Origin of the sequence: Bradyrhizobium sp. SZCCHNR2028 (genome assembly GCF_032380995.1) — a bacterium.
Classification (GTDB): domain Bacteria; phylum Pseudomonadota; class Alphaproteobacteria; order Rhizobiales; family Xanthobacteraceae; genus Bradyrhizobium.
The window spans coordinates 56,148-112,107 of record NZ_JAUHJF010000005.1; the positions used below are offsets into that span (position 1 = coordinate 56,148).

At 66.9% G+C, this 55,960-nt stretch carries 51 protein-coding genes, 2 tRNA genes and 1 riboswitch (2 of these 54 only partly in view); of the genes, 20 read left to right on the forward strand and 33 right to left on the reverse strand.

Annotated elements, in window-relative coordinates; translation table 11 throughout:
• On the forward strand, window positions 1-769 hold the 3' portion of the coding sequence (locus tag QX121_RS10505) for a polysaccharide deacetylase family protein (RefSeq protein WP_315811880.1). Its footprint begins 278 nt before the window's first position; the window shows 769 of its 1,047 coding nt (coding positions 279-1,047); the start codon falls outside the window, past its left edge; it ends in the stop codon at window positions 767-769.
• A 79-nt stretch (window positions 770-848) separates the two neighbouring features.
• On the opposite strand, the gene QX121_RS10510 is transcribed toward QX121_RS10505, so the two are convergent.
• Complete coding sequence (locus QX121_RS10510) at window positions 849-1,268, reverse strand: hypothetical protein (protein WP_315811881.1); 420 nt, start codon at window positions 1,266-1,268, stop codon at window positions 849-851.
• Between the two features lie 428 nt (window positions 1,269-1,696).
• Between QX121_RS10510 and QX121_RS10515 the strand changes: the two genes are divergently transcribed.
• Window positions 1,697-2,275, forward strand: coding sequence for a hypothetical protein (locus tag QX121_RS10515; protein ID WP_315811882.1), 579 nt, complete (start codon window positions 1,697-1,699; stop codon window positions 2,273-2,275).
• Between the two features lie 17 nt (window positions 2,276-2,292).
• Here QX121_RS10515 and QX121_RS10520 read toward each other — a convergent pair whose 3' ends face one another.
• The 5 genes from QX121_RS10520 to QX121_RS10540 form a co-directional block, all read right to left on the reverse strand.
• Window positions 2,293-3,696 (reverse strand): GSCFA domain-containing protein, encoded by a 1,404-nt coding sequence (locus QX121_RS10520; protein ID WP_315811883.1) that lies wholly within the window; start codon window positions 3,694-3,696, stop codon window positions 2,293-2,295.
• A 397-nt stretch (window positions 3,697-4,093) separates the two neighbouring features.
• A tRNA-Thr gene (locus tag QX121_RS10525) sits at window positions 4,094-4,169 on the reverse strand.
• Between the two features lie 147 nt (window positions 4,170-4,316).
• Entirely contained in the window at window positions 4,317-6,212 is a 1,896-nt protein-coding gene (locus tag QX121_RS10530; protein WP_315811884.1) for a heme biosynthesis protein HemY, read from the reverse strand.
• A gap of 7 nt (window positions 6,213-6,219) precedes the next feature.
• Entirely contained in the window at window positions 6,220-7,521 is a 1,302-nt protein-coding gene (locus tag QX121_RS10535) for a hypothetical protein (RefSeq protein WP_315811885.1), read from the reverse strand.
• A 50-nt stretch (window positions 7,522-7,571) separates the two neighbouring features.
• The gene (locus QX121_RS10540; RefSeq protein WP_315811886.1) at window positions 7,572-8,303 is read right to left on the reverse strand and encodes a uroporphyrinogen-III synthase; all 732 of its coding nucleotides are present in this window, start codon (window positions 8,301-8,303) and stop codon (window positions 7,572-7,574) included.
• 140 nt (window positions 8,304-8,443) lie between these two features.
• Here QX121_RS10540 and tsaD point away from each other — a divergent pair, with 140 nt between their 5' ends.
• The 4 genes from tsaD (at window position 8,444) to QX121_RS10560 (ending at window position 11,815) form a co-directional block, all read left to right on the forward strand.
• Window positions 8,444-9,511 (forward strand): tRNA (adenosine(37)-N6)-threonylcarbamoyltransferase complex transferase subunit TsaD, encoded by a 1,068-nt coding sequence (gene tsaD / locus QX121_RS10545; protein ID WP_315777336.1) that lies wholly within the window; start codon window positions 8,444-8,446, stop codon window positions 9,509-9,511.
• A gap of 214 nt (window positions 9,512-9,725) precedes the next feature.
• Complete coding sequence (locus tag QX121_RS10550) at window positions 9,726-10,706, forward strand: NAD(P)H-dependent glycerol-3-phosphate dehydrogenase (protein ID WP_315777335.1); 981 nt, start codon at window positions 9,726-9,728, stop codon at window positions 10,704-10,706.
• Window positions 10,707-11,018: 312 nt separating this feature from the next.
• Entirely contained in the window at window positions 11,019-11,432 is a 414-nt protein-coding gene (locus QX121_RS10555; RefSeq protein WP_315777334.1) for an EVE domain-containing protein, read from the forward strand.
• Between the two features lie 167 nt (window positions 11,433-11,599).
• The gene (locus QX121_RS10560; protein ID WP_315777333.1) at window positions 11,600-11,815 is read left to right on the forward strand and encodes a dodecin family protein; all 216 of its coding nucleotides are present in this window, start codon (window positions 11,600-11,602) and stop codon (window positions 11,813-11,815) included.
• Between the two features lie 227 nt (window positions 11,816-12,042).
• Here QX121_RS10560 and QX121_RS10565 read toward each other — a convergent pair whose 3' ends face one another.
• The 5 genes from QX121_RS10565 to QX121_RS10585 form a co-directional block, all read right to left on the reverse strand.
• A complete protein-coding gene (locus QX121_RS10565; protein WP_315777332.1) occupies window positions 12,043-12,546 on the reverse strand; it encodes a DUF2059 domain-containing protein in 504 nt (167 codons plus the stop codon).
• 1,039 nt (window positions 12,547-13,585) lie between these two features.
• Window positions 13,586-15,088: an ammonium transporter gene (locus QX121_RS10570; protein ID WP_315777331.1), complete on the reverse strand. Its 1,503-nt coding sequence runs from the start codon at window positions 15,086-15,088 to the stop codon at window positions 13,586-13,588.
• A gap of 39 nt (window positions 15,089-15,127) precedes the next feature.
• Window positions 15,128-15,466 (reverse strand): P-II family nitrogen regulator, encoded by a 339-nt coding sequence (locus QX121_RS10575; protein ID WP_006611147.1) that lies wholly within the window; start codon window positions 15,464-15,466, stop codon window positions 15,128-15,130.
• Window positions 15,467-15,798: 332 nt separating this feature from the next.
• Window positions 15,799-17,109 carry an ammonium transporter gene (locus QX121_RS10580; protein ID WP_315758696.1) on the reverse strand — a complete coding sequence of 437 codons (1,311 nt, stop codon included), beginning with the start codon at window positions 17,107-17,109 and terminating at the stop codon, window positions 15,799-15,801.
• A gap of 90 nt (window positions 17,110-17,199) precedes the next feature.
• The gene (locus tag QX121_RS10585) at window positions 17,200-17,538 is read right to left on the reverse strand and encodes a P-II family nitrogen regulator (RefSeq protein ID WP_172112996.1); all 339 of its coding nucleotides are present in this window, start codon (window positions 17,536-17,538) and stop codon (window positions 17,200-17,202) included.
• Window positions 17,539-17,746: 208 nt separating this feature from the next.
• Here QX121_RS10585 and QX121_RS10590 point away from each other — a divergent pair, with 208 nt between their 5' ends.
• Entirely contained in the window at window positions 17,747-18,622 is an 876-nt protein-coding gene (locus QX121_RS10590) for a DUF4339 domain-containing protein (RefSeq protein ID WP_315777330.1), read from the forward strand.
• Between the two features lie 5 nt (window positions 18,623-18,627).
• On the opposite strand, the gene tesB is transcribed toward QX121_RS10590, so the two are convergent.
• A complete protein-coding gene (gene tesB, locus QX121_RS10595) occupies window positions 18,628-19,503 on the reverse strand; it encodes an acyl-CoA thioesterase II (RefSeq protein ID WP_315740635.1) in 876 nt (291 codons plus the stop codon).
• Between the two features lie 155 nt (window positions 19,504-19,658).
• Between tesB and QX121_RS10600 the strand changes: the two genes are divergently transcribed.
• Window positions 19,659-20,879, forward strand: a complete 1,221-nt coding sequence (locus tag QX121_RS10600; RefSeq protein WP_315777329.1) for a ubiquinone biosynthesis hydroxylase — start codon at window positions 19,659-19,661, stop codon at window positions 20,877-20,879.
• A 3-nt stretch (window positions 20,880-20,882) separates the two neighbouring features.
• Here the strand turns inward: QX121_RS10600 and QX121_RS10605 are convergent, their stop codons facing one another.
• From QX121_RS10605 to QX121_RS10615, 3 genes are read right to left on the reverse strand one after another with little or no spacing between them, the layout of a single operon-like run.
• On the reverse strand, window positions 20,883-21,812 hold the full coding sequence (locus QX121_RS10605; RefSeq protein ID WP_315811887.1) for an alpha/beta hydrolase: 930 nt from the start codon (window positions 21,810-21,812) through the stop codon (window positions 20,883-20,885).
• Window positions 21,813-21,815: 3 nt separating this feature from the next.
• The gene (locus tag QX121_RS10610; RefSeq protein ID WP_006613415.1) at window positions 21,816-22,013 is read right to left on the reverse strand and encodes a Trm112 family protein; all 198 of its coding nucleotides are present in this window, start codon (window positions 22,011-22,013) and stop codon (window positions 21,816-21,818) included.
• Window positions 22,014-22,069: 56 nt separating this feature from the next.
• A complete protein-coding gene (locus QX121_RS10615) occupies window positions 22,070-22,612 on the reverse strand; it encodes a TetR/AcrR family transcriptional regulator (protein WP_315811888.1) in 543 nt (180 codons plus the stop codon).
• A 348-nt stretch (window positions 22,613-22,960) separates the two neighbouring features.
• Between QX121_RS10615 and QX121_RS10620 the strand changes: the two genes are divergently transcribed.
• Both QX121_RS10620 and QX121_RS10625 read left to right on the forward strand, forming a co-directional pair.
• Window positions 22,961-23,308 (forward strand): cupredoxin domain-containing protein, encoded by a 348-nt coding sequence (locus tag QX121_RS10620; protein ID WP_315811889.1) that lies wholly within the window; start codon window positions 22,961-22,963, stop codon window positions 23,306-23,308.
• A gap of 11 nt (window positions 23,309-23,319) precedes the next feature.
• Window positions 23,320-24,150: an FTR1 family protein gene (locus QX121_RS10625; protein ID WP_315758703.1), complete on the forward strand. Its 831-nt coding sequence runs from the start codon at window positions 23,320-23,322 to the stop codon at window positions 24,148-24,150.
• On the opposite strand, the gene QX121_RS10630 is transcribed toward QX121_RS10625, so the two are convergent.
• Window positions 24,151-24,825 (reverse strand): LON peptidase substrate-binding domain-containing protein, encoded by a 675-nt coding sequence (locus QX121_RS10630; RefSeq protein WP_315811890.1) that lies wholly within the window; start codon window positions 24,823-24,825, stop codon window positions 24,151-24,153.
• Window positions 24,826-24,873: 48 nt separating this feature from the next.
• Entirely contained in the window at window positions 24,874-25,794 is a 921-nt protein-coding gene (gene trxA / locus QX121_RS10635) for a thioredoxin (RefSeq protein WP_315781732.1), read from the reverse strand.
• Between the two features lie 288 nt (window positions 25,795-26,082).
• On the opposite strand from trxA, the gene QX121_RS10640 reads away from it, so the two are divergent.
• A tRNA-Gly gene (locus QX121_RS10640) sits at window positions 26,083-26,157 on the forward strand.
• Window positions 26,158-26,194: 37 nt separating this feature from the next.
• Here QX121_RS10640 and QX121_RS10645 read toward each other — a convergent pair.
• The 3 genes from QX121_RS10645 to QX121_RS10655 form a co-directional block, all read right to left on the reverse strand.
• Window positions 26,195-27,628 (reverse strand): caspase domain-containing protein, encoded by a 1,434-nt coding sequence (locus tag QX121_RS10645; protein WP_315811891.1) that lies wholly within the window; start codon window positions 27,626-27,628, stop codon window positions 26,195-26,197.
• A 118-nt stretch (window positions 27,629-27,746) separates the two neighbouring features.
• On the reverse strand, window positions 27,747-29,051 hold the full coding sequence (gene pncB, locus QX121_RS10650) for a nicotinate phosphoribosyltransferase (protein ID WP_315811892.1): 1,305 nt from the start codon (window positions 29,049-29,051) through the stop codon (window positions 27,747-27,749).
• Between the two features lie 95 nt (window positions 29,052-29,146).
• Window positions 29,147-30,493: an amidase gene (locus tag QX121_RS10655; RefSeq protein ID WP_315811893.1), complete on the reverse strand. Its 1,347-nt coding sequence runs from the start codon at window positions 30,491-30,493 to the stop codon at window positions 29,147-29,149.
• A gap of 384 nt (window positions 30,494-30,877) precedes the next feature.
• On the opposite strand from QX121_RS10655, the gene QX121_RS10660 reads away from it, so the two are divergent.
• Together QX121_RS10660 and QX121_RS10665 are read left to right on the forward strand one after the other, a co-directional pair.
• Window positions 30,878-32,155: a PQQ-dependent sugar dehydrogenase gene (locus QX121_RS10660; protein WP_315811894.1), complete on the forward strand. Its 1,278-nt coding sequence runs from the start codon at window positions 30,878-30,880 to the stop codon at window positions 32,153-32,155.
• A gap of 179 nt (window positions 32,156-32,334) precedes the next feature.
• Window positions 32,335-32,922, forward strand: coding sequence for a c-type cytochrome (locus tag QX121_RS10665; protein ID WP_315811895.1), 588 nt, complete (start codon window positions 32,335-32,337; stop codon window positions 32,920-32,922).
• Window positions 32,923-33,172: 250 nt separating this feature from the next.
• Here QX121_RS10665 and panE read toward each other — a convergent pair whose 3' ends face one another.
• The 5 genes from panE to QX121_RS10690 form a co-directional block, all read right to left on the reverse strand.
• On the reverse strand, window positions 33,173-34,096 hold the full coding sequence (gene panE, locus QX121_RS10670; protein ID WP_315811896.1) for a 2-dehydropantoate 2-reductase: 924 nt from the start codon (window positions 34,094-34,096) through the stop codon (window positions 33,173-33,175).
• A 116-nt stretch (window positions 34,097-34,212) separates the two neighbouring features.
• Window positions 34,213-34,950 (reverse strand): SDR family oxidoreductase, encoded by a 738-nt coding sequence (locus tag QX121_RS10675; protein WP_315811897.1) that lies wholly within the window; start codon window positions 34,948-34,950, stop codon window positions 34,213-34,215.
• A gap of 108 nt (window positions 34,951-35,058) precedes the next feature.
• Entirely contained in the window at window positions 35,059-35,667 is a 609-nt protein-coding gene (locus tag QX121_RS10680; protein ID WP_315811898.1) for a 2-hydroxychromene-2-carboxylate isomerase, read from the reverse strand.
• A gap of 104 nt (window positions 35,668-35,771) precedes the next feature.
• Window positions 35,772-37,070: an MATE family efflux transporter gene (locus QX121_RS10685; RefSeq protein WP_315812019.1), complete on the reverse strand. Its 1,299-nt coding sequence runs from the start codon at window positions 37,068-37,070 to the stop codon at window positions 35,772-35,774.
• A 166-nt stretch (window positions 37,071-37,236) separates the two neighbouring features.
• Window positions 37,237-37,809, reverse strand: coding sequence for a DUF2239 family protein (locus QX121_RS10690; protein WP_315770601.1), 573 nt, complete (start codon window positions 37,807-37,809; stop codon window positions 37,237-37,239).
• Between the two features lie 164 nt (window positions 37,810-37,973).
• On the opposite strand from QX121_RS10690, the gene QX121_RS10695 reads away from it, so the two are divergent.
• Window positions 37,974-38,639, forward strand: a complete 666-nt coding sequence (locus tag QX121_RS10695) for a glutathione S-transferase (protein ID WP_315740652.1) — start codon at window positions 37,974-37,976, stop codon at window positions 38,637-38,639.
• A 3-nt stretch (window positions 38,640-38,642) separates the two neighbouring features.
• Here the strand turns inward: QX121_RS10695 and QX121_RS10700 are convergent, their stop codons facing one another.
• Window positions 38,643-40,049 (reverse strand): serine hydrolase, encoded by a 1,407-nt coding sequence (locus QX121_RS10700; protein ID WP_315811899.1) that lies wholly within the window; start codon window positions 40,047-40,049, stop codon window positions 38,643-38,645.
• A gap of 167 nt (window positions 40,050-40,216) precedes the next feature.
• Complete coding sequence (gene ggt, locus QX121_RS10705; protein ID WP_315812020.1) at window positions 40,217-41,923, reverse strand: gamma-glutamyltransferase; 1,707 nt, start codon at window positions 41,921-41,923, stop codon at window positions 40,217-40,219.
• Between the two features lie 169 nt (window positions 41,924-42,092).
• Here ggt and QX121_RS10710 point away from each other — a divergent pair, with 169 nt between their 5' ends.
• Window positions 42,093-43,496, forward strand: coding sequence for an MFS transporter (locus QX121_RS10710; RefSeq protein ID WP_315811900.1), 1,404 nt, complete (start codon window positions 42,093-42,095; stop codon window positions 43,494-43,496).
• A 78-nt stretch (window positions 43,497-43,574) separates the two neighbouring features.
• On the opposite strand, the gene purH is transcribed toward QX121_RS10710, so the two are convergent.
• From purH to QX121_RS10725, 3 genes are all read right to left on the reverse strand, one after another.
• Window positions 43,575-45,167 (reverse strand): bifunctional phosphoribosylaminoimidazolecarboxamide formyltransferase/IMP cyclohydrolase, encoded by a 1,593-nt coding sequence (purH, locus tag QX121_RS10715; RefSeq protein ID WP_315777314.1) that lies wholly within the window; start codon window positions 45,165-45,167, stop codon window positions 43,575-43,577.
• 23 nt (window positions 45,168-45,190) lie between these two features.
• Window positions 45,191-45,271, reverse strand: a riboswitch (ZMP/ZTP riboswitch).
• Window positions 45,272-45,455: 184 nt separating this feature from the next.
• Window positions 45,456-47,171, reverse strand: coding sequence for a heparinase II/III family protein (locus QX121_RS10720; protein ID WP_315758723.1), 1,716 nt, complete (start codon window positions 47,169-47,171; stop codon window positions 45,456-45,458).
• A gap of 244 nt (window positions 47,172-47,415) precedes the next feature.
• Entirely contained in the window at window positions 47,416-48,768 is a 1,353-nt protein-coding gene (locus tag QX121_RS10725; RefSeq protein ID WP_315811901.1) for an RsmB/NOP family class I SAM-dependent RNA methyltransferase, read from the reverse strand.
• A 195-nt stretch (window positions 48,769-48,963) separates the two neighbouring features.
• On the opposite strand from QX121_RS10725, the gene QX121_RS10730 reads away from it, so the two are divergent.
• Window positions 48,964-49,218, forward strand: coding sequence for a DUF1674 domain-containing protein (locus QX121_RS10730; RefSeq protein ID WP_315740657.1), 255 nt, complete (start codon window positions 48,964-48,966; stop codon window positions 49,216-49,218).
• An 84-nt stretch (window positions 49,219-49,302) separates the two neighbouring features.
• Here QX121_RS10730 and QX121_RS10735 read toward each other — a convergent pair whose 3' ends face one another.
• Both QX121_RS10735 and acs read right to left on the reverse strand, forming a co-directional pair.
• Window positions 49,303-49,836 (reverse strand): L,D-transpeptidase, encoded by a 534-nt coding sequence (locus tag QX121_RS10735; protein WP_315812021.1) that lies wholly within the window; start codon window positions 49,834-49,836, stop codon window positions 49,303-49,305.
• A 189-nt stretch (window positions 49,837-50,025) separates the two neighbouring features.
• The gene (gene acs, locus QX121_RS10740) at window positions 50,026-51,978 is read right to left on the reverse strand and encodes an acetate--CoA ligase (protein WP_315811902.1); all 1,953 of its coding nucleotides are present in this window, start codon (window positions 51,976-51,978) and stop codon (window positions 50,026-50,028) included.
• Window positions 51,979-52,355: 377 nt separating this feature from the next.
• On the opposite strand from acs, the gene QX121_RS10745 reads away from it, so the two are divergent.
• Window positions 52,356-53,543 (forward strand): DNA topoisomerase IB, encoded by a 1,188-nt coding sequence (locus QX121_RS10745; protein ID WP_315797905.1) that lies wholly within the window; start codon window positions 52,356-52,358, stop codon window positions 53,541-53,543.
• Between the two features lie 12 nt (window positions 53,544-53,555).
• Here QX121_RS10745 and QX121_RS10750 read toward each other — a convergent pair whose 3' ends face one another.
• Window positions 53,556-53,924 (reverse strand): hypothetical protein, encoded by a 369-nt coding sequence (locus QX121_RS10750; protein ID WP_315811903.1) that lies wholly within the window; start codon window positions 53,922-53,924, stop codon window positions 53,556-53,558.
• Between the two features lie 481 nt (window positions 53,925-54,405).
• On the opposite strand from QX121_RS10750, the gene QX121_RS10755 reads away from it, so the two are divergent.
• The 3 genes from QX121_RS10755 to QX121_RS10765 form a co-directional block, all read left to right on the forward strand.
• Window positions 54,406-54,960, forward strand: coding sequence for a fasciclin domain-containing protein (locus tag QX121_RS10755; protein WP_315770585.1), 555 nt, complete (start codon window positions 54,406-54,408; stop codon window positions 54,958-54,960).
• 216 nt (window positions 54,961-55,176) lie between these two features.
• Window positions 55,177-55,830: a cytochrome b/b6 domain-containing protein gene (locus tag QX121_RS10760; protein WP_315781706.1), complete on the forward strand. Its 654-nt coding sequence runs from the start codon at window positions 55,177-55,179 to the stop codon at window positions 55,828-55,830.
• Between the two features lie 14 nt (window positions 55,831-55,844).
• Window positions 55,845-55,960, forward strand: the start of a protein-coding gene (locus QX121_RS10765; protein WP_315811904.1) for a molybdopterin-dependent oxidoreductase. The gene runs 667 nt beyond the window's last position; only the first 116 of its 783 coding nucleotides appear in the window; the start codon lies at window positions 55,845-55,847; its stop codon lies off the right edge, out of view.

Genomic DNA, 55,960 nt, shown 5'->3' on the forward strand with positions numbered 1-55,960 from the left:
CGGCATCTCCCGCACCGTCATGGTCGACACCACCGGCGGCCCCGGTTTCGGCCTCGACCATTTCAAGCAGTTCGACTTCCTCGCCGACCACGAGGTGGTGCTGACCTTCGATGACGGCCCGTGGCCGGTCAACACGCCGGCGGTGCTGAAGGCGCTGGCCGACGAATGCACGACCGGCATCTTCTTCACGATCGGCAAGCATGCGACCTATCATCCGGAGATCCTGCGCCAGGTGCTGGCCGCCGGGCATGTCGTCGGCGTTCATACCTGGTCGCACGCCAATCTGAACGGCAAGAAGATGACTGACGAGACGGCGAAGGAGGAGCTCGAGAAGGGCTTCAGCGCGGTCAAGTTCGCGCTCGGCACCAACCCGGCGCCGTTCTTCCGCTTCCCGCAACTGCAGCACCGGCCCTCTGCCGTGGCCTATCTCGGAAGCCGCAATGTCGCGATGTTCTCCTGCGACGTCGACAGCTTCGACTTCCGCTCCAAGGATGCCGACCAGGTCGTCAACACCGTGATGACCGGGCTCGACAAGAAGGGCAAGGGCATCATCCTGATGCACGACTTCCAGAAGAACACTGCGCTGGCGCTGCCGACCCTGCTGCGGCGGCTCAAGGCCGGCGGCTACAAGGTGGTTGCGATGAAGCCGAAGGGCACGCTCGACACGCTGCCGGAATATGACGCGATGATCGGCCAGGATCCGAAGCTGCCGACGACAATGACCAATGCGCGGCCGATCTCGAGCGTGATCCAGACCATTTCGCAGTGATGCTCCGCTGCAGGGTCTCCTCGCGCGAAAGGCCGGGCATTCGCCCGGCCTTCTTCGTTTGTCGCCTGTCGCCGGCCGCTCACCAATAGATGCCGTGGCGATGCAGCTCGCGGACGATCCGGGCTTCAGTCCAGCTCTTGCGGCGCGTCCGGTCGGAGCGCGCCGATTTCGACCGCCGCGATGATTTCTGCACCGAGCGGGTCGGCTCGGGCGCCGGCGTCGCAGCGGCGACGGCGGGCTGTGGTGGCGTCGTTGCGGCGACCGGAGCCGCGGGAGCCGCAGGCGCAACCGGTTGCGCAATCGGCTGGACCTGGACCGCGGCTGCTGGCACCGGCGCCGGCGTGACGGTGACCTCGCCGGCCTGCTGGACGTAGGTCGGGCGCGGTGCCGGAGCGGCGGCATCGCTCGACGTCATCGATAGGTTGCGCGTTCCCTCGGCCTGTGCGGCCACGGCGGACGCGAGCATCATGGCTCCGATCAGGATCATCTTGCGCATCATGAAAGCTCCCCTCGTTGACTGAGAGGAGGTTTAGACGCCGGCGCGACCGTCCGATGTGACCGCGGTCACGCTCGGCCCTGCAAGCGCGAATAGAGCCGGGATCTCGGCACACGTCATTGCGGACCGGCGCACCATTTTTCTCGAACCCTTTTCGCCGCCGCGGCGACTTCCGTTCAGGACGCGGGAGCTCGGGACGAGCCCATCCGGACAAGCGACCGACTGCAGCATTTGCGCGGTGGCGCGCGCGGCAGTCCTGCTTACCTGACTTTTGCTACCAAATGACCGTCACGACGCGGTGCTTCATGGGGGCCAGGGCGATCTCAAGCTTGAGGTATGATTGTATATATATCTCCTGTTCGTTGGTGCTGGTTCAGAAGATTCGCCGAATCCGATAGTCAGGGCGATCGATTCGGAGGAAGGATGCGCGCATGGGCCGGGTGATCGTTGCGATGTTCATGGCGGCCGTGACCTTGCTGGCCGCCAGCGGGCAGGGCCGGGCGCAGTCCGGCGACAACAGCGTCGAGGAGATCTATATCGCGCGGAGCGTGCGCCAGGGCCGCGTCGTGCCGTCGGATTTCTGCGCGCCGACCAAGACCGGCTTCGCGCCGGCGCTGGAGGATCAGCTCTCGATCCGCGCCGTCGGGGTCCGGCCGGCTGACGGCCGCATGACCGAGACCGGCGACAAGAGCATCGGCGAGATGCGGGTCTGCATCGGCCAGGCGATGGATCCGACCCTGCTGGGCACCTACACCGAGGGCCAGCTCAACGGCATCGCATTCACCGGCATCGGCGATTGCCGGCTGGTGCGCGGCAATCTGCCGGAGGACGGCCTGCTCACCCACCGCTGCTTCCTGGCGCTGTCGGGCCTGCCTGAGCCGTATGTCGGCGGCTTCCTGGTCTCGAGCTCGCTGTATTCGAAGACGCCGTTCGGACCTGAGAGCTCGCCGCCGGGCTACGCCCAGGCCGGCATCCTGGTCATCCGCCTCTGGAGGAAGCGGCTGCCCTGAGGCCGCCGTTCGCGCGCTCAGGCCGGCGAGAAGGTCTGCACGAAGGCGCGCACCGCCGCGGACACCTTGTCCTCCGAGACGTGCCAGGCGGCGCCGTCGTCGGCGGCGAAGAAGCTGGAGGCGTTGGAGCCGGCCCAGCGGAACACCTCGAACGACGGCCAGTACCAGATGTCCTCGAGGTTCGAGTTGTTGACGACCTCGTGCGCGACCAGCCGCATCGTGCTCTTCGACAGGCAGTCGGCCTGCACCACCGATTCATATTCGAACGAGGTCAAGAGCGGCACCGGCGACACGGTGACGATCACCTTGATGCCTGGCCGGATGCTGCGGATGAACTCGATCAGATAGAGCACGTTGTCGACGTTCTCCTGCACGCTGGCGGTGCGGAACTTGTACTTCTCCGCCAGTGCCCGCGAGTTCAGCGCGGTCGGCCGCGGCAGCACGAAGGCGCCGGTCTCGCGGTCGAAGAACGCCGCGGCGACGCCGAGCGTCAGGATGAAGACGTCGGCCTGCTTGATGACGGCGAGCGTATTCTCCTTGCTCGATCCCGGCGGCAGCAGCTCGACGATGCGCTCGCGGATCTCCGGATCGATCTTGGCGTCGCGCAGCCAGTCGACGAACACGCGGTTGGCGAAGGTCGTGTTGATGTACTCCGAGATCTCCATGTGGTGGCTGGCATAGCCGCTGTCGGTGAGGCTCTTGGAGAGGTTGCGCGCGAAGCACGAGCCCATGGTGAAGAAGCGCGTGCTCTTGTCGAGGAATTTCGGCGCGGCGGCGAGGTTCACCGCGATGTGGTTGGTGATCAGCGTCTGCAGGTCGCCAAGGAAGTCCTTGGTCTCCGGATAGCGTCCGACCTTGGCGCGGCCCTTGGCCTCCTTGGCCTTGCCCTTCTTGGCGTTCGACCGCGCGAGCTCCAGCGTCTCGCGGTTGATCGGGTTGTCATAGGCCGGGTTGAGCTTGATCGCCTTCTCCAGCGCGGCGACCGCTTCCTCGAACTCGTTGCCCTGGGTCAGGATCTCGCTGAGCGAGAAATAATCGGCCGCCTGGTTGGAGGCGTGGGCGAGCTTGCGGAACAGTTCCATCGAGCGGGTGAACGGCCCGACATGGCTGCAGCGCACGGCCGCACTGCGGATCAGGTGCAGGTTGCCCTCGCTCGGCTCGTCGAAGATCTCCGGATGCTCGTCGAGGATCGCCAGCATCATGTCGCGCGCCTCGGCGCGCTTCTTGTGCGAGCCGTCGTCGATCAGCTGCGCATAGATGAAGCGCGCGTTGATGTCCTTGGGGTCGAGCTCGAGCAGCTTCTGGAACGCGAGCTGGGCGCTGACGAAGTCCTTGTCCTCGATGTATTTGTAGGCGAGCGTCCGGATCTGGCCGACGATGGATTGAAACTGCGTGTGGCTGTCGAGGGCAGTGGTGCTCATGTCGCGGGTTCGCCTTTGTCTCGCGTTGCGTCTTCGGCCGTTGGTCCGGCGCCGCTGCCGGCAGCCGGTGCATCGCCAGTGCCGGTCGAATCGTCACGCGCACAGGTGCCATGCCCTCGCGAGAGACGTCCCACCATGACCTCTGGATACTGATCGCCACCGGCTTGGCCGCTGGCGTACGCCCGAGCACAACCGGCGCCTGCGGGATTCGAACGCGACGGACGCGCTCGTCCGGATCGCCGCCAGCCGCCAGTGCGGGCATTCATCCCGCCGCTCGCGCCGAACGATGGCGCGATTTGGGTTAAGCAATTCTTAACCGGCGGGGGCGTGGCGAGCGGACGGGTCAGGAAACGAGCGGGCGGGTCAGGAAAGGAGAGATGGGGACGGAAGGAGAGGCTGGTGCCGCAAGAGGGACTCGAACCCCCGACCCCGTCATTACGAATGACGTGCTCTACCAGCTGAGCTATTGCGGCGAACCATAGCGGCGAGCGCCCGGCACGGGGACGGACGACGCGATCGCGCTCCTGATATCGGGCGAACGGCCCGTTGGCAAGGACAACGCGCGCCGCGGTGGCGCGGAAACGAACCGGTGTGACCCGGAACGGCGGGGCTGGTTGCCCTCAGCCGCCGAACCGTGACCAGAACCCGCGCCAGCCGCCGGCCTGGGCCTTGGGTGCGATCTGCTCGGCGAACTCGTCGCGGGGCTGGTCGTCGTCGTCGACGCCGGGATCGTCCGGCGGTCGCATGATCGGGACGATCGCCTGGATCGGCGTCTCCGCCGGTCGGGCGAGATCGTTGCGGGTGCGGAACAGCGGCGTCGGCGCGGTCGCCGCGGTCTCGGCCGGCTTGGCGGCCACGGCATCCGGCCCGGCCTCGGTCTCCGGCTCCGATTCGGCCTCGGCGGGGCCCGCGGCCTGCAACGGCGGCGCCGGCTCGGCGGCGATGGCCGTGGCCTCGATCAGCCTGCCGTCCTCAGCCGTGTCCACAGGGATATCCACGGGCTTGTCGACAGGCTTGTCCACTGCCTCGACCGGCTTTTCGGCCTGCTCGGGCTCGGCGGCCGCCGCCGGCCGCGGCGGCTCGTTGTCCTGCACGGCCGGCGTGATCACTACGGGCGCGGGTGCGGCCTCGCGCGGCGGCTCGACCGCGGCTTCGGCCACGGTGGGCCGGGCCGGCGGCGCCAGCACGGCTTCGGCGAAGGCCGAGCTTTCGATCACGCTGCTGCGCTCCGAGGGCAGGCTCGCCACCGGCGTCTGCCACTGGAAGGCGTCGAGCCGGCCGGTGACCGGCGAGATCGGCTGCCAGCGGTCGCTGACATAGCCGTCCGCGGTCCAGGCCGGGTCGTGGCGGGCCCGCACCGCGCGCAGCGCCCATTCCCGCGCCTTGCCGGCGTCGCCGTGCTCGGTGCGCTCGAGCTCGGCCATCAGCATCGCCACGCGCTGGGTCGGATCCTCCGTGAACGGCGCCAGCGCCTCGCGGGCGCGGCCGAATTCGGCGGCGTCGATCGCCGCGCGCGCCACCGCCAGCGCGCCCTCGACATGGCCGGGCGTGCGCGCCGCCAGGTTCTCCACCCGCGCCAGCCGCTGCGTGGCCGAATCGCCGAGCCGCACATGGGCGTAGGCATCGGCGAGATCCGGATGCGGACACGCTGCCCAGGCGGCCTCGATGATCTTCATCGCGCGCCGCACCTGGTGCGCCTCGCTCTCGAACTTCGCCGCGAGCACCGCGGCCGGCACCAGGGTCGGCGCCAGCTTCACCGCCTCCATCGCGCTCGAGCGCGACAGGTCGCGGTCCCCGGTCTCCAGCGCCAGCGCGCGCGCCGTCAGCAGCACGCCGCGCTGACGGCGGTAGGTCGGCTTGTCGATCATGCCGGCGGTGTAGTTGCCGTCGAGGATCGAAAGCGCACCGTCCCAGTCGGCCTCGGCGCAGCGGAAGCCGAGCACGGCATGCGAGGCCCAGGTGGCGTTGGGCGCCAGCCTGAGCGCCTCGTCGGCAATCATCACCGCGGCATAGGCGTCGTCGGCGCGCTGCGCCTCGATGAACAGGCCGCGCAGGCCGAGCAGGCGGGTGTCGTGGCGCTCGGCCATGGCGCGGAAGGCACGCCGGGCGCCGTCGCGGTCGCCTTCGAGCTGCGCCGCCTGGGCGTGCAGGAGCAGCGTCAGCGGATCGTCGCCGGCCAGCCGCTTGGCGGTGTCGGCGTGCTGCCGCGCCGCAGTCGAATCGCCGTGGCCAATCGCGAGCAGGCCGTGGGTGATGGCGTGGCGGCCGCGCTGATGCCGGCGGGCGCGGTGCGCCTTGCGGATACGGCCGGGTGCCCGCAGCAGCGCGCTGATCAGGTTCCACAGCGCGACGCAGGCGGCGATGGTGAGGCCGAGCGCGAGCACGAACACCGGCAAGGTCATGGCGATCCGCCACGGGCCCCAATTCAAGACGACGTCGCCCGTCTGCTCGGCGACCCAGGCCGAGCCCGCAGCGGCGAGCCCGACCAGGATGAGGAAAATGACGATCCGGAACATGGGCGTCCTATTGCGCGGGTTTGGCGAGCGCGGTCATCGCGTCGTCGGCGAATTTGCGGGCGGCCGACAGCGCGGCGTCGCGGGCATCGGCGCGTGCGAGCCAGTCATTGGCGGGGGCGCGATCACCAGGCGAGAGACCCTTCAGCTCGCGGCGGGCCTCGGCGAAATCGTTGCGCAGCGCCGCCGCGGTGATCCGTGCCACCACCGCGCCGCGATCGGTGCCGGCGCCGTCGGTGCGCTCGACCTTGACCAGGCTCGAGGCGCCGGCCGAGAGCTTGCTGAGGATCGAGGTCCCGGTGGAGCTCTCGGGCGCCGGCGGCGAGAGCTTCGGCACGATGGTGAGCAGCTCGCGGCTCAGTGCCGCGGGGCTCGGCACGCCGGTCGTGGCGAACGCCTCCAGCGGCTTCAGCGCGGCCGCGTCGGGCGCCAGAGATTTGGCGGTTGTCAGCGCCGCTCCATAGGGATCGCCGTGACGGACGGCGACATCGAGCAGGGTCGCGGCGACCACGCGGCGAAGCGGCGCGTCGTCGGCCGGCTTGGCCGCCTCTGCCGCCTCGGAGATCCTAGCGCGCTCCTGTGCCAGCGCCGCGCTCTGGCTCTTGCTCGCCCGCTCCAGCGCGTCGATGCGTGCGGTCAGGCCGGAGAGATCGACCGGCTCGGGTGCGGGCGCCGGCGCGGAGCCGTCGCGCGGCTGCGCCCGGACGTCGTTGAGGGCGGCCACGGTCTTGTCGGCCTGCGCGCGCAGGCCGGCGATGTCGTTGCGAAGCGCTGCCATCGCCTTGTCGGCGGCATCGAGCCGGCCGGTCACGGCGCCATCCGGCTTGCCGATGCGCTGCTCCAGCCCGGCGACGCGGGAGGTGAGCTCGTCGACCGCCGTGGCCTGCGGCGAGATCGCCGACGGCGGTGCGACCTGCGGCCAGCCCAGCATCCAGCCGACGCCGATGACCAGCGCGGCCGCGGCCGCGCCGGAGAACGGCGCGATGATCCAGGGCGAGATCGGGCGGGGTGGCGGCGTCATGCCCGGCGGCTCGGCCGCAGCAATGGTCTCCTCGGCCCTGTCATCGGCGGCAGCAGCCGCTTCGGCGTCCGGCGCCATATGCGGGTGCGATTCGGCGGCGGTCTCCGACGAGCCTTCGGCCATCGCTGCCGCCGGCGCGGACCATGGCGAGGCGGTCGGCCGCTCGGCCGCGCTCTCGCTGGCCGACGGGCGCTCCTCGCGTGAGGTCGGCTCCAGGTCGATGGTCGGCGGTGGCCGTTTCGGCCGCCCGGTGTCGGAGGCCGGTGCAGCGGTGTCGGGTTCATCGACCATGGTGGAAGTTCCCTGGCTGAGGCAAGATTGAGCAGGCCCTCTTACGCCATTCACGACCGTAGCGCACGGGTCAGGCCCTCCAGCATGTCGTTTTCATCCGGATGCGCCGCGATTGTGACCTGGGTGGCGCCGGCCTCGCGCAGCACCTCGGCGACATTGGCCGACAGGCAGCCATGGGGCACCGCCAGCGCCGAGATTTCGACGCCATCGGCCCGGATGGCGGCCACGAATGCCGCGGCACTCCGCCGCGAATAATGCAGCACCGCCTCGATCCGGTTGGCTGCGAAGGCCGCGCAGACGTCGCGCGGCAGCGCCGCGACCGGCGCCATCCGATAGACGGTCTGGGTGACCACATCGAAGCCGCGCTCGGCGAGCTCGGAAGCGAGGTCGCGCGAGATGTCGGCGCCAGCGAGATAGAGCAGGGTGGCCTTGGCGTCGACGACGACGCCGCTGTCTGCGATCAGGTCGCGCAACGCCGTCGCATCGGCCGCAGCCGAGATCACCTGCGTGAAGCCGGCCTCGCGTGCGGCTGCGGCGGTCCGGTCGCCGACCGCGAACAGCGGCAGGCGAAGCAATGCGGACCCTCTGAGCTGCGGCGCCACCGCGCGCAGCGCGTTCGATGATGTCACGATGACGCCGGCGGCGTCGTGGCCCGCGTCCGGCGGCAGCGCGACCGGCTCGAAGCGCAGCATCGGCGCCAGCAGCACCTCGAAGCCGCGCGCGCGCAGGGCGCTCGCAGTGCGTTCATTGTCCGGGGCGGGACGGGTCACCAGCACGGCCATGTGCTATGCTCCCGTCGAACACGGATCGGCCGGGCTGCAACGGACGGACGATTGCACCTGGCGACCTCGTGGTGTTAGGCGGTTCTGCGCACTCATAATGACCAAAAGGGTTGAGATTGGGTAACGAATCGCAAACGCTCGTGCTGGGCATCGAAACCACCTGCGACGAGACCGCCGCGGCCGTGGTGGCGCGTGATTCGGACGGCAAGGGGCAGATCCTCTCCAACGTGGTGCGCTCGCAGACCGACGAGCACGCCATCTATGGCGGTGTGGTTCCAGAGATCGCGGCGCGCGCCCATGTCGACATGCTCGACCATCTCATCGACGCGGCGATGCGCGAGGCCGGCATCGACTATGCCGCGCTCGGCGGCGTCGCGGCGGCCGCCGGCCCCGGCCTGATCGGTGGCGTCATCGTCGGCCTCACCACCGCCAAGGCGATCGCGATGGTGCACGACACGCCGCTGATCGCGGTCAACCATCTCGAGGCGCATGCGCTGACGCCGCGCCTCACCGATGCAATCGACTTCCCCTATTGCCTGTTCCTGGCCTCCGGCGGCCACACCCAGATCGTCGCAGTCGCCGGCGTCGGCGACTACGTCCGGCTCGGCACCACCGTCGACGACGCGATGGGCGAGGCGTTCGACAAGGTCGCGAAGATGCTGGGCCTGCCCTATCCGGGCGGACCGCAGGTCGAGCAGGCCGCGCGCAATGGCGACGCCGCGCGCTTTGCCTTCCCGCGTCCGATGCTGGGCCGCAGCGATGCCAATTTCTCGCTGTCCGGGCTGAAGACGGCCGTGCGCAACGAGATCGGCCGGCTCGACAAGGTGAGCGAGCAGGACATCGCCGACCTCTGCGCCAGCTTCCAGGCGGCGGTGCTGGACTCGACGGCCGACCGCCTGCGCGTCGGCCTCGACCTGTTCAAGCAGCGTTTTGGCGCGCCGACCGCGCTGGTGGCCGCCGGCGGCGTCGCCGCCAACCAGGCCATTCGCGGCGCGCTCGACGATGTCGCGCAGCAGGCCGGCACGCGGCTGATCATGCCGCCGCCCGCGCTCTGCACCGACAATGGCGCCATGATCGCCTGGGCCGGACTGGAGCGGCTCGCGCTCGGCCTCGTCGACGGCATGGACGCCGCCCCGCGGGCGCGCTGGCTGCTGGATGCGAATGCCAGCGTGCCCGGCAAGTTCGCGAATACGCGCGCGGGGTTTTGAGGGTGATGGAATTGCTTTTTCATTCTGCACGAAGCGGCTGGATCGCCCTCGGCTGTGATGTGGCAAGCTCCTGCACCACACGCGGTGCGCTCCCCTCCCCCTTGCGGGGAGGGGTCGGGGGTGGGGGTGGCTCCATAAAGATTCTCGCTCGTGGCACCCCCCTCCCCAACCCTCCCCCGCAAGGGGGGAGGGAGCGCAGCCGAATCCGCGGCGAATGACTCGTTTCCAAACGATCTCCGTCATCGGCGCCGGTGCTTGGGGCACGGCGCTCGCCGCTGTCGCGGCGCGCGCAGGGCGTGACGTCACGCTCTATGCCCGCGATGCCGACCACGCCGCGCGCATCGGCGCTGCCCGTGAGAACCCGCGCCTGCCCGGCATTCCCCTCGCGTCGCGCATCGCCGTGACCGCCGATCTTGCCGAGCCCGCCCGCGCCGACGCCGTTCTCATCGTCGTCCCCGCCCAGCATCTGCGCGGCGCCGTCATGCATCTCGCACCGCTGCTCCGTCCGGGCACGCCGCTCATCGCCTGTGCCAAGGGCATCGAGCATGGCACCCATAAATTCATGACGGAAGTGATCGCCGAAGCCGCGCCCAACTGCATCCCCGCGATCCTCTCGGGCCCGAGCTTCGCCGACGACGTCGCGCGCGGCCTGCCGACCGCAGTGACGCTCGCCGCGCCCGACGAGGCGCTCGCGGCTGATCTCGTCCATGCGCTGGGCTCGCCGACCTTCCGGCCCTATCACTCGACCGACGTGCGCGGCGTCGAGATCGGCGGCGCCGCCAAGAATGTGCTGGCGATCGCTGCCGGCATCGTTTCCGGCCGCAAGCTCGGCGCCTCGGCGCTGGCGGCGCTGACCACGCGCGGCTTCGCCGAGCTGGTGCGGCTCGGCCGCGCCTATGGCGCCCGCAGCGAAACGCTCACCGGCCTGTCCGGCCTCGGCGACCTCATCCTGACCTGCGCCGGCCCGCAATCGCGCAACTTCGCCGCCGGCCTCGCGCTCGGCCGCGGCGAGCCGCTCCCTGCTGGCAAGCTCGCCGAGGGACAATACACCGCGCCGGTGCTGGTCGAGCTCGCCGCGTCGCGCGGCGTCGAGATGCCGGTGGCGCAGGCGGTGGCCGCCATTCTCGCCGGCACCGTGACGATCGATGCCGCGATCGAGGCGCTGATGATGCGCCCGTTCAAGGCGGAGGAGTGAGCGTTCTGGCTGCGCACCACATTCACCCCTCACCCTGAGGAGCCCGCCGCAGGCGGGCGTCTCGAAGGGGGAGGCCCTGATCCGGCCTCATGGTTCTCGGGGCGATGCGAGAGCATCGCCTGAACGCGCCTGCGGCGCTCCTCACCATGAGGGTTGAGCGCAGAGACCGGCGCCGCGTCATCGCTGGGCAAAAGCGCAGCGCCCCGGCTCTAAGGTGTTGACCCGGCCGTTGTCGTCTTCTTTGATCCGGCCGCCGAGCGAGGCCGTATTCCGCTCGAGACTGGCGCAACGTGATCTGAGGATCTTGCACATATGAACTACTGGCTGGTGAAATCCGAACCCTCGGTATGGTCGTGGGACCAGCAGGTGGAGAAGGGCGCGAAGGGGGAGGCCTGGACCGGCGTGCGCAACTACACGGCGCGGCAGAACCTGGTGGCGATGAAGAAGGGCGAGCTCGCCTTCTATTATCATTCCAACGAGGGCAAGGAGATCGTCGGCATCGCCGAGATCATCAAGGAAGCCTATCCCGACCCGACCGACAAGACGGGCAAGTTCGTCTGCGTTGACATCAAGGCGCACAAGCCCTTCAAGACCCCGGTGACGCTCGCCGCGATCAAAACTGACAAGAAGCTGTCGGAGATGGCGCTGGTGAAGCAGTCGCGGCTCTCGGTGCAGCCGGTGACGGCGGAGGAGTGGAAGCACATCTGCAAGCTGGGCGGCGTGTAGGGCGCAAGGGCTTGTGAGACGCGCAAGGCGTTAGCGCCATTCGTGGTAGCTCCGGACCTGCGGCTGCCATGGGCAGGCTGCGTCCTTTCAGGCGCCGCGCTATGATGCTACGTTCAGTTGTAGCAGGGAGCACCTGCTTCCTGCTCCATACCGAACAGGAGACCGACATGTCTGACAGCGTCTACAAAGTCATCGAGCTGATCGGTACCAGCAGCGAATCTTGGGAAAAGGCGGCCGCGAACGCGGTCGAACAAGCTGCGAAAACACTCCGGGACCTGCGCGTTGCAGAAGTCGTCAAGCTCGACATGCAACTCGATGCGAAGGGGAAAGTCGAAGCCTATCGGGCCAAGCTCAACGTGTCGTTCAAGTTCGAAGGCGCATGAGCTGACCATCGACTTGCGTTGTCGTTCGCCGGACTATCGGCCGCGGCAAGGTTTGAGCCTGCAATCCGGTGTCGTGCCCGCCATCGGGGGCATGACCGTGGACGTCTCGGTTCGGCTTCCCGGGGGATGGCGAGGCGGGACGGACCACAAGCCTGTCATACGGAAATTGCCCGTCGCGCCGGTTATGTCGCAGGGCAGCGCCGCTGCATGACGATCGGGAGTTCGGATCAGAGATCGAGACCTTTCTTCCTCAGTTCATCGACCATCTGCTTCCTGATCTCTTCGCCGAGAGCTTGACCAAATTTCTGCCCGGCAATGCTCGACTCCTGGGTGACGGACGGCAGCTTCTGCAGGACTCTTTGACCTGTCGGGGTCCTGTAGAACTCAGCCATGGTCCTGAGGTCGTCCGCCGAGAAGTTCCTGGCATAGATGACCGCGATCGCATCCGAGAATTCGGAAACCCTGCCCTGAAAGGCCTGGGTGAACTTCGGGATCAACGCATCATATTGCAGAGCGACCTCGGCGCGCCCCTGGACGATCGTCGGTCTCAGGTTCTTCAGAACGATCGGCAACAGGGCTGTCGCCTGGTCATTCATATGCATCACGGAGACCAGCTCTTTCGCGGCCGCCAAGGACTCCTGTGATGTCGCTTGGGCTCTTGCCGATGGCGGCGCTGCGGCGGTGAGCCAAATGGCGGAGGCGACGACTACGTACCGACAGCGATGCTTCATCCTGATCCCCCATGTGCCGGCTGCAGCGGCGATCGCTGTTACGGCCGGGCTCCAATTCTTAAAATCAGCCGGAGCCAGCGAACAGTATTGCTAAGCTGTGTTTTCTGCCGCTGCAACCGGATTGGCATCCCCCGCGCTATTGTGCGGATCAAAGCCTGCTCGGTTGCCCGTCGGGCAGTTTCCGCATTCCCGACATGCGCCAATTGCCCGTCGAGTTAGTTTGCCGCAGCCGCGCCGGCTTGTGTCGACGGGCAAATCACCTTCACATTTCCGCGCATCCTGTTGCCGCATGAGGGGCGTTTCGCGACCGTCACGGACCGTTGGCAGTGGGAGGCGATGGGCGTGTGTTGCCGCAGCGTAGTTTCAGTCTGCGCGGACGAACGGCGATGCACGCACGGTCAAGTCGCGCGGTCCTGATATCCCGATGCTGATATCAAGCGGGTGCTGATGCTAACGTGTCGCGCTCGTGATGGTGGCCAACAAGCCCGGCGCGCCAAGGAGAACGCGAAGCAGCCGTTAAAACCGTTGCGCAGGGAGGGCCGGGTGTGTTCGGCCAGACCTGTGGTACCTGCCGCCAGCATTTTCTTTCGCTGGCGGGCCACGGGCGCGGCCAGCGCCCGGCCTTCCCTGCGCCCTCTGTTTTCCGAGGGCGGTGAGTTTCAGCACAGCTCGGGCGCATCGTGTCGCGAGAACGAGATTGTTCGCCTTCGAGCTGCTTCTCGGAGGCAACGCCGGGCGCGCCAACCACAGCTGTCGTCCCGGGCAAGCGCGAAGCGCGCCGACCCGGGATCCATAACCACAGGGTTCAGTTGTCTTGCACGGGACCAGCAGCCTGCCTCTTACAAACATCACGCGGTATGGGTCCCTGCGTTCGCAGGGACGACACCGGTTATTTGGCGCGCGCTCGGCCCTCACGATCCAAACAAAAAGAAAGGGGCCCCAGCTTGCGCTGGAGCCCCTCAACGGTCAGGGCATTGCCGGGTATTTGCCCGAACCGAAGTTGCGGACCTGGTCGCGTACGACCAAGTCCCGGGAGAACTCAGTAGTTGTAGGCGCGCTCGCCGTGGTCGGTGATGTCGAGACCCTCGCGCTCCTGCTCCACGGTCGGGCGCAGGCCGATGACCACGTCGACGACCTTGTAGAGGATCGCCGAGCCGACACCCGACCACACCAGCGTGGCGACGACAGCCTTGAGCTGCGCCAGCATCTGCGTGGCGAAGTCGTAGGTGCCAGCGTTGTTGCCGGTGATGTTGGTGTAGTCGGTGATGCCGACGCCACCCAGAGCCGGGTTGACCAGGATGCCGGTGGCCAGGGCGCCGATGATGCCGCCGATGCAGTGCACGCCGAACACGTCGAGCGCGTCGTCATAGCCGAGCGCGTTCTTCACGGTGGAGACGAAGAACAGGCAGACCGGCGAGACGATCAGGCCGAGCACCAGCGCGCCGATCGGACCGGCATAACCGGAGGCCGGGGTGACGGCGACGAGGCCGGCAACCGCGCCCGAGCAGATGCCGAGCAGCGAGGGCTTGCCCTTGACCGCCCATTCGCAGAGCAGCCAGGACAGCGCCGCACCGGCGGTGGCGACCATGGTGTTGACGAAGGCCAGCGCGGTGACGCCGTTCGACTCCAGGTTCGAGCCGGCATTGAAGCCGAACCAGCCGACCCACAGCAGCGCGGCGCCGATCATGGTCATGGTCAGCGAGTGCGGAGCCATCAGCTCCTTGCCGTAGCCGGTGCGCTTGCCGATCAGGACCGCGCCCACCAGCCCGGCGATGCCGGCATTGATGTGGACGACGGTGCCGCCTGCGAAGTCGAGGGCGCCAGCGCCGGCGAGCCAGCCGACAGCGCCGGTGACTTCGTCGAGCTTGGCCTGGGCAGCGGTCTTGGCGGCAGCGTCGCCAGCGGCAGCGAGAGCCTTGGCAGCAGCAGCGATGTCATCGGGAGCTGCGATGAACCAGACCCAGTGCGCGATCGGGAAGTAGATGAAGGTCACCCAGAGCAGGATGAACAGCATCACCGCCGAGAACTTGATGCGTTCGGCGAAGGCGCCGACGATCAGGGCCGGGGTGATCATCGCGAAGGTCATCTGGAACACGAAGTAGGCCAGCTCCGGGATCACCACGCCGTTCGAGAAGGTCGGAACGGTCGAGTTGGCGTCGACGCCGTGCAGGAAGGCCTTGGAGAAGCCGCCGACCCACGAGGTCATGCTGCCGCCGTCGGTGAAGGCGAGCGAGTAGCCGTAGAGCGTCCAGATCACGCCGACCATCGCAACGATGGCGAACACCTGGGTGAGGACCGAGGCCATGTTCTTGGTGCGGACGAGGCCGCCATAGAACAGCGCGAGGCCGGGGATGGACATCATCAGGACGAGCGCGCTGGACACGAGCATCCAGGCGACGTCGCCCTTGTTGGGAACGGGGGCGGCTGCGGCAGCGGCGGCAGGCGCGTCCTCGGCGAACGCCACATCGGCGAGGCCTGCGACGCAGAGCCCTGCAATTGCGAGCGTAACCCATCCCGCGCTGGTTGGACGCTTGAACGTCATTTTATTGTACTCCGTAAGTGTTCTGGTTTGAGCGCGAAATCAAAGGGCCGCAGCGTCCGCTTCGCCGGTGCGGATGCGCACGGCGTGGTCGAGGCTGATGACGAAGATCTTGCCGTCGCCGATCTGGCCGGTCTTGGCGGCCGAGCTGATCGCATCGATGGTCTTGTCGACCTGGTCGGAGGGGATCGCGACCTCGATCTTGATCTTGGGCAGGAAGCTCACCGCATATTCGGCGCCGCGGTAGATTTCCGTATGACCTTTCTGACGGCCGTACCCCTTCACTTCCGTCACCGTGAGACCATGAACGCCGATGGCGGTCAGGGCGTCCCGGACTTCTTCGAGCTTGAATGGCTTAATGATCGCCATAACAATTTTCATGGGTCCTATCCCCGCTTGGGCCCGGCACGGACGTTACCGAGCGCTTCCTGTCGACTGAGGTTCACCACGCGGAGAGAGCTTCACGACGCGGGCACAGCCGGGAGCGATAGAATCAAATGCCGTGCCAGACGGCTGGTCAGGGCTAACGAGCGGTGAATCCTGACCTTTTCACCCCTCACCGGGGGCATCAAAGGCTGCGCTATTCCGTCGCGCTCAAGGAATGGGCAGGCATGCGCAAAAGTTACGCATGTCAGGCTCAAGACACAATGCTGCTCACCGCGCGGGCAGAATCCCGCGACGCCGAACAGGTCAATTGGCGCCAATTGCTGCAGCTATTGCAGCGCCTCGCCATGCTGGGAGATGTCGAGTCCTTCCAGCTCGTGCTCGCGCGACACCCGCAGCGGCACGAAGGCGCTGACCAACTTGAGGAGCCCCCAGGTGACGCCGCCCGACCACACCAGGGTGACGGCGACGCCGTAGAGCTGGGCCGCAAGCTGCTTCGGGTTGCCCTCGATCAGCCCGGCTGTGCCGCCGATCGCGGCGGTCGCGAACACGCCGGCCAGCAGCGTGCCGGTGAGGCCGCCGATGCCGTGGACGCCGAACACGTCGAGCGAATCGTCATAGTTGAAGCGGTGCTTCAGCGAGGTGCAGGCCCAGTAGCAGATGATACCGGCGAGCGCGCCGATCACCAGGCCATGCCAGGGGGCGACGAAGCCGGACGCGGGCGTGATGGTGCCGAGGCCGGCCACCGCGCCGGAGATCATGCCGAGCACCGACGGCTTGCGCCGCGTCGACCATTCCAGCGCGCCCCAGGTGACGGCGCCGGCGCAGGCGGCGAGATGCGTCGTCAGGATCGCCATCACCGCATGCGCATTCGCCCCGAGCGCCGAGCCGCCATTGAAGCCGAACCAGCCGACCCAGAGCAGGCCGGTGCCGACTACCGCGAGCGACAGATCGAACGGCGAGAGGTTCTCGCTGCCGTAGCCCTGGCGGCGTCCCATCACCAGCGCCGCGACCAATCCCGCGGTGCCCGCGGAGAGATGCACGACGAGACCGCCGGCGAAGTCGACCACGCCGGCCTGCGCAAGAAAGCCGCCGCCCCAGATCCAATGCGCCAGCGGCACATAGACGAAGATGAACCATGCGATGCTGAACAGGAGGTAGGCCGAGAAGCGCATGCGGTCGGCTACCGAGCCCGCCACCAGCGCCACCGTGATGATCGCGAACGTCATCTGGTACAGCATGAACAGCGACTCGGGGATCGTCCTGGCGCCGGGATGGACGCTGTCCATGCCCATGCCGGCGAGGAAGGCGCGGTCGAGCGAGCCGATCCAGGTGCCGTCGCCGACGAAGGCCAGCGAGTAGCCGAATGCGACCCACAGGATCGAGATCAGCATCACGGCTGCGAGGCTCTGCGCCATCGTCGCCAGCACGTTCTTCTTGCGCACCATGCCCGAGTAGAACAGCGCCAGACCGGGAATGGTCATCATCAGCACCAGAGCGGTGGCGACGATCATCCAGGCGGTGTCGGCCGGTTCGATCGTGGACGGCGCTGCGGCCGCTGCTGGCGTGGTGAAGGCAATCGCGCCCGCTGCAGCCAATGCTGCAGACGCGCGCAGGCAACGAGACGCGCAGGTCTCCATGACAGTCCCCCCGGCATGTCAGATGTTAGGATCTTGCAGTTCGCCGCGCCGTTGCGGCGGGCGTGCAGCCGTTGCGGCTGCTTGACGGGCTTAGAGTGCGTCGGTGTCGGTCTCGCCGGTGCGGATGCGGCGGGCATGATCGATCGGCGTCACGAAGATCTTGCCGTCGCCGATCTGGCCGGTGCGCGCGTGCGTCGTGATTACCTCGACCGCCTTCTCGGCGATGTCGGAGTTGACCGCGATCTCGATGCGCAGCTTGGGCAGGAAGTTCACGATATACTCGGCGCCCCGGTAGATCTCGGTATGGCCCTTCTGGCGGCCGTAGCCCTTCACCTCGGTGACGGTCATGCCGTGGACGCCGATCGCGGTGAGGGCCTGGCGCACCTCGTCGAGCTTGAAGGGTTTGATGATCGCGACGACGAGCTTCATGGGCGGGCCTTGGTTTCCTCGGGTCTGGGCAGCCTGCTTCTGAGGCAGGCGTCGAACGGCTGTTGTGGCCTGTTCCTAGGCAAATGGCACAAAATCAGCGCAGCGTTAAGCGAAAACGTCAAGGAGTGACGGATATCACTGAACGGAACGCGACATCGCCCGACAGACTGAAGACGTTTTCCTGCCATCCTCCACTCAAGGACATCCCATGTCGAATCGTTCCTGGTATTACGCGGCGCAAGGCCAGCAACAGGGCCCCATTTCGGAAGACGAACTGCGCGACCTGATCGCCCGGGGTGTCGTCACGGCCGAGACGCTGCTGTGGAGCGACGGGATGGCCGGCTGGGAGAAGGCCGGGCACATTCCCGGCCTGATGTCGGGCGTGCCGAGCATGTCGCCGGCCACGCCGCCCGCGTTCGATTCCGGCGGCGCCGCCTCGGCCGGCGCGCTCTCGGTCACGCTCGAGACCTGGTCCTATCTCGGCTGGACCTTGCTGTATGTCGTCGGCCAGTTCCTGATCGTCATCACGCCGTGGACCGCCGTCTACCTCTACCGCTACGTGATCGAGCGGATGAGGGTGCCCGGCCGGCCGAACCTCACCTTCACCGGCCAGCCGCTCGACATCTGGTACGTCTTCATCGCGATGGGCGTGCTGACCTATGTCGGCCTCAGCGACCGGCCGATCCTCAACCTGATCTCGCTGGTCGCTCCGGCGTTCCTGGGCTGGATGGTGCTGCGCTGGCTTCTGAGCAACATCGCCTCGAATGGCGAGCGGTTGCCGATCCATTTCGAAGGCAGCCCCGTCGTCTATGCCGGCTGGTACCTGCTGATGATCGTGTCGGGCATCACCATCATCGGCTGGGCCTGGGTGCTGACCGCCTGGATGCGCTGGGTCTGCCGCAACATCCAGGGGACGCGGCGCGAGGTCGTGTTCACCGGCTCGGGCCTGCAGGTGCTGTGGCGCACCTTCGCGTTCGTGCTCGGCTGCTCGGTGATCATTCCGATCCCGTGGCTGCTGAGCTGGTACAGCGCCTGGTACGTGTCGCAATTCGCGGTCGTGCCGCGGACGGCGCAGCCGGTGTGAGGCTGCTACGTCCGGCGCTCGCGGATCGAGCCCTCCTGCGCGACGGAGGCGACCAGCGTGCCGTCGGGCTTGAAGATCGAGCCGCGGGTGAGCCCGCGGCCGCCCTGCGCGCTCGGCGAATCCTGCGCATAAAGCAGCCATTCGTCGGCGCGGAACGGCCGGTGAAACCACATCGCGTGATCCAGCGAGGCCGGCATCATGCGCTTGTCGAACAAGGTGCGGCCATAGCGCGCCATGACCGCGTCGAGCAGCGAGAAGTCCGACGCATAGGCCAGCGCGCACATGTGCAGCGCCGGATCATCGGGCAGCTTCGCCGCCGTCTTGATCCAGACGTTGATGCGGCCATCCTCGATCTTATGGCCGAAGTACCGGTTCAGCTCGACGGGGCGCAGCTCGATCGGCCGGTCGGATTCGTAGTAGCGGCGGATGAAGTCCGGCATCCTTTGGAAGACTTCCTGAAACATCGGCTGCTTGGAGATCTCCTCCGCCGTCAGCTTCTCCGGCGGCGGCACGTCCGGCATCTTGTCCTGGTGGTTGAATGCGCTGTCCTCGTCGCTGTGGAAGGACACCATGATCGAGAAGATCGCATTGCCGTGCTGGATCGCGGTGACGCGCCGGGTCGCATAGCTCTTGCCGTCGCGCAGGCGCTCGACCTGGTAGATGATCGGCACCTGCGGGTCACCGGGCAGGATGAAGTAGCAGTGCAGCGAATGCGGCAGCCGGCCCTCGACAGTGCGGCACGCCGCCATCATCGCCTGGCCGATCACTTGGCCGCCGAACACGCGCTGCCAGCTCGTCTTCGGGCTGTTGCCGCGGAACAGGTTCACCTCGATCGGCTCGAGATCGAGGATCGAGATCAGGTCGATCAGTCCCTTGGACATGGCGTGGTGCTTTCGCTGGCTCGGCCGTCAGCTCCGGCCCCGTTCCAGCGGGATCGGGCATCCGGAAATGACGGTTTCGGAGGGCAGACCTTGTTTCACGCCCCTGTTTCGCCCAGCTATACTCCACTCGCAAGAGTAACCGTGAGCAGGGCGGCATGACGACACAGCGAAGCATTGTCATTTGTGGCGGGGCGTTTGCCGGCCTGGCGCTGGCGTTGGCGCTCCGTCAGGGGCTTGGGCCCGAGGTGCCGGTGATCGTGGCCGATCCGGCGCTGGCGAACCGGCCGAGCCGCGATCCGCGCGCCAGCGCCATCGTCGCGGCCTGCCGCAAGCTGTTTGACGCGATCGGGGTCTGGGCCGATGTCGCGCCCGAGGCGCAGCCGATCCTCGACATGGTCATCACCGACTCCAAGCCCGAGGATGCGATCCGCCCGGCGTTCCTGACCTTTGCGGGCCAGGTCGAGGCCGGCGAGCCGTTCGCGCACATGGTCGAGAACCGGCTCTTGATCGACGCGCTGGTCCGGCATGCGGAGGCCGCAGGCGTCGAGCTCAAGGCGATGCCGGTGACCGGCTTTGCGACGCGGGCCGACGGCATCGCGGTGACTCTGGGCGACGGCAGCCAGCTCGACGCGAGCCTGCTGGTTGCTGCTGACGGCGCGCGCTCGAAGCTGCGCGAGCGCGCGGGCATCCAGACCCATGGCTGGGACTATGACCAGTCCGGCATCGTCGTGACCATCGGTCACGAGCGCGACCATGGCGGCCGCGCCGAGGAGCATTTCCTTCCGCCCGGACCATTCGCGATCCTGCCGCTGACCGGCAAGCGCTCCTCGCTGGTGTGGACCGAGCGGCGCGACGAGGCGAAGCGCCTCGTCGCGCTCAGCGCGGATGAATTCCAGGCCGAGCTGGAGAAGCGCGCCGGCCTGCATCTCGGCGAGTTGAAGGTGCTCGACCAGCCGCGCGCGTTTCCGCTGTCCTACTTCGTCGCCCGCTCGTTCATCGCGCCGCGGCTGGCGCTGGTCGGCGACGCCGCCCATGTGATCCACCCCATCGCGGGGCAGGGGCTCAACATGGGGCTGAAGGACGTCGCCGCACTGGCCGAGGTCGTGGTCGATGCGGCAAGAGTGGGAATCGACCCGGGGCAGGTCGATGTCCTCGAGCGCTATCAGCGCTGGCGCCGCTTCGACACGATGGCGATGGGCGTCGCCACCAACTCGCTGAACTTCCTGTTCTCCAATAAATCGACGCTGTTGCGGGCCGTGCGCGACATCGGCCTTGGGATCGTCGATCGCGCGCCGCCGTTGAAGGAGCTGTTCATCAAGCAGGCCGCGGGGCTCACCGGCGAGATGCCGCGGCTGCTGAAGGGCGAGGCGCTTTGAGGTTCAGCGCGGGCCTGCGGCGGCGATGAAACCGGCGACGGCGTCGATCATGTCGGGGTCGAGCGGGCGGTCTGGATCGTTGTAGGAGGCGAGGTTCTCGTCCTCGTTGGCGACGTCGACCAGAACGTGGTTCATCTCCGGCAGCCACAGCGACTTGGCGGCCGGTGCGGCGGCGGCGAGCGCGACCATGTCGAGGCGTGCGATCTGGTGGTCGCGGGCGCCGCCGACGATCAGGATCGGGATCGTGAGCTGCTTGAGCGGATCGATCGGATCCTCGGCGAAGGCGGAGCCGATGCTGGGCTGCATGCTCGGGGCGATCGGCAGCTCGGGCGGTGGCGGGTCCACGATCTGCCCGGCCATGATGGCATCGATCGCCTTGGCGACCGGCTCCATCTTCGCGGCCGGCAGCTTCTTCTCGAACTGCGCCTTCAGCAGATCGCCCTGCCGCCGCGCCGACGACGCGAGCAGGACGAGACGGTCGACCGGGGTGCGACGGGCGGTGAGGATGGCGACCAGGCCGCCCTCGCTGTGGCCGACCAGGACGATCCGGGCGAACTTGCCGCGCAGGAAGTCGACCAGCGCGGCGGCGTCCCCGACATAATCCTTGAAGCGGAAGTCTTCCGGGCGGCCGAACTCCGCCTTCCAGCCGCGCGCGCCGCGCTTGTCGTAGCGCAGGCTGGCGATGCCCTGGGCGGCGAGCCGCTCGGCGAGCTTCTTCAAGGTCGCCGGCTTGAGCTGCGGCCCATTGCCGTCCCGGTCCGTCGACCCGGAGCCGGCGATCAGCAGCGCCACCGGAGGGCGCTCGACGCCCGCTGGCGTGGTCAAGACGGCGTCGAGTGCGCCAATGCGGACGGCGCTCTCCTCGGCCGAGACCACCGAGGTGAGGGCCATCAGCGCCACGGCGAGTGCGCAGCGGATCACGACGGGCCGCATCGGTCAGTCGATCTTCCGCGCTTCCTCCGGCAGCATGATCGGGATGCCGTCGCGGATCGGGTAGGCGAGCTTCGCCGACCGCGAGACCAGCTCCTGCTTCGCCGCGTCGTATTCCAGCGGGCCCTTGGTCATCGGGCAGACCAGGATCTCGAGCAGTTTGGGATCGACGGAATTGGCGGGGCGTTCGAGCGGGGCGTTCATGGCAAGGGTCTCCGGCGGGCGCCTCTGTAGCATATCGTCCGCCTGGTTGTCGTCCTTCAAGGCTTGTGCAGGGCGATCCGGATCAGCTCCTCGATGACCGTGTCCAGTTGCTGGGCCGGCGACGGCCGATCCGACAGCGCGTGGCCGAGGAAGGCCCAGTAAAGCACCTGGGCGCGTGCATGCGCGATCGCCGGCATCAGTCCTTCGGCTGAAAGCAGGCTCTCGACATAGCCCAGCCGGCGTCTGTCGATGGCCTGGACGGCCTGGCGCGCGGCGGGGTCGGATCCGGCCCAGCTGCGCACGGCGCGCTCCAAGGTGAGCTTGACGGTGAACGCGCGCCGGAGGAGCACGGCAATCGCCGGCTGGTTGCCGGCGTTCGCCTCCACGCCGGTGATGATCTGCTCGGCCGCAATCTCCCGCCACTTCTTGAGGAGGGCGGCGTGAAACGCGGCCACATCGGCGAAATGCCAGTAGAAGCTGCCGCGCGACACGCCCATGGCTTTCGCCAGCGGCTCCGCCTTCAGCGCGGTGAAGCCCCGGGTGGCCAGCACCTTCAATCCCTGTGTCAGCCAATCGTCGGCGGAGAGCTGATCGGTCATGTCGTCACCATCAGGGCGACGGCGTGGTCCTCCTCGCCATCGCCGGCTACTGATGCTGCGAATCCGGTCGACATAGCCGCGGCACAAACTCGGCGAGATGACGGCATTGCGACGCTTTGCAACCGCTGCATCGCCTTAACTGCCGTTCGGCCGCACTCCGTTCACCGCGAGGCCACTGCCACGACACATTCGCCAAGAATGGTTCTAACTTAGAAGGAGTCTCTTTGCAGACACGGCGGCGAGCCGCTTAGTTGTTCGTCGTCGCGAACGGGTGCCCGGCGTCGACATCGATCCGGGCGCGCAACCGTTCTCCGATTTGCTTGTCGGGATAGGAGAGGGGACGGATCGATGTTGGTCGACGTGGTGTGGAAGTTGGTCGTCGTAGGTGGAAGCGTCGGCATGCTGCTGATGGCAGCGCAGGCGCACGCCGGGGAATCGAACGAGATCTGCCTCACCTATGCCAATGGTCAATTCGAGCCCAAGGAGCCGACCGTTCCTGCCGACGCGCCGCTGACGATCCGCGTCAAGAACATGGAGAGCAAGGCCATCGAGTTCGAGAGCGAGACCCTGAAGGTCGAGAAGGTGATCGCGGCCAACAGCGAGGCGGTGCTCAACGTCCGCGCCATGAAGTCCGGGCGGTACGAGTTCTATAACGACTTCAACGAAAAGGCCCGCGGCTTCGTCAACGTCCAATAGGTCCAGATCCCATGCTCGCCGCCCTGATCATCGTCTTCCGCGAAGTGTTCGAAGCCGGCCTGATCGTCGGCATCGTGCTTGCCGTCACCAGCGCGGTCCCGCATCGCCTGCGCTGGATCGGCGCGGGGCTGTTTGCCGGCCTGGTCGGCGCATGCATCGTCGCGGCGTTCGCGGGCACGCTGACTCAGCTATTCGAAGGCATGGGACAGGAATTGTTCAATGCAGGGGTCCTGTCGGCTGCCGTGATCATGCTGACCTGGCACAATGTCTGGATGGCCCGGCACGGCCGCGAGATGAGCAACGAGTTGCGGACGATGGGCCAAGCGGTGGCCGAAGGCGCCAAGCCGCTGGTCGCGCTGGCGACCGTGATCGCCATCGCCGTGTTGCGCGAGGGCAGCGAGGTCGCGCTGTTTCTCTATGGCGTGGCGGCCTCCGGTGACGGCGGCGGGCGGGCGCTGCTCGGTGGCGGCGTCCTCGGCCTGCTGCTCGGCGTCGCCGTCTGTCTCGCGACCTATCTGGGTCTGATGCGCATCCCGCCGCGCGCGCTGTTCAAGACCACCACTGTGCTGATCACCCTGTTGTCGGCGGGAATGGCCGCGCAGGCGGTGTTCTTTCTCGCCCGCGCCAACTGGCTGACATCGTTCGACCAGGTGGTGTGGGATTCGAGCGCGGTTCTGCCCGAGCGTGGCGTCGCCGGACGGACCCTCAAGGCCCTGATCGGCTATACGGATCAGCCCACCGCGATGCAGCTCGCAGTTTACATCGGGGTGATCCTCGCCACCATCGCGCTGATGCGTCTCACGGCGGCGCCGCCAGCGCCGCGTGCAGCCGCCGCCGAATGATCATTGCAGCGGCGGATCGCCCGAGGTCCGCTTCTTGGCGAGATCCATCTCGGTCACGGCGATGAGGATTTCGGCGCGGGTCTTGAGGTCCGGCGCCTCGAGCATCGCCTGCTTCTCCGCCGGACCGTAGGGCGACATCATCGCCAGCGCGTTCACGAGCGCTTCGTTCGGCGCCGCTTCGATGCCGGCCCAGTCGACCTTGAGATTGTTCGCCTTGAGGAAGTCGGTGAGCACCGCGAGCAGCGCCTCGCGGTCGACCGCGTCCTCACCCTTGCGCGCCGTGAAATCATCGACGAACGGGAAATAATCGACCCTGCACTGACGATAGGGCGTCAGCACCGTCATTTCCTCGACCACCTTGAAGCGGGACACGCCGGTGAGCTCGAGGATGTAGCGGCCATCGCCGGACTCGGCGAGCTGCGTGATCCGGCCGACGCAGCCGACCTTGAACAGCACCGGCCGCTCCTCGCTGGAGGAATGCGTGACGTCGGGCTGGATCATGCCAATGAGCCGATGGCCATCGCGAAGCGCATCGTCGACCATCGCGAGATAGCGCGGCTCGAAAATGTTGAGCGGCATTTGGCCGCGCGGCAGCAGCAAGGCTCCCGCCAATGGAAACACCGGAACGATCTCCGGCAGCTCGGCGGGACCGCGATATTCGGCATTGATCGGCATGCGATACCTCGTGTCCGCTGGAACGAGCGCGCGTCCCGTCCAGCCGGGTTACGAAAACAGGATCGTCGACAGCCGCTTGCGGCCCTCGATGGTGGCCTCGTCTGCGCCGCCCCAGGCTTCGAAGAACTGCACGAGCTGCTTGCGCGCGCCGTCCTCGTTCCATTTGCGGTCGCGCTTCACGATCTCGAGCAGCTGGTCGGTGGCTTCCTTCCGCTTGCCCGCGGCGTTCAGCGCCGTCGCCAGGTCAAAACGCGCCTGGTGGTCGAGCGGATTGGCGGCGACCTTCTGTTCGAGCTCGCCGACCGGCCCGAGCGACTGGGCTTGCTCGGCCAGATCGATCGCGGCCTGCACGGCGGAGACCGCCGAATCGCTACGCTTGGCGTCCGGGACCATCGCAAGCGTCTGCTTGGCCTCGTCGATCGCGCCGAGCTCGACCTGGCACTTCGCAAGCCCGGCGATCGCCGGGATGTTGGCGGCATCGACCGCGAGCACCTCGGCATAGATCTCGGCCGCGCCAGCCGCATCGCCCTCGGCGAGTGCGGCTTCGGCTTCCTTGAGGATTTCGGCGATGTCGGGCTCGCCGACGCCCGGAACGCCCTTGGTGATCTTTTCGATGAAGGCGGCGACCTGGCTCTCGGGCACGGCACCCATGAAGCCATCGGCGGGCCGTCCGCCGACGAACGCGATCACGGCCGGAATCGACTGGATCCCCATCTGGCCGGGAATGGCCGGATGCTCGTCGATGTTCATCTTGACCAGCTTGACCTTGCCGTTGGCGGCCTTGACGGCCTTTTCCAGGATGGGCGTCAGCTGCTTGCACGGTCCGCACCACGGCGCCCAGAAGTCGATGAGGACCGGCTGCCGCTTCGATTCCTCGATGACGTCCTTCACGAAGCTCTGCGTCGTGGTGTCCTTGATCAGATCCGGCACCTGCGGCGCCGCTCCGCCGCCCTGCTCAACAATGGTCACGGGGTCCCTCGTCCGAAAAATTCCGATGGACGGCGACCGGGAACCGGCCGCCGCCGCGCCTCAATACACGTTTTCTCTCACTTTAAGTGGCGGTCCAGCTGGAAATTTCAATCAGCGCCCATCGCGGCCCGGTGATGGGCAGGTTTGGGCCCGGTTCGGCCGGCCCCGACCGCAAAAATTTGAACGTCGTCGGCGTACGAAACCTGTCGCAGACCTGTTGCATTCGTCCGCGGCATTTGGCATAGGTCTGCCCGTCGCTGGCGGCCACGCCGCCAAGGCGTCACGGATGCGGGTGTAGCTCAGTGGTAGAGCACGACCTTGCCAAGGTCGGGGTCGAGGGTTCGAACCCCTTCGCCCGCTCCAAAAATTCCGCTCCGTTCCCCTCTCGCCTTATGCCTCATCATTTCGTCGGCGGGGATTTGTCCCAGGCCGCGAGTGCGTCGGCGAATACCCGATCTCCACTGGGACCTTTGCCGATGGCGAGGATGCCCCGGCGCTGGTTCGCATAGACGACCGGGATGTCGAACCATTCGCGCCGTGCGAGGAGTTCCTCGTTGCGCGCGCGATCGGCCTCGACGTTGGACAAGCCCACCAGGAATGAACCTTCGGTGATCTTGACGGAAAGCCCGGCAAGCGGCGTCCCGCGCGACTTCTCATCCGTCTTCATCAGCATTCCCGGGACGCTGCTGATGCCGCCACCGACGAAGTCGGCAGCGGGCCTGAATGTGAGCTCGGCGACATGGCTGGCCGGCAGGCCGGGATCGTCGTTGCGGCGCAACTGCAGGCTGACCTTCAGCTTGCGCTCGGGAATGTCGATCTCGCCACGGATCACCGGCGTGGGCCGCCCTGATTGTGCGTTCTTGACCGTCTCGGTCCGCCAGGTGATCGAGCCGGAATAGCGCCTACCCTTGGGGTCGGAGAGATCCTCATCATACAGCACGGCAAGTCCGGGCGTCCGCGCATCTGCCGCGTCGGACGAGGCGGTCGGGCTCGAAACGGGAGCGCTGCTCCGGGCGGCGTCTGGGCCAGCCGGCTGCGCCGGCTTCGCGGCGGCGGCGCTCAGTTGAGCGCCGCTGTCGATCGACGTGAACATCACGAGCGGCCGCTGCGTTCCGCTGGTGGCGCGCTCCACCGCGGCGTCGGTCTGGTTGAGGATCTCGGTCAGACGTTGGCCAGGCTGCTGGAGCGCCTCTGCAAGGGCTGCGGCGAACACGCCGTGGCCGTCCGGGCCGCGCTGTCCCGCCGTCCCGGCCTGTGCGGCAAAGGAGATCACGGTCCGTGCGGAAACGTCGACCGGGACGAGGCCGGCGGCAAGACCGGCGATGCCGCGCCCGGCGAACGGATTGGAGCGGAAGGCGTCGAGAATGATCACGTTCTGCCGGGGGCTCGATCCGCCCAGCTCGCGCAGAATCGCAGTCAGGTCGCGCAGCTCGGTGTTGAGATCCGCAGCTGTCGCCGGTGCCGCGTCGACCGGGACGAGATAATCGGCGCCGCCCAGGTTGAGCCCATAGCCGGCATAATAGATCAGCGCGACGTCGGCGTCGGCGATCCGGCCCTTGAACTCGGCAAGCGCGCGATCAAAGCCTCGCCTGTCGAGGTCGATCTGCGCGGCACCGCCGCTCAGGGTGAAGCCGAGCCGCGACAGGCTGTCGGCGATCAGCCGGGCATCCGCCGCCGGCTCGTCCAGCAGTGGTGCGCGCTCGTGAATGGAGTTGCCGATCACCAGCGCCACGCGCTTGTCGGCGGCAGCGGGCCCGGTCGAGATCAGGATCGCGCCGACGACAAGAATGGTTGCAGATAGTAGCTGTCCAACTCGGCCGATCACCCGACGCATGCCAACGATCTCCTGTCACCCGATCTGCGCGCTTGTATGACGATTTTACCGCATTTCGAACAAAGCAGGAACAAGAAACGTGGCAGGAAAGAGAAATCGCCGTGGGCTGTCGGGCGGCCTACACGACCACCGGCGTGCGCACCCGGCCGGCATCGCCGAACACGCGGAGATAACGGGCGATCTCGGCGGGATCGCCGGTCGCCTTCTCCGGGTTGTCGGACAGCTTCACGGCGGGATGCCCGTCTGCCGACGTCACCTTGCAGACCAGCGAGATCGGATCGAGGTCGACCGAGCCGTCTGGCGAGCACCCGACGAAATCGTTGGTCAGGTTGGTGCCCCAGCCGAACGACAGCCGCACCTGATCGGAGAAGCGATGGTGGATCTGCTCGATCGCTTCGACGTCCATCGCGTCGGAGAACACGAGGAGCTTCTGCTTAGGATCGCGCCCCTTCGATTTCCACCAGGCGATGATCTCCTCGCCGGCCTGGATCGGCGGCGCGCTGTCGGGACGGAAGCCGGTCCAGTCGGCGACCCAGTCGGGTGCGTCGCGCAGGAAGGCCTTGGTGCCGAATGCGTCGGGCAGCGCGATCAGCAGGTTGCCTGCGTAGGTCTGCCGCCACTGGTCGAGAATGCGATACGGCGCGAAGCGCAGCTCGTCATCGTCCTTGGCGAGCGCGGCCGCGACCATCGGCAGCTCATGGGCGTTGGTGCCGATGGCTTCGAGATCGTTGTCCATCGCCAGCAGCACGTTGGAGGTGCCGGTGAACGACGAGCCGAGACCTTCCTTGACGGCCTCGACGCACCAGCGCTGCCACAGGAAGCCGTGGCGGCGGCGGGTGCCGAAATCCGACAGCCGCAGCCCCTCGAGCTTGCGCAGCCGCTCCACTTTGGCCCACAGCTTGGCCTTGGCGCGGGCGAACAGCACGTCGAGTGCGAACCGGCCCTGGCCCTTCATGGCTTGGCGCGAGCGCAGCTCGTTGACGATCGCGAGCGCCGGGATCTCCCACATCGTGGTGTGGGTCCAGGGTCCGTGGAAATGCAGCTCGTACTGGCCCTCCGACTTGCGCAGCTCGTATTCGGGCAGGCGGAAATTGGCGAGCCAGGCGATGAACTCCGGCGAGAACATGTGGGTCTTGCCGTAGAAGGTGTTGCCGGCCAGCCAGATCAGCTCCTTCTTGGCGAAGCGGATGGTGCGGGCGTGATCGAGCTGCGCGCGCAATTCGCCTTCGTCGATGACGTCGCCGAGCCGCACCCGCCGGGTCCGGTTGATGACCGAGAAGGTCACCTGCTGACTCGGGTAGAACTCCCGAATCATCTGCAGCATCAACAACTTGTAAAAATCGGTGTCGAGCAGGCTGCGCACGATCGGATCGAGGCGCCAACCGTGATTATAGGTTCTGCTCGCGATGTCTGTGACTGTCATGTGATCGTTTTACAGCGCTGGCCGCAAACCCGCCACTGGGCTTGTCGCAGGAGGCCCTCGTGGCGCAGCGGTATCCTTGCTCGGGTTCGTGGCGGCTATTTGCGCGCCAGGAGCGGCACGCCGGGATCGAACGCCAGCACCGCTTCGGCCCATTTCGCGACGCGGAGCACATGGAGGTCGTTGCGATAGGGGCCGGCGATCTGGACGCCCAGCGGCAGGCCGTTGTTGCCGAACCCGGCCGGCAAGGAGACTGCCGGCGCTCCGACGAAGGTCCAGGGCGCGCAATATTCGGCGTCTCCGGTCCAATCCAAGCCGCGCGGCGCTTCGCCGAACGCCGGCAAGGTGAGCACTGCGTCGAAGCCGTCGAGCTCAGCGGCGAGCGCCTTCTGCCTGAGGGCCTGGGCCGCCTTCGCGGCGAGATATTCCATGGCCGTCTTGCTTCGCCCGCTCTCGACGTGGCCCTTCATGACCTCGCTGACCCGGTCGGGATGGCGCGCGATCAGATCGGAGAAGATCGTGGTCGCCTCGCTGAGCATGATCGTGGTGATCGCATGCCAGTTCACCGCGTCGAGCTCTCTCAGTTCGATCTCGGTGATCGTCGCGCCGGCGCTGCGCAGCTTGTCGATGACGGACTCGAATACGGTCTTCTGCTCCGCCTCGGCGCGCTCCCATTTGGCGAAGCGCACCGCCGCGAGCCGTGGCGTGCGGAGCGGCGTGAGGCCCTGGTCGATGTCGACGGTGAAGCCCGGCAGCGGCCGGCCGTGGCGATCATCTGCGCTGGTGCCTGCCAGCAACGAGAGGGCGAAGGCCACGTCGTCGACGCGGCGGGCGAAGAAGCCGACATGGTCGAGCGACGGGCTAAGCGGATGCACGCCGTCGCGTGGAATCGCGCCGAAGCTCGGCTTGAAGCCGACGACGCCGTTGAAGGCCGCCGGTCGGATCACCGAGCCGAGTGTCTGTGTTCCCAGTGCCAGCGGCACCAGGCCGGCCGCAACCGCGGCGGCTGATCCGGACGATGAGCCGCCCGGTGTGTGCTCGGGATTCCATGGATTGACGGTGGGGCCTGGATGGCGCCAGGCGAATTCAGTGGAGACCGTCTTGCCGAAGATGGTTGCGCCGAGATTGCGCAGCCGTTCGACCACCCAGGCGTCCGCATCCGGCACGTGATCGCGATAGATTTGCGAGCCGTTGGTGGTCGGCATGTCCGAGGTGGCGATGATGTCCTTGATGGCGACGGGAATTCCACCGAGCGGGCCGGTCTTTGGAGCGACATCCCGCGGCAGATATTCGAATGCTTTCAGCTGCGGTTCGATCGCCTGCGTCTTCTTCAGGCATTCTTCACCATAGGCGATGGCCGCTGCGGGGTCGGCTGCGAACCGCCGCAGCAGGTCGAGGACGCCGGCACCGGCCTTCGGTGTGGACACAGGGAAACGCTCGGACATTCATCGATCCTGTCGACTTGATCTCGTTGCCGGGCGGTGAACGGCCGCAGCGTGTTGTTCCGATCCTATCGGCTGTTCAAGCACACGCCAATCGTCCGGCCGATCGGCGCATATGAATACAGCGCATGGCGGCAGGCCCGTGCCGCGTGGCGGACAATCGCCGATGCGGCGCAGGCACGCGCACGGACATGCGCATCTGGCATGACATGAGTGGAGCCGCATCATTTGAGCCTCGCGCGAACCTGGCAGCAATCCGCTTCTCACCCGCTCAGGATGTGCTACCATTTTCGAGCAGGACCACTGATGTGGTCGGCCAAAGGACGTCTTCAGATACGTTCCGATAAGTAGACGCAGCCACATGAGCTGCCTCATGGGAGTGAAGCGATGACATCGGCTTTTCACCGAAGCATTCTTGCGCTTGCAACAATCAGTCTTCTCGCCGGCACCAGCATCGCCGGCGCGCAGCAGCAATCCGATCAGGGCAAGGGCCTGAAGAAATACGAATCCGGCACCAAGGAGTTCTGGACGCATCCGCCGGACGACTGGTTCCTCGGCGACGAGACCGAGGCGCAGAAGGGGCTGGCGCCGCCGTCAGGCCCGCCGACCGGCGCGTCCGATGCCGAGCTCGCGAAGATCGTCAAGCAGGTGAAGCTGCCGGACGGCTTCAAGATGGAGGTCTGGGCCTCGGGCGTGCTCGCCGCGCGGCAGATGGCCTGGGGCGACAAGGGCACGCTGTTCGTCGGCTCGTTCGGGCTTGGCAACGTCTATGCCATCACCGACAAGGGCGGCAAACGCGAGGTCAAGACGGTCCTCAAGGGCCTGAACATGCCGACCGGCCTCGCCTTCCAGGACGGCAATCTCTACGTGATCGCGGTCGACAAGCTGATCAAATACGAGAATGCCGAAGCCAGTCTCGACAATCTCGGCCAGGGCAAGGTCGTCTACGACGACATGCCGTCCTATGCGGCGCATGGCTGGAAATACATCGCGGTCGACAAGGAAGGCTGGTTCTATATCCCGTTTGGACCGCCCTTCAACATCGGCATCCCGCCGACGTCAGTCTCGCAGATCCGCAGAGTCGATCCGCGCACCGGCAATGCCGAGATCTATGCGCTCGGCGTCCGCAACAGCGTCGGCGGCGACGTCGACCCGCGCACCGGCAAATATTGGTTCACCGAGAATGCGCGCGACTGGGTCAGCGACGATCTGCCGAGCGACAAGCTCAACATGATCTCGAAGATCGGCGAGCATTTCGGCTATCCCTATTGCCACCAGGGTGACCTGCCGGATCCGAAATTCGCGATGGGTCACAAGTGCTCGGAGTTCACACCGCCAGTGCTGAACCTCGGTCCGCACGTGGCGCCGCTCGGCATGAAGTTCTACACCGGCGACCAGTTCCCGGCGGAGTACAAGAACAACATCCTGATCGCCGAGCACGGCTCCTGGAACCGGCACAAGTACCAGGGCGCACGGATCATGCGCGTCATCGTCGGCCCCGACGGCAAGGACCCCAAGCAGGAGGTGTTCGCCTCCGGCTGGCTCGAGGGCGACCAGGGCTATCTCGGCCGCCCCGACGACATCATCCTCGCCAAGGACGGCTCGATCCTGGTGGCGGACGACTGGGCCGGCGCGATCTATCGCATCAGCTACGAGAAGAAATGAGCTCGTCGTGAAAGCGGGGCTGCGCGCTGCCTTACGGCGGCCGCAGCCCCAACTATTTTGAATGTCGCGCGTTGATCAAGGAGGACGTGCCGCACCCGGTCGCGGGTTTCGGGTATCGTCCGCGCGCCAAAGCAACGATGGGAGCGAGAACGCCTGCGATGAATCCAGGGACCTCCAGAATGCACCAGGTGATGGCCGCCGCGCTGATGCTTATGCTCATGCTCGTGCTTGCGGCGCCTCCGGCCCATGCCGCCGATATCGAAGCGGGCAAGGCCAAGGCCGAGCTCTGCGCCGGCTGCCACGGCGAGAACGGCATCTCGCAGACCGAGAACATTCCTTCGCTCGCCGGCCAGCAGGATCAGTTCATCCAGTGGCAGCTCGTGTTCTTCCGCGCCGGCACGCGCAAGAACGAGGCGATGAAGCCGATCGTCGATCAGCTCACCAACGAGGACATCCGCAACCTCGGCGCCTATTTCGCCTCGCTGCAGCCGGCCAAGGCGCCGCCGGACAACGATCCGGATCTGTCGGCCAAAGGCGCGCAAGCCGCCGCCGGCCGGCGCTGTGCCTCATGCCATCTCGACAGCTATGCCGGCACCAAGGGCGTGGCGCGGCTCGCCGGCCAGCGCGAGGAATATCTCGTCAAGGCGCTGCACGACTACAAATCCGGCCAGCGCGTCGGCGGCAGCCAGGCCGCGATGACCGATGTTGCCTATCCGCTAAGCGACGAAGAGATCACGGCGCTGGCGCATTATCTGGCGCATCTGTAGTTGCTGGTGATGGGATGGGGTCTCGCGCCACACCCACAGCTGTCGTCCCGGACAAGCCTGCCGACGCGAAGCGTAGGCGGGCGCCGATCCGGGACCCATACCGCGGAGTCCATCGAGGGACTTCGCTGCGAGTTGCCTGCCTCACCACGGCCGCGGAGTATGGGTCCCTGCGTTCGCAGGGACGACACCTGTACTTGCCGCGGGACTGTGCCTGATCAACCTGAATCGCCTGATTATCCGGCCACTGCGGTCAACTTTGCCGCTGCGCCTCGTACACCTTGAGCTGCGTGTAGGATATGCGCAGGCGCGGCACCGGGACCTTGGCGGCATCGGCGCGGGCGACGAGATCGCCGATGACGTGATCGGCCTCGACCGGAAGGCCGGCGCTGAGATCGCGGAACATCGAGGCGGTCATCGGTGATCCCTCCGCGGTGAGCATGCCGGAGACGCGCTGGAAGAACGCGCCGGCTGGGGGATAGCCTGCGGCCGCAGCGGTGGCGCTGCATTCGTCGAGCATGCCGAGCAGGAAATCCTTGCCGCCCGGCGCGGTCAGGATCACGCCGACCGGCGCACGCATCAATGTGGTCGATGCAGCGAGCGAGGACAGGAACACCCACTTCTCCCACATGTCCTGCATGACGTGGTCGCTGGCCGACGCATTGAAATTCCCGCGCTGGAAAATCTCGAAGATCGCGCGGACGCGGTCCGACGATCCGCCGTCGCGCTCGCCGAAGCTCAGCGATTGCATCGGCTGCAACTGCACGACCTCGCGCTGCTCGTTCAGGGTCGCGGCGATGGCGCAGAGCCCGCCGAGCACGCGCGCGCCCCCGAACCTGGCGTCGAGCACGTCGAGATGTTTCATGCCGTTGAGCAGCGGGATGATCGCGGTGCTCGGACCCACGGCCGGCGCGAACGAGGTGATCGCATCGTCGAGGTCGTAGGCCTTGCAGCTCAGCAGCACGACGTCGAAGTGCTGCTTCAGAGCGTCCGCCTGTACGGTCGGCGGATTGGGGAGGGTGACGTCACCGGTCGGACTGCGGATCACGAGGCCGGCACTGGCGAGTTCAGCCGCGCGGCGCGGGCGGACCAGGAAGGTGACATCGGCGCCGGACTGCAGCAGCCGGCCGCCGAAATAGCCGCCGATGGCGCCGGCGCCGACGACGAGAATACGCATGGGTAGGTCCTCTCTCTCAGCGAGGTCTCATCATGCAGGAGCGAATAGCGAATGGCGAGTAGCGAATGGGGATGGCCACCATGCCCTACTCGCTACTCCCTGTTCGCCATCGCTTCTCACCATTTCTCGCCAAACGGACGGATCTCCATTTCGAAGGTCCACGCGCTCTTCGGCTGCTGGTAGAGCTGCCAATAGGCACCCGCGACCGAGGCCGGCGGCATCAGCAGGTCGGGATTGTCCAGCGCCTCCTTACCCCAGAGTTGGGCGCGGCGCTCGCGCACCCAGGCGGTATCGACGCCGGAATCGATGATCAGGTGGGCGACATGGATGTTCTGCGGCATCAGCTCGCGCGCCATCGCCTGCGCCACCGCGCGCAGGCCGAACTTGGCCGAAGCGAAGGCGGCATAGCCGGAGCCGCCGCGCAGCGAGGCGGTGGCGCCGGTGAAGAAGATCTTGCCGCCGCCACGGGGCAGCATTAGCCGGGCGGCCTCGCGCCCGGTGACGAAGCCGGCCCAGCACGCCATCTCCCAGACCTTGCGGAACACGCGGTCCGTCGTCTCGAGGATCGGGAAATTGACGTTGGCGCCGACATTGAAGATCACGACCTCGAGCGGCGCATGCCTGTCGGCGTCGCTGAGGAAGGCGGTGGTCTCGTCCTCCTTGCGGGCATCGAGCGAGCGCGCCTCGATCCGCCCGCCAGCGGCCTCGACCTCCGCGACCAGCGGCGCGAGCTTCTCGCCATTGCGCCGGCCGGCGAACACCGTGAAGCCTTCGGACGCGAATTTCTTGACGATCTCGGCGCCGATGTAGTCGCCGGCCCCGACGACCGCGACGGTAGCGTTGCGCTGTTGCATGCTTGCTCTCCCGATCTCACTTTAGCGTCATTGCGAGGAGCGAAGCGACGAAGCAATCCAGCCTTGCTTTGCGGCGGGATCGCGTTGCTGCGCTCGCGATGACGGCGATCACTTGCCCAGGATGTATTCCTCGACGTCGCGCAGCTGCTCCTTGCCGAAGAACATCTCATTGCCGACGAAGAAGGTCGGCGAGCCGAACGCGCCGCGCTCGACCGCGCGCTGGGTGTTCTCCACGAGCTTCGCCTTCACCTCGGACTCCTGCGCCCGCGCGAACAGCTTGGCGCCGTCGAGCCCCGACGACGTGATCGCAGCCACCGCGACATCGGGATCGTCCATCTTCTTCGGCTCGCGCCACATGTGATGAAACGCCGCGTCGACATAGGCCTCGAACACGCCCTCGAGCTGGGCCGCGATCGCCGCGCGCATCAGGTTCAACGTATTCACCGGGAAGTACGGGTTCCAGACCCAGGGCTGCACCTGGTAGCGCTTGAGGAAGCGCTGGGTCTCGACCTCGTGGAATTCACGCTTGTTCCTGATGCCGGCGAGCGACTCGGCCGGTGACCTGTTGTTGGTCGCCTTGAAGATGCCGCCGAGCAGCACCGGGACATAGTAGAACTGGACGCCGATCCGCTTCACGATCGCCGGGATCGCCTCATGGCTCAGATAGGCGTTGGGACTGCCGAAGTCGAACATGAATTCTGGCGCAGGACGGCTCATGGGCGGTCTCCTCGGTTTTTCACATTGTGGTCCAGCGCAGCAGCCCCGTCCAGGGTTTTATGACGGTCATCATATTCCAGCGGCCGGAAGACGCCGGTGGTGCGTCAGATCATCCGGCGCACCGTCCGCTTGCGCCACACCAGGAGATAATAGCTCATCTGCAGCAGCATCATCGCGGCGAACGTGATGGGATAGGCGAGCCAGACGCCGTCGAGCCCGATGCTGCGGCTGAGCCAGGTGGCGGCGGGCACCTCGATCGCGGCGATCGCAAACGCCGAGATCGCCAGCGGCATCCACACCGTCCCGGAGGCGCGCATCGCCGACGAGAACGTGATGGACATGCCGAACAGGACGGAGCTCCACAGCACGATGTGCAGCGAATGCTGCGCCACCTCGATGACGGCAGGGTCGGTGATGAAGAGTCCCATCAGCACCCGTGAGAACAGATAGCCGATCGCGACCAGGCCGCCGGTCAGCACCACGTTCATCTCGATGCCCGTGCGCACGATGTCGCCGATCTGCTCGGCTTGCCCGCGGCCGATCGCCTGGGCGCCGAAGATCGAGACCGAGATCGCGATCGACAGCGCCGGAAACTGCACATAGCCGAGCACCTGATTGACCGCGCCATAGGCCGCCGTCGCGTCCGAGCCGAAGCCGTTGACGAGGCCGATCAGCACCATTTCGGCCAGCGACATCACGATCATGCCGATCGCGGCGGGGATGCCGAGCCGCAACACCGCCCGCAACAGTTTCGCGTCCGGCAGCATGCCCCGCAGGAACGCGGCATCGATCGCCAGCGGGTGCTTGCGACGGCGCAGATGGACATGGAGCCAGGCCAGCGTCGTCAACGTCGAGATCGCCGAGGCCCAGGCGGCGCTGGCGACGCCGAGCACGGGCGCGCCGAGCCAGCCGCGGATGAAGACCGGGGTGAGCACCAGCCCGAGCGTGGTCGATGCGGCGAGCGAGGCCAGCGGCGTCACGGTGTCGCCGACGCCGCGCATCTGCGACGACAGCAGGATGTAGGCGAAGGTCAGCGGCATCGTGATCATCATGATGCGGGCATAGCCCGCGGCTGCATCAAGGATGTTGGCGGGCGTGGCGAGCGCGGTCAGCAATTGGCGGCTGAACACGCCGCCCAATACCGCGATCAGGCCGCCGAGCAGCAGCGCAATGGTCAGCGTCGTGCCGGCGACCTGCTTCACCTTCGCGGGCTCACCGGCGCCCCAGGCCTGGCCGATCAGAACGCCGGCACCTGAGCCGAGGCCCATGACGAAGGAGACGAAGAAGAACATCGCCGGGAAGAACACCGAGACCGCGGCGAGCGCATCGACGCCGATCATCTGGCCGAGATAGACGTTGTTGATGGTGCCGAACAGCGACTGCAGGATGTTGCTCAGCATCATCGGAACGACGAACGTCAGGAACGGCTTGCGCAGCGAGGCGGTTGGCGGCGACACGGCATGTTTCTCCGTCGACCGCTCTTCATTCGGAGTACGGTCGCGTTGCGAGGAATTGGAACAAGAGCCGCCGCGAACGGCCGCTCTCATTGGCTGTTGAAATCAGCCGATCTCACTCGGCGCGGTGGCGGTGCGCGAGTGCGACGGCGTGGTCGCGGATGTCGGCCGGCCAGTCCGCGATCAAGGCGGCGAAGCGGCCGAGATCGCCGGCGAACAGCGCCCGCGATGCCTCCTCGAACTGCGGCAGGTTGCTGCCGATCCCGGACATGAAATGATAGGCCGCATCGCGTGCCTCACGGGCGCGGTCGGTGTCGCCGCTGGCACGGCGGGCGTCGTGGACCAGCTTGCGCAGTGCGACCGAGGCGCCGCCCGGCTGCGCGTTCAGCCAGTCCCAGTGCTGCGGCAGCAAGGTCACCTCGCGGGCCACGACCCCGAGCTTCGGCCGGCCGCGGCCACGCGGCTCGCTCGGCCCTTGGTTCGCGGCCGCGCCGGCTTCGACCGGCAGGCGCGCCAGGATCTCCCGGTCGTTGCCGCGCAGATCGAGGTCGATCGGCTGTCCGGTGCGGTCGCTGAAAATCATGATCGGCTCGGTGCCCGGCGCGGCGTGTTTCAGCACCAGTGCCACCTTGGGCAGCGGCCCGGCGGCGACCCGGGTTTGGCCGGCAAATGCGGTGAAGGTGTCCATATCGGCAGTCCCATGTGATCACCCCAATAAGACCCGGGTGAAATTAAAGTCAATATTACCCGGGTAATTATTTCATGCCGGGGTGAGGATCCCGGCGCCTCGCCGAACCCGTCCTGTCCTGCTACGGAACGGCGCCCGCCACCCGATCCGTCCCTGGAAACCCCATGCTGACCGTTCACCACCTCAACAATTCCCGCTCGCAACGCGTGCTCTGGTTGCTCGAGGAGCTCGGCGTGCCCTATGAGATCATTCGCTACGAGCGCCAGCCCGACATGCGGGCGCCGAAGGAGCTGCGCGCCATCCACCCGCTCGGCAAGTCGCCTGTCATCACCGACAACGGCAACACCGTCGCGGAGTCCGGTGCGATCGTCGAATATCTGATTGAGACCTACGGCAATGGCCGCCTGATCCCGCCGCCGAAGACACCGGAGCGGCTGCGCTATTCCTATTGGCTGCATTACGCCGAGGGCTCGGCGATGCCGCTGCTGCTGCTGAAGCTGCTGTTCAACATCATGCCGAAGCGAGCGCCGGCGCTGCTGCGTCCGATCGTGCGCAAGGTGTCGAACCAGGCCTTGAGCACACTGGTCAATCCGCAGCTGAAGCAGCACATGGCGTTCTGGGAAAGCGAGCTGCAGAAAAGCGAGTGGTTCGCCGGCGATTCGTTCACCGCGGCCGACATCCAGATGAGCTTCCCGCTGCAGGCGGCGGCATCGCGCGGCGGCCTGGAGCAGGGCCATCCGCGGGCGATGGATTTCCTCGCGCGCATCGAGGCGCGGCCTGCCTACAAGATCGCGCTGGAGAAGGGCGGGCCCTACGAGGTCGGCCGCTGAGCGCTATTTGGCGGCCGTCGCCGGCGCCGCGGTCGCCGCAATCACCTCGCGCACCAGCCGGGCGACGCCCTTGATGTCGCCGTTCGGATCCACGGAATCGCCGAGCCGGACCACGACCATGCGCTGGCTCGGCATGATCACCAACCGCTGGCCGAGCAGGCCGAAGGCGAAGAACGCGTCCGGTGGAATTCCCGCGCGGGCACGTCCCTGCGCGTGAAAATGCTGGCTGCGGTTGGTCCACAGCCCGGCGCCGTAGTCGGTGTCCAGCGTCGCAGTTGCCGACATCGCGACCCAGCCTTCCGGGAGAATGCGCCGGTCGCCGACGACGCCGTCGCCGAGATAGAGCAGTCCGAGCTTCGCCCAGTCGCGCGCGCTCGCCAGCATGTTGCCGTAGCCCTGAACGGTCCCGCTCCCATCGTATTGCAGCGTCGCGCTGCGCATGCCGAGCGGGTTGAACAGCTCGCGCCAGGCCAGCTCGATGGTCTGCTCCGGTCCCCCGGCGGCGTCGCGGATGATGCGCGCCAGGATCTGGGTGCTCGCGCTCGAATAGGCCCAGCGCTGGCCGGGCGGCGCGATCAACGGCGCATGCACCGCGAACGCCGCCATGTCGCGGTGGATGTCCATCTGGCTCGACGGATCGAAGCCGGAATTGGTCTCGTCCAGCGCCAGGCCTGATGTCATGCGCATCAACTGCTCGATCGTGATGTCGTGGCGCGGATCTCTGGCCTCGCGCCACTCCGCGACCGGCGCCGGGATCGACGGGCTCAGCTTGCCCTGCCGGGTGAGGATGCCCAGCAGCGCATTGGTGACCGTCTTGGTCATCGAGAAGCCCACAAGTGGCGTATCGACGCCGATGCTCGGCGCATAGCGCTCTGCGATCAGGTGACCATCCTTGACGACGACGACCGCCTTGGTGCGGCGGAACGGCGGGTTGGCCGGCTCCTCGAAGGCGTGATCCAGCGCCGCCTTCAGCGCGGGATCGCTGGGCTCCACCGCCGTGTTTTGCGCGAAGTCGGGCAGGGCGGGAGCAGGCCCCGCAGCACGCAGCGCAGCGACGTCGGTGTGCGGCAGGTAAGGCGGCTTCTGGCCCTGGAACGTCACGCAACCGAGGCCGTCGTGAAACGAGGCGCGGGTGGCGTGCAGGCCGAGCAGCGACGCCTCGACCAGGCGCATGTCGGGCTCCACCCGGTAGCGCATCACGGCCCGCAACCGGCGCAGACCGGGCCGTTCCATGGTCTCCGCAAACACCGTTTGCGGATCGAGGCCGGAGACGTAGGTCTTGGCGCAGATCATCTCGGCGACCGCGCTGGTCGCGACGCGCAGCGCCCGGTCAGGCCGATAGGTGAGCCATCCCGCCACCAGCAGGGCCGCAAATACCAGCAGACCGACCACGAATCTTCGCAAATGCACCAGAACGTCCGACACCGTCTCGCGGGCGAGCCTCGCTGCGCCCTGGTATACTTCTAACGCGCCTCGGTCACCACGCCAACGGAGGGAAGCGGGTGAAGGGCCCCGCCGGGCGGCGGCAAATCGTCATCCGGGGCCACGATGTCCGACATCGCCTGGGAACCGGCGCCTCAGCGCCCGGCTGCGGTGGCGCCCTTGCTGCGCGGATCCGGCGCGCCGACGAATCCATCGGACGTCACCAGGATGGAGTTGGCCGAGGTCCGTCCCATCGGCTCCTCGATCTTGTGACCTCGGGCGCGCAGACCGGCGAGCACGTCATCGGCAAAACCCTTCTCGATTCGGACCTCGTCGGGCATCCATTGGTGATGCAGGCGAGGCGCGGTGACGGCCTGTCGGACGTCCATCCGATAGTCGAGCACGTTGACGGTCACCTGCAGCACGGTCGAGATGATGCGGCTGCCGCCCGGGGAGCCCGTGACGAGCACGGGCTTGCCGTCCTTCAGCACGATGGTCGGTGACATCGACGACAGCGGCCGCTTGCCGGGGCCGGGCAGATTGGCTTCGAAGCCGACCAGGCCGAAGGCGTTGGAGGCGCCGGGCGCGGCGGTGAAATCGTCGAGCTCGTTGTTGAGCAGCACGCCGGTGCCCTCGGCGACGAGGCCGACGCCATAGGGGAAGTTCAGCGTGTAGGTGTTGCTGACGGCATTGCCGTCATTGTCGACGACCGAGAAATGCGTGGTGTTGCTGCCCTCCCGCAGCGGCGTGGTGTTGAGCACGTCGCCGGCGCTGGTGGCGTGCGCGGGATCGATCCCGGCGCGCTGGCGCGCGGCATAGTCCTTCGACAGCATCGCGCGCACCGGCGCGTCGACGAAGGCGGGGTCGCCGAGATAGCGCGCACGATCGGCATAGGCACGCTTCATTGCCTCGATTAGCAGATGCAGCGACGCGGGCGAGCCCTGCTTCAGCTCAGCGAGCGGAAAGCCTTCGAGGATGTTCAGCATCTCGACCAGCACGGTGCCGCCCGACGACGGCAGCGGCATCGACACGATGTCATAGCCGCGATAGGTGCCGCGCACCGGTGTGCGCAGCACCGGCTGGTAGGATTTGAGATCGTCCGCTGTCATGATGCCGCCGGCATCCTGGATCGCCTTGGCGAGTTGGTCGGCGACCGGCCCTTCATAAAATCCGCGCGGGCCCTGCCCGGCAATGGCGGTGAGCGTCGCCGCCAGATCGCGCTGGATCAGCCGGTCTCCTTCCCTCAGCACCGTGCCGTCGGGACGAATGAAGATCGCGGCCGACGATTTCCATTTGGCCAGCCGCGGCGCCATCATCGGCAGGGTGACGGCAACGTCGTCGGTGACCGGGATGCCGTCGCGCGCCAGCACGATCGCCGGATGCAGCAACTGCGCCAGCGTGAATTTGCCCGAGCCGTATTTCTCCAGCGCCAGCGCGAGACCTGCGACCGATCCGGGCACGCCGATCGACAGTGCGGAGTCGCGCGACTTGGCATTGTCGGGCTTGCCATCGGCGCCGAGGAAGATGTCGCGCGTGATGGCAGCAGGGCCGGTCTCGCGATAGTCGATCGCCACGTCCTCGTTGGTCCTGGCGATGTGAATGACCATGAAGCCGCCGCCGCCGATGTTGCCGGCAACGGGATAGGTGACCGCCATCGCAAAGCCGGTGGCAACAGCGGCATCGACTGCGTTGCCGCCGAGCGCGAGGATGCGCTGGCCGACTTCGGCTGCGATCCTCTCCTGTGCCACCACCATGCCATGCGCGGGCGGCTGCGCCGGCGCGGCGACACCGGGTGGCTGCGGGATGTCGATGGCTTGCGAATCCAGCGCCCGCGCCGGCAGGCAGCCGGCCAGCAACAGCATGAAACCCGCAAGGAGCCGTCGTCGATCAATCGTGAACGTGGTCATCGCAATTCCGCCGTTGCTGACATCCGCCTGGGATCGTCAGATGTTATAGGGCCGCGTCGCCGGCGTAAAACGCGACACCGTGATCGTCGCAGGATGCGACGCCGTGATCGCAAAGGATCTTCGAATGGCCGTCACCACGATCGAGACCTCTGGCACTGCCGACGGCCGAATCTATCCCGGGCGCGCGGCCGTCGTCAGCTGGATCTTCTTCGATTGGGCGGCGCAGCCCTATTTCACGCTGATCACGACCTTCGTCTTCGCGCCCTATTTCGCGGCGCATGTCGCGCCGGACGCCGCGAGCGGCCAGGCGCTGTGGGGCTTTGCGACCGCCGCGGCCGGCATCGTCATCGCGCTGCTGTCACCGGTGTTGGGCGCGATCGCCGATGCCACCGGCCGCCGCAAGCCATGGATCGCGGCGTTCGGCGCGATGCTGGTGATCGGCGCCTCGCTGATGTGGATCGGGCGTCCCGGCGCGCCGGAGCTGATCCCGCCGCTGCTCGCGGTCTATGTGATCGCCACCATTGGCGTCGAGTTCGCCACGGTGTTCAACAACGCGATGATGCCGACCTTGGTGCCGCCGGAACGCATCGGCCGGCTGTCCGGCACCGGATGGGCCACCGGCTACGTCGGCGGCATTCTCTCGCTCGTCATCGTGCTGGGCTTTCTCGCCGCCAATCCCGATAGCGGCCGCACGCTGTTTGGATTCAAGCCGCTGTTCGGGCTCGATCCCGTGAGCCATGAGGGCGACCGCATCTCCGGTCCGCTCACTGGGCTCTGGTTCATCGTGTTCGTGCTGCCGATGTTCCTGTTCACGCCGGACTTTCCGGCGCGGCACCGGTTGGGCGCGGCCGTGCGCGAAGGCATCGGTCAGTTGAAGGAGACATTGCGCAGCCTGCCGCAGCAACGTGACGTTGCGTTCTTTCTGCTCGCCAACATGATCTACACCGATGGGCTGGTGTCGCTGTTCGCGTTCGGCGGCATCTATGCCGCCGGCACTTTCGGCTGGAACACGATCCAGATCGGCACCTTCGGCATCATCCTCGCCGCTGCCGGCACGTTCGGCGGCTGGCTCGGCGGCAAGCTGGATGATTTCCTGGGGCCGAAGCGCGTGATCGCCGGCAGCATGACCTTGCTGCTGCTCGCGATCATCGCGATTCTCATGGTGAGCCGCGAGTCGATTCTGTTTATTCCGGTCACGCCGGCGGTGCCCGGCGGCCCGCTGTTCGCCTCGCTGCCGGAGCGCGCCTATCTCTTGCTCGGCTGCATCATCGGCGCCTGCGGCGCGCCGCTGCAGGCGGCCTCGCGCTCGCTGCTGATCCGGATGGTGCCGAAGGAGCGCGTGGCGCAATATTTCGGTCTGTTCGCGCTCACCGGCAAGGTGACGTCGTTCATCGGCCCGCTGCTGATCGGCACCATCACCGCGGTCACCGCGAGCCAGAAGGCTGGCATGGCCGTGCTCGTGCCGTTCTTTGCGGTGGGGCTGGTGTTGCTGGCGCGGGTCAACTCAGACCGTCATGCCCGGGCTTGACCCGGGCATCCATCCCGCTTCGACAGGCTCTTCTTTAGACGATGGATTGCCGGGTCAAGCCCGGCAATGACGACCTCGCTAGTGCCGGAAGTGCCGCACACCGGTCAGCACCATGGCGATGCCGTGCTCGTCGGCGGCCTTGATGACCTCGTCGTCCTTCACCGAGCCGCCCGGCTGGATCACTGCGGTGGCGCCGGCCTCGATGCAGGCGAGCATGCCGTCGGCGAACGGGAAGAACGCGTCGGAGGCGACGACCGATCCCTTGGTCAGGGGCTCGGCGAGCTTCAGCTCCGCGGCCGCATCCAGCGCCTTGCGCGCGGCGATGCGCGCCGAATCGACCCGGCTCATCTGCCCGGCGCCGATGCCGACCGTTGCCGAATCCTTGGCATAGACGATGGTGTTCGACTTGACGTGCTTGGCGACGCGGAAGGCGAAGCGCAGGTCACGCAGCTCGGCCTCGGTGGGCGCGCGCTTGGTCACCACCTTCAGCTCCATGTCATCGACGACGGCATTGTCGCGGCTCTGCACCAGCAGGCCGCCGGACACCGTCTTCGCGGTCAGGCCGGCCTCGCGCGGATCGGGCAGGGCGCCGGCGAGCAGCAGCCGCAGTTTCTTGCGGCCGGCGATGATGGAGATCGCCTCCTCGGTGGCGTCGGGCGCGATGATCACCTCGGTGAAGATGCCGGTGATCGCGCGTGCCGTGGCGGCGTCGAGCTTGCGGTTCATCGCGATGATGCCGCCGAACGCCGAGGTCGAATCGCAGGCCAGCGCCTTCTGGTAGGCGGTGACGAGATCGGGCCCTTCGGCGACGCCGCACGGGTTGGCGTGCTTGACGATGACGCAGGCGGCGGTGCGCGCCGGATCGAACTCGGCGATGCACTCATAGGCCGCGTCGGTGTCGTTGATGTTGTTGTAGGACAGCTCCTTGCCTTGCAACTGGCGCGCGGTGGCGACGCCGGGACGGCGGCCGGGCAGCGCGTAGAACGCCGCATGCTGATGCGGGTTTTCGCCATAGCGCAGCGACTGGATCAGCTTGCCGCCGAAGGCGCGGTAATCGGGCGCGTCGTTCTGGATGGTGGCGGCGAACCAGTTGGAGATCGCGGCGTCATAGGCGGCAGTGCGCGCATAGGCCTTGGCAGCAAGCCGGCGGCGCAGCAGCAGCGTGGTCGAGCCGTCGTGCCGCGTCAGGTCGTCGAGCACGGCGTGATAGTCGTTGACGTCGACCACGACGGCGACGTCCTCGTGGTTCTTCGATGCAGCGCGGATCATCGCCGGGCCGCCGATGTCGATGTTTTCGATGCAGTCGTTGAACGCGGCGCCGCGCTCGACCGTGGCCTCGAACGGGTAGAGGTTGACGACGAGCAGGTCGATCGGCGCGATGTCGTGGCTCTTCATCGCCGCCGCATGCTCATCATTGCCGCGGATCGCGAGCAGGCCGCCATGCACCTTGGGGTGCAGGGTCTTGACGCGGCCGTCCATCATCTCTGGAAAGCCGGTGAGGTCGGAGACGTCTTTGACCTTCAGGCCGGCCTCGGAAATCGCCCTGGCGGTGCCGCCGGTCGATACGAGCTCGACACCGCGCGCCGCAAGCGCGCGCGCGAACTCGACCAGACCGGTCTTGTCGGAAACGGATAACAGGGCACGGTGAACGCGACGAAGCTGATTGGTCATGGGCAGAGTCCTTGTGCAGGAGTTCAATTTGCCCAGGCGCACGGCGGTCAATCCCGCGCTCCCCGATGGTGCTCCATCCAAAGTCGCCAGTCGCACGAGAGCGGGCCTCATATCAGCTTTTGCCGCCCGCGACAACGGGTGGGCGATCAAACGATCATCTTGGCCTCACAGCTCACCATGTGGGTGCACGGTCTCGCCCGAATATCGGCCGCGTCCCGAGGGCCCGCCGAAGGCGGACGTCTCGACGGACGGTGATGTGAGATGATCTGAGAAGCGAGAGCCAGGGTGTTACAGCGGCAATTCCGGCTCTCTCCGAGCATTGCGGCGTCCGTTGGTCTCGGTCGGCGACGCCGACGAGCGCACGAAGCTCCAGCGGATCGATGGGGCTTGCTGCGCGTCCTGCCGGATCACCAGCTGCGTGGTGCGGCGCGGACCGTCATTGCCGGCGAGAAACACGCTGTCCTCGAGATCGACGCGATCGTCGAACGTCTCGAACGTCCAGACCTCGCGATTGGGCAGCACCAGCATGGCGCCGCGGCCGTCGCTGAGCCGGCTGGCCTTGACGGCCGGATGCAGATGGAAGCGCAGCGCGTAGTCCGAGCCGCCGCCGCGAAGTCGGGCGCCTTGCGCCGGCGTCACGGTATCCTCGCCGTCGAGCCGGGAGCCGTCCTCGGCCGCCACCAGCACGCGGCGGTGGACGAGGCCGAACTTCGCCGCGTAGCCATTGTGCGAGGTCGACAGCACGGTGCCGTCCGGCACGACCTCGCGGAAGTTCTCGACCCGCGTCGGACCCGACACGATCGGCGCGCCATGCAGCAGGCGCTTCATCGCCGACATCTCGACGAAGGTGCAGGACGAGGTGTTGTGATAGGTCAGCGTCGAATGCGCCACCGTGCTGCGCGCGAAGGCGCGCCAATTGTCGCGGCCGGTGGACGGCATGCCGCAATTGATCACGATGCGGCACGGTCCGGAGGACATCTCGAAGGCGAGACAGCCGGCATGGGCCTCATGGCTCAGATGCGGCGGCGGCGGCGCACCGGTGTCGACGATCACCGTCATCGGTCCGGCGTCGAGCCGCTGGAAACCGGAATGCGGCATGCTCGCCATCGGCGTGCCGTGGGTGTCGTCATAGGCGAGCAGGGTCGCCAGCAGGTCGGACGGGGTGCCGCCCATGCCATTGAACAGCGCCATGTTGCCGTCGCCGTGCCGGAAGAAGCGCAGCATCGGCATCATGCGGTCGATGGCGTTGAGCAGCGCCGGAGGCGGGGCGATGTTGCGGGCCGCAAACGTCTGCCGCAGCGGCAGCAGGTCGATCAGCAGCTCGATCAGCGCGCCCGGATTGCGCGACACGTGGCCGCCATCGGGCAGGATCTGCCGCTGCAATTCGTCGGAGAGTTTTCGGGTCGCGCTGCGGATGTGCTTGGCCTGGTTGGCGAGGCACAGCGCCGCGTAACACAGTGCGATCAGCACCTGCAGCCGCGGCGCTCCATCGGGGATGTCGATGGTCGAATAGCGCAGATAGCGGATCTCGCGGGTCAGCCCCCGAAGATAGCGGCGGTAGAACTTGCCGTCGGAATCGGCCAGCACCAGCGGCGCCTGCGATAGCAACGAGATCACCCGCCGGGCCAGCACGTCGGCGCGCCGGCTCAGCGGATGGCGGCCAATCTGGTTGGTGATCCAGTCGTCGACCAGGGCACGGGCGTTGGCGCGGGTCAGCGCGGTGTCGGCTGCGCGCAGATGTCGCAGCCAGCCGAAGCCGAGCAGGGCGACCTCCCAATCCTCCGACGGCGGCTCCAGGTCGAAGATCGAGCGGCCGTGGCAGGTCACGATCTTGCCGGCGAAGACGAAGCGGCCGGCATAGATCTCGGCGGCCCGCGTCGCGTCCGAAGTGCGCAGATCATGCGGCGCAATGATGAGTCGGTCCGCCCGTCCGGGCCACAAGCCGGACACGGATACCGATACACCGCTGACGTTGGACATCAGGCTGCGCGCAAAGCGGCCCATCACCAGCGTCGATATGCGTCTGCGTTGAGCGGCGGACACGCCAAGCCTTGGATTCAGAGGGGGATTCGGTTGCGCATCCTTCATAGATCGCAACTGCCGCCGATACACCATTTTTGGCCCCGGTGCAGCACCATCGCGGGACCAGAATCTGGTGCAAAATCAGGATTTAACGGACTAACGCAACGCCGACGCCCTCAACCCGCGACCGACGCAGGGCCGGCGCACGGCGCGCACGATGACACGCTCACGGCCGCCGCTCCAGTCTCGCCGCATAAAATCCGTCGAGACCGCCAAGCCGGGGGTCCTGGTGCGGCAAATGGCAGGGCAGAGTGCGCAGGTCGCCGGCCGGCGTGACCAGCTCGGCCAGTCCTGCCACCTCGCCAGGGGTGACGGGGATGCGCCGCAGCTCGGTGGTTTCGGCCAGCACGCGCTCGACCACCTGCTCGCCCTCCTCGGGCTCCAGCGAACAGGTACAGTAGACCAGGGTTCCGCCCGGCTTGAGCAGGCCGCTCGCTCGGGTCAGCAGCCGCGCCTGGAGTGCGGACAGGGCGGTGATGTCAGCCTCGCTGCGCAACCAGCCCACATCGGGATGGCGCCGAATGGTGCCGGTCGAGGTGCAGGGGGCATCGAGCAGCAGGCCGTCGAAGCCGCCGCTTTCGGCAGGCTGCCATTCGGCGGCATCGGCCACGACCGTCTCGACCGTGAGCTGCAGCCGGGTCATGTTGTCCTTCAGCCGGTTCATCCGGGCCGGCGACCGGTCGACCGCGGTGACGCGGGCGCCGCCATGGGCGAGCTGGGCCGTCTTGCCGCCCGGCGCCGCGCACAGATCGGCGACGGTCTTGCCGCCGACGTCGCCGAGCAGCCGTGCCGGCAGGGCGGCGGCGGCGTCCTGCACCCACCATTGTCCCTCGGCGAAGCCCGGCAGGACTGTCACCGAACCATGCAGCACGGTGCGCACGGTGCCGGTCGGCAGCACCTCACCATGCAGCCGCGACGCCCATTGCGCCGGGTCCGACTTCACTGTCAGGTCGAGCGACGGCTCCTGGCCGAGCGCCGCGGCGATGTCCTTCGCGGTCGCTTCGCCGTAATGATCGATCCAGCGCTTGAGCAGCCAGGGTGCGATGTCGAGCGGCTGGCCGGTGGCGTCGTCGAGCAGGCCCGCGCCCTCGCGCGCGCAGCGCCGCAGCACCGCGTTGACGAGCCCGGCATACTTCGCTGCGCGGCGGTCGGCCTGGACCAGGCGGACGGAGAGGTCGACGGCGGCGTGGTCGGGGACGTCCATCCACAGGATCTGGGCGGCGCCGATCAAGAGCGCGCTCTGCGCCCGCGGCGCGTCGGTCGGCACGCCGCGATCCAACAGCCGCGACAGCACGTGGCCGAGCGTTCCGAGCCGCCGCAGGGTGGTGGCGACCAGCCGGCGCATCAGCGCGCGGTCGCGGTCGGCGAGATGCTTCAGTCCGGGATGCGCGCCGGTTCCGTCGAGCTGATCGTCGAGGGTGCGATGCTTGTGCAGCACGCCGTCGACCACGTCGGCGGCAATGCGGCGTGCCGCCAGGCCTGGGACTTCGGAAGGGGTCGCAAAACGCGGCGGAGGCATGCCTGGGAATTACTCGCGAAAGAAGAAAGGCAGTTCCGCGACGATCGGGTGCATGCCATCAGCTTGCGGGTCCTCTGTCACCGGAATATGCCAAATGTAAGAATCGGCTCCGCATTTTTTAGACCTGTTTTATCGCGTGCGCTCACACGATCTGATGATATCGGGAACGATCCGGTTCAACGGTGGAATGGTACGATGAGTAACGAGCCCAAGAGTGAGTCCAAGAGCGGGCCTGAGACCAGGCCCGCATTGTCGGTGGTCGCCAGCAACGACAATCCGCGCAAGCCGCTGACGCCGGCCGCGCAGCGCGCGCTGGCCGAGGCTGAGGAACGCCGCCGACTGGCAGCAGAACAGACGAAGCCGATGCCGACGGAGTTGCAGGGGCCGAAAGGGCCGGAGCCGACCCGTTACGGCGACTGGGAGAAAAAGGGAATCATCTCGGACTTCTGACGGGATGTCCGCGCGCGACGTTCGCGGTTCGGCGCCGGGCTCGCCGGTCCCGCGTTCGCTGCGCTCCCGTATCGCAACGGTGACTCAGCGCGTGACAACCACCGTCGTGCCGATCGACACGCGCTCGTAGAGATCGGTGATGTCGGTGTTGAGCATGCGGATGCAGCCGTAGGACACGTAGCCGCCGACCGAGTTTGGCACGTTGGTGCCATGGATCGCATATTCGCCGCCCGCGAGCGTCATGGCGGCGACGCCCATCGGGTTCTGCGGCGAGCCGCCGGGGATCACGTCGGGGATGTTGGGCTTGTCGCGCTTGACGTCGGCCGGCGGCGCCCAGGCCGGATATCTGTACTTGCCGTCGATCTTGGTGGTGCCGGCCCATTGCCGGCCGGCCTTGCCGACGCCGACCGTGTAGCGCATGGCGTGGCTGCCATCGAGCACGAGATAGAGCTTCCGCTCGCCGGTCCTCACCACGATCGTGCCCGGCGAATAGTCGCCGGCGATGGCGACCAGCTCGGGACGGGCCGACGCAGAGTCGGCCGTCGTGACCATGGCTCCGACCACCGACGCGGCCACCATCGCGGCCTTTATTGTCAGCCCGACCGCCCCAGTCCGCATCGCCATCCCCTCACCTGCCGTCAAGGTGCCCGCTCCCCGGCCGGGAGCACGCGGATGGCTTGAGGAAAGAAAAACTTCGTCTGCAAGTAAATGACCTGAAAACAACACTCCCGCGGAATCAGCCGCGGGAGTGCGATGAGCCTTGACGACCGCGGCGAGCGCGTCTCGCGCCCGCCGGGCACGGCGTGCCTACGCCTGCTTCTCCTTGCGGTTCTGACGGTGCTGCACGAGGTCGTCGACCACGCCGGGATCGGCGAGGGTCGAGGTGTCGCCCAGCGCGCCCGGCTCGTCCTCGGCGATCTTGCGCAGGATGCGGCGCATGATCTTGCCGGAGCGGGTCTTGGGCAGGCCAGGGGCGAACTGGATCTGGTCGGGCGAGGCGATCGGGCCGATCTCCTTGCGCACCCAGGCGACGAGCTCCTTGCGCAGCTCCTCGCTCGGCTGCTCGCCGGCCATCAGGGTGACATAGGCGTAGATGCCCTGGCCCTTGATGTCGTGGGGATAGCCGACCACGGCTGCTTCCGAGACCTTGGCGTGGGCGACCAGCGCGCTCTCCACCTCGGCGGTGCCCATGCGGTGGCCGGAGACGTTGATGACGTCGTCGACGCGGCCGGTGATCCAATAGTAGCCGTCGGCGTCGCGGCGGCAGCCGTCGCCGGTGAAGTACTTGCCCTTGTAGGTCGAGAAGTAGGTCATCTCGAACCGGGCATGGTCGCCATAGACGGTGCGCATCTGGCCCGGCCAGGAGCGGGTGAGGCAGAGATTGCCTTCGGTCGCGCCCTCCAGCGGCTTGCCGTCGGCATCGACGATCTCCGGCACGACGCCGAAGAACGGCCGCGTCGCCGAACCCGGCTTCAATTTGGTCGCGCCCGGCAGCGGCGTGATCAGGATGCCGCCGGTCTCGGTCTGCCACCAGGTGTCGACGATCGGGCAGCGGTCGTCGCCGACGACGCGGTGATACCACTCCCAGGCTTCCGGATTGATCGGCTCGCCGACCGAGCCGAGCAGGCGCAGAGACGCGCGCGAGGTCTTCTTGACCGGCCCGTCGCCGCCCTGCATCAGGGCGCGGATCGCGGTCGGCGCGGTGTAGAAGATGTTGACCTTGTGCTTGTCGATGACGTTCCAGAACCGCGAATTGTCCGGATAGTTCGGCACGCCTTCGAACATCAGCGTGATCGCGCCATTGGCCAGCGGCCCATAGAGAATGTAGCTGTGGCCGGTGACCCAGCCGACGTCGGCGGTGCACCAGTAGACGTCGCCGTCGTGATAGTCGAACACGTATTGATGCGTCATCGCGGCGTAGACGAGATAGCCGCCGGTGGTGTGTAGCACGCCCTTGGGCTGGCCGGTCGAGCCCGAGGTGTAGAGGATGAACAGCGGATCCTCCGCATGCATCGGCTCGCACGGGCACTCGGTGGTCACCATCTCCGCGGCCTCGTGGTACCAGAGGTCGCGGCTCGGGTTCATCTCGATCTTGCCGCCGGTGCGCTTGACCACGACGACCCAGTCGACATTGTCGACCTTGTTCAGCGCGGCATCGACATTGGCCTTGAGCGGCACCTTGCGGCCGCCGCGCAGGCCCTCGTCGGCGGTGATGATGATCTTGGAATCGCAGTCCTTGATGCGCTGGGCAAGCGAGTCCGGCGAGAACCCGGCGAACACCACCGAGTGGATGGCGCCGATGCGGGCGCAGGCCAGCATTGCATAGGCGGCTTCCGGGATCATCGGCAGATAGATGGTGACGCGGTCGCCCTTCTTGACGTTGCGGTTGCGCAGGATGTTGGCCATCCTGCACACCTCGTCGTGCAGCTCGCGATAGGTGATGCGCTTGGATTGCGAGGGGTCGTCGCCCTCCCAGATGATCGCGGTCTGGTCGCCGCGGGTGGCGAGGTGACGGTCGACGCAGTTGTAGGCGGCGTTGAGGACGCCGTCCTCGAACCATTTGATCGAGATGTTGCCGGGGGCGAAGGAGACGTTCTCGATCTTCGTCGGCGCCTTGACCCAGTCGACGCGCCTGGCCTGCTCGGCCCAGAAGCCGTTGGGATCCTTGATCGAGCGCGCGTACATCTCCTGGTACTTCGCGTCGTCGACAAAGGCGCGTTTCGCCCACTCGGCCGGAACGTCGTAGATCTTCTCGGACATTTCACACCCTCCACATGCGGCCCGCCGTGGTCCAGCGCAGGCCGTCGTTGTTCCCACTATGCGTCCGCGTAACCGGCGGCGACAAGGCAAGACAAGTAGAACCTTCGGCGGGGACCCGGTCTGCGCAGGATCAAAGAATTGTGCGCGGAGGTTGCGGCAGCCGGCCGCGCGGCAGAGGTCGCGACAATCAGCAGCATCAAGGTTACCCAGAATCGGGTCGCCGTCCGGTATTTTGAAACCGCTTTGCCCAAAATTAGGGACTCGCTATCCGGCCCATCACGCCCTAAATCGCCTTGAAGCTGTGGATAACTGGGCCGGAACCAAACCGGACTCCGGGGCATTGAGCGGATCAACACGACGGCAGGGCGTCTAAAGCAATGATGGACCAGCAGAATTTCGAGAGCCCGCGGGTCGGCCCGGCCGACGCCGAGGTCGCGCTCGCGAAAGCGCTGGGCCAGTGGCCGTCCAAGCCGCCGCGCCGCAAGCTGACCTTGAAGGATCTGGCCCACGCCAAGACCGCCGACGCCCAGGGCAATGCCAAGACCTCGGTCGAGGAGCTCGCCAAGCGCATCGGGCTGAAGCTCGGTGACCAGGCCGAGCTGACCATCCGCCGCATCAAGCGCGGCAAGAGCTATACCTTCATCCGCGCCAATGGCACCCCGATCCGCCACGCCGGCACGATCCGCCGCCTGCACGCCATGGCGGTGCCGCCGGCCTATCGCGAGGTACGCTACGCCCCCGACCCGAGCCTGCACCTGCAGGCGGTCGGCGTCGACGCCGCCGGCCGGCTGCAATACCGCTATCACGCCGACTGGGAGAAGGTGCGCGAGCATCGCAAGGCGCATCGCCTCGCCAAGCTCGTCGGCGCGCTGCCGCGCATCCGTCGCGCGGTGTCGAAACATCTCGCCGGCGACGAGCCGACGCGCGAGTTCGCGCTCGCTGCTGTCATCGAGCTGATCGCGCGCACGGCAATCCGCCCCGGCAACGAATCCTATGCGCGGCTGAACGGCACCCGCGGCGCCACCACGCTCTTGAAGTCGAACGTCGCGCTCGAGGACGACAGCCTGGTGCTCACCTTCAAGGCCAAGGGCGGCAAGGCCGTGCGCAAGGAATGCGACGCCGCCAAGTTGGTGCGGGCCGTCGGCATCCTGCGCGGCGTGCCCGGCCGGCGCATGTTCCAGTATCGCGACGCGCAGGGCGTCGTGCGTGCGGTCTCGACCACGCAGGTCAATGCCTTCCTGCGCGAGATCGCCGGCATCAAGATCTCGCTGAAGGATTTCCGCACGCTGATGGCCTCCGCCGTCGCGCTGGAGACCTTGTCGCGGATCACGCCGGCGGCGAGCGCGCGCGGCCGCAAGAAGCAGATCCTGGAAGCGATCCGCGCCGCCGCCGACGAGCTCACCAACACGCCGGCGATCTGCCGCCGCAGCTATGTGCACGACACCATCGTCACGGCGTTCGAGGACGGCATTCTCGAACGCTTCGCCGCCACCATGAAGGGCCAGCGCTCGCAGACGCGGCGCGAGCAATTGCTGGCGCAAGTGGTGACGGCCGTCTCGGCCTGACGCAGCTAACGATCAAGCCTGGCAGCGCGTCCCGATCTTGGCCGACGCAAGGAAGCGGGCGATCGGATCGAGCTGCCGGCACGGCACCGCCGCACTCTTCACCGTCGCGGCCTCGCGCTTGGCCGGCCGCAGCACGGTCGACTTGCTGGCTGGCTTGGCGCGGCGGGCAGCCGACGCACCACGTCCCTCCGCGCGCACGGCCCTCGAGAGCAGCGGCAGGCGCGCGCCTTCGTTGAGATCGAGCGGCGGTGTTTCGAAACTGCGATCGGACTCGTTCAACGTATCAACGCCGGGAATCGGCTCGCGGATCAGCGACGACGTCGCTTCGCCCGCGATGTCGCCGGGCGATACCGCGGCAAGCACCATCTTCGTTGCAAGCAAGCAGCAGATTATCACGAGGCAGAACCCCGCAATCCAGATCGTTCTGTTCACTGTAGGAAACCCCCGCCGATCGCGCCGGACAGTGCGGGACATCCCCTTCCCGCAGCCGGCGCCGTGCCGACCAATCAACCTTAAGAAAGTCTTACTCGCAATGTTTTCGGCAGGTTCGGCCGGCCTCGGCTCGCATCGTAGTTAATGGCGCTGGCGATCGCGCATCGATGTCGGCCAATGACCGATGTGGAGTGATCAGTTCGCAGCAGGCTGCGACATTGCGGCGCGGCTCTCGTTCAATGAGTCGGCGAGACGATCTCGATGCCCTGAGGTTTCACGGATCACGTTAAGTTATTCGCCGAAACCAGCTTCCAAAAGCGTCCGTAGCTCGGCCCGACACGACGCGAGAGCAACAGCGCTCTCCAACGCATCGATGTCGCAGTCGAACTCATCGTGCGGCTCTGCCGCCGTCTTCATTAGGGAGCTACCCATGTCCAAGCGCATTGCCTTTCTCGCTGCCGCCGCCTTCAGCGCGCTGTCGCTGACCTCGATCTTCGTCGCGCCCGCCAGCGCCGAGGAGAAGACCGTGATGGTCGGAGGCGCGGCGATGTATCCGTCGAAGAACATCGTGCAGAACGCGGTCAACTCGAAGGATCATACGACGCTGGTCGCCGCGGTGAAGGCCGCGGGCCTGGTGCCGACGCTGGAAGGCAAGGGCCCGTTCACGGTGTTCGCGCCGACCAACACCGCCTTCGGCAAGCTGCCGGCCGGCACCGTCGACAGCCTGGTCAAGCCGGAGAACAAGGCGACGCTGACCAAGATCCTCACCTATCACGTCGTGCCCGGCAAGCTCGAGGCGTCCGACCTGAAGGACGGCCAGATGCTGAAGACGGTCGAGGGCGAGCAGCTCACTGTCAAGCGCGAGGGCAGGAACGTCATGATCGTCGACGCCAAGGGCGGCACCTCGATGGTGACGATCCCAAACGTCAACCAGTCGAATGGCGTCATCCACGTGGTCGACACCGTGCTGATGCCGGCGTCCTGAGACCCGGCGCGACACCGGACACATCCGTTTCTTCCTCCTCCTCGCGGATGTGACCAGGAGCGAGCCGGGCCACCCCCGGCTCGCTTTTTTGTGAACGCGATCGATTCTGCGTATCGTTTTGATCGGCGCCGCGGGTGTAACGGAGCCCGCCGAGCCGGCGTATACTTGGCGTGACGAATGCAAGCGACGTAAATGCAAGCGACGGAGCCGACCGCCATGACGAGCGCCACCACCAGCGCCCCCTCGACCCTCGCGGCGACCGAGGGGCCTGCAACCGCAGTCGCGACCAAAGTCATTCAGCCGGCCTGGGTGCGCGTCATGCATTGGATCAACGCCGTCGCGATGATCATGATGATTATGTCGGGCTGGCAAATCTACAACGCCTCGCCGCTGTTCGACTTCCGCTTCGACCGCAGCTTCACGCTCGGCGGTTGGCTCGGCGGCGCGCTGCTGTGGCACTTCGCGGCGATGTGGCTGCTGATGCTGAACGGCCTTGCCTATCTCGTCACCGGTCTCGCTACCGGCCGGTTCCGCCGCAAGCTGCTGCCGATCTCGCCGGCGTCCGTCATCGCCGACCTCAAGGCCGCGCTGACCTTCAAGCTCGCCCATGACGACCTCACCGTCTACAACGCGGTGCAGAAGCTGCTCTATCTCGGCATCATCTGCGTCGGCATCGTCGTCGTGCTCACGGGCCTGTCGATGTGGAAGCCGGTGCAGCTGCACTGGCTGGTGAGCCTGTTCGGCGACTATCCGGCGGCGCGCTACGTCCATTTCGTCTGCATGGCGCTGATCTGCGCTTTCCTGGTGATCCATATCCTGCTCGCGCTGCTGGTGCCGAAGAGCCTGCGCGCGATGATCATCGGCCGCTGAGAGGAGAGACAGCCATGGCGAAACGTCCGTTCTTCATTCCCGGCGTCGACAAGCGGCTCCTGATCAAGGACTCGCTGAAGGTGATGCCCGATCTCACGCGGCGCCGCTTCATCACCGGTGGCGCCAGCCT

Excerpts from the sequence above, each read along its gene's own strand:
- QX121_RS10655 (WP_315811893.1), bottom strand. The coding sequence starts at position 30,493 with ATGTCCGAGCGTTTCCCTGTGTCCACACCGAAGGCCGGTGCCGGCGTC.
- QX121_RS10745 (WP_315797905.1), top strand. The coding sequence starts at position 52,356 with ATGATGGACCAGCAGAATTTCGAGAGCCCGCGGGTCGGCCCGGCCGAC.
- tesB (WP_315740635.1), bottom strand. The coding sequence starts at position 19,503 with ATGTCCAAGGGACTGATCGACCTGATCTCGATCCTCGATCTCGAGCCG.
- QX121_RS10535 (WP_315811885.1), bottom strand. The coding sequence starts at position 7,521 with ATGGTCGATGAACCCGACACCGCTGCACCGGCCTCCGACACCGGGCGG.
- QX121_RS10560 (WP_315777333.1), top strand. The coding sequence starts at position 11,600 with ATGTCTGACAGCGTCTACAAAGTCATCGAGCTGATCGGTACCAGCAGC.
- QX121_RS10520 (WP_315811883.1), bottom strand. The coding sequence starts at position 3,696 with ATGAGCACCACTGCCCTCGACAGCCACACGCAGTTTCAATCCATCGTC.
- QX121_RS10755 (WP_315770585.1), top strand. The coding sequence starts at position 54,406 with ATGTCCAAGCGCATTGCCTTTCTCGCTGCCGCCGCCTTCAGCGCGCTG.
- QX121_RS10625 (WP_315758703.1), top strand. The coding sequence starts at position 23,320 with ATGCTCGCCGCCCTGATCATCGTCTTCCGCGAAGTGTTCGAAGCCGGC.
- QX121_RS10590 (WP_315777330.1), top strand. The coding sequence starts at position 17,747 with ATGTCGAATCGTTCCTGGTATTACGCGGCGCAAGGCCAGCAACAGGGC.
- QX121_RS10610 (WP_006613415.1), bottom strand. The coding sequence starts at position 22,013 with ATGAACGCCCCGCTCGAACGCCCCGCCAATTCCGTCGATCCCAAACTG.
- panE (WP_315811896.1), bottom strand. The coding sequence starts at position 34,096 with ATGCGTATTCTCGTCGTCGGCGCCGGCGCCATCGGCGGCTATTTCGGC.
- QX121_RS10660 (WP_315811894.1), top strand. The coding sequence starts at position 30,878 with ATGACATCGGCTTTTCACCGAAGCATTCTTGCGCTTGCAACAATCAGT.
- QX121_RS10580 (WP_315758696.1), bottom strand. The coding sequence starts at position 17,109 with ATGGAGACCTGCGCGTCTCGTTGCCTGCGCGCGTCTGCAGCATTGGCT.
- acs (WP_315811902.1), bottom strand. The coding sequence starts at position 51,978 with ATGTCCGAGAAGATCTACGACGTTCCGGCCGAGTGGGCGAAACGCGCC.
- pncB (WP_315811892.1), bottom strand. The coding sequence starts at position 29,051 with ATGACAGTCACAGACATCGCGAGCAGAACCTATAATCACGGTTGGCGC.
- QX121_RS10690 (WP_315770601.1), bottom strand. The coding sequence starts at position 37,809 with ATGGACACCTTCACCGCATTTGCCGGCCAAACCCGGGTCGCCGCCGGG.
- QX121_RS10620 (WP_315811889.1), top strand. The coding sequence starts at position 22,961 with ATGTTGGTCGACGTGGTGTGGAAGTTGGTCGTCGTAGGTGGAAGCGTC.
- QX121_RS10710 (WP_315811900.1), top strand. The coding sequence starts at position 42,093 with ATGGCCGTCACCACGATCGAGACCTCTGGCACTGCCGACGGCCGAATC.
- QX121_RS10530 (WP_315811884.1), bottom strand. The coding sequence starts at position 6,212 with ATGTTCCGGATCGTCATTTTCCTCATCCTGGTCGGGCTCGCCGCTGCG.
- QX121_RS10760 (WP_315781706.1), top strand. The coding sequence starts at position 55,177 with ATGACGAGCGCCACCACCAGCGCCCCCTCGACCCTCGCGGCGACCGAG.
- QX121_RS10510 (WP_315811881.1), bottom strand. The coding sequence starts at position 1,268 with ATGATGCGCAAGATGATCCTGATCGGAGCCATGATGCTCGCGTCCGCC.
- QX121_RS10730 (WP_315740657.1), top strand. The coding sequence starts at position 48,964 with ATGAGTAACGAGCCCAAGAGTGAGTCCAAGAGCGGGCCTGAGACCAGG.
- QX121_RS10570 (WP_315777331.1), bottom strand. The coding sequence starts at position 15,088 with ATGACGTTCAAGCGTCCAACCAGCGCGGGATGGGTTACGCTCGCAATT.
- QX121_RS10680 (WP_315811898.1), bottom strand. The coding sequence starts at position 35,667 with ATGAGCCGTCCTGCGCCAGAATTCATGTTCGACTTCGGCAGTCCCAAC.
- QX121_RS10600 (WP_315777329.1), top strand. The coding sequence starts at position 19,659 with ATGACGACACAGCGAAGCATTGTCATTTGTGGCGGGGCGTTTGCCGGC.
- QX121_RS10645 (WP_315811891.1), bottom strand. The coding sequence starts at position 27,628 with ATGCGTCGGGTGATCGGCCGAGTTGGACAGCTACTATCTGCAACCATT.
- QX121_RS10695 (WP_315740652.1), top strand. The coding sequence starts at position 37,974 with ATGCTGACCGTTCACCACCTCAACAATTCCCGCTCGCAACGCGTGCTC.
- QX121_RS10515 (WP_315811882.1), top strand. The coding sequence starts at position 1,697 with ATGGGCCGGGTGATCGTTGCGATGTTCATGGCGGCCGTGACCTTGCTG.
- ggt (WP_315812020.1), bottom strand. The coding sequence starts at position 41,923 with ATGCTGTTGCTGGCCGGCTGCCTGCCGGCGCGGGCGCTGGATTCGCAA.
- purH (WP_315777314.1), bottom strand. The coding sequence starts at position 45,167 with ATGACCAATCAGCTTCGTCGCGTTCACCGTGCCCTGTTATCCGTTTCC.
- QX121_RS10575 (WP_006611147.1), bottom strand. The coding sequence starts at position 15,466 with ATGAAAATTGTTATGGCGATCATTAAGCCATTCAAGCTCGAAGAAGTC.
- QX121_RS10615 (WP_315811888.1), bottom strand. The coding sequence starts at position 22,612 with ATGACCGATCAGCTCTCCGCCGACGATTGGCTGACACAGGGATTGAAG.
- QX121_RS10720 (WP_315758723.1), bottom strand. The coding sequence starts at position 47,171 with ATGGGCCGCTTTGCGCGCAGCCTGATGTCCAACGTCAGCGGTGTATCG.
- QX121_RS10675 (WP_315811897.1), bottom strand. The coding sequence starts at position 34,950 with ATGCAACAGCGCAACGCTACCGTCGCGGTCGTCGGGGCCGGCGACTAC.
- QX121_RS10630 (WP_315811890.1), bottom strand. The coding sequence starts at position 24,825 with ATGCCGATCAATGCCGAATATCGCGGTCCCGCCGAGCTGCCGGAGATC.
- QX121_RS10565 (WP_315777332.1), bottom strand. The coding sequence starts at position 12,546 with ATGAAGCATCGCTGTCGGTACGTAGTCGTCGCCTCCGCCATTTGGCTC.
- QX121_RS10555 (WP_315777334.1), top strand. The coding sequence starts at position 11,019 with ATGAACTACTGGCTGGTGAAATCCGAACCCTCGGTATGGTCGTGGGAC.
- QX121_RS10685 (WP_315812019.1), bottom strand. The coding sequence starts at position 37,070 with ATGATGCTGAGCAACATCCTGCAGTCGCTGTTCGGCACCATCAACAAC.
- QX121_RS10540 (WP_315811886.1), bottom strand. The coding sequence starts at position 8,303 with ATGGCCGTGCTGGTGACCCGTCCCGCCCCGGACAATGAACGCACTGCG.
- QX121_RS10585 (WP_172112996.1), bottom strand. The coding sequence starts at position 17,538 with ATGAAGCTCGTCGTCGCGATCATCAAACCCTTCAAGCTCGACGAGGTG.
- QX121_RS10665 (WP_315811895.1), top strand. The coding sequence starts at position 32,335 with ATGCACCAGGTGATGGCCGCCGCGCTGATGCTTATGCTCATGCTCGTG.
- QX121_RS10735 (WP_315812021.1), bottom strand. The coding sequence starts at position 49,836 with ATGCGGACTGGGGCGGTCGGGCTGACAATAAAGGCCGCGATGGTGGCC.
- QX121_RS10725 (WP_315811901.1), bottom strand. The coding sequence starts at position 48,768 with ATGCCTCCGCCGCGTTTTGCGACCCCTTCCGAAGTCCCAGGCCTGGCG.
- QX121_RS10550 (WP_315777335.1), top strand. The coding sequence starts at position 9,726 with ATGACTCGTTTCCAAACGATCTCCGTCATCGGCGCCGGTGCTTGGGGC.
- QX121_RS10605 (WP_315811887.1), bottom strand. The coding sequence starts at position 21,812 with ATGCGGCCCGTCGTGATCCGCTGCGCACTCGCCGTGGCGCTGATGGCC.